Source organism: Geobacter psychrophilus (assembly GCF_056821595.1).
Genome location: NZ_JBXDTU010000003.1, coordinates 170804 through 223311, shown reverse-complemented (window position 1 = coordinate 223311; position 52508 = coordinate 170804). Strand labels below are relative to the sequence as shown.

The 52508-nt window shown below is 52.3% G+C and carries 73 protein-coding genes (2 of these 73 running past the window's edge); 10 read left to right on the top strand and 63 right to left on the bottom strand.

Annotated elements, in window-relative coordinates; translation table 11 throughout:
* The 57 genes from ACOCF6_RS01875 to ACOCF6_RS01595 all read right to left on the bottom strand — a co-directional run.
* On the bottom strand, nucleotides 1–1263 hold the 5' portion of the coding sequence (locus ACOCF6_RS01875) for a UvrD-helicase domain-containing protein (RefSeq protein ID WP_482458687.1). Its footprint begins 249 nt before the window's first position; 1263 of the gene's 1512 nt are visible here — the first part of the coding sequence; its start codon is at nucleotides 1261–1263; its stop codon lies off the left edge, out of view.
* 403 nt (nucleotides 1264–1666) lie between these two features.
* Complete coding sequence (locus tag ACOCF6_RS01870; protein ID WP_482458686.1) at nucleotides 1667–1933, bottom strand: hypothetical protein; 267 nt, start codon at nucleotides 1931–1933, stop codon at nucleotides 1667–1669.
* Nucleotides 1930–2289, bottom strand: a complete 360-nt coding sequence (locus ACOCF6_RS01865) for a hypothetical protein (protein ID WP_482458685.1) — start codon at nucleotides 2287–2289, stop codon at nucleotides 1930–1932. Before ACOCF6_RS01865 ends, ACOCF6_RS01870 begins: the two co-directional genes overlap by 4 nt.
* A gap of 37 nt (nucleotides 2290–2326) precedes the next feature.
* A complete protein-coding gene (locus ACOCF6_RS01860) occupies nucleotides 2327–2491 on the bottom strand; it encodes a hypothetical protein (RefSeq protein ID WP_482458684.1) in 165 nt (54 codons plus the stop codon).
* Complete coding sequence (locus tag ACOCF6_RS01855; RefSeq protein WP_482458683.1) at nucleotides 2488–3534, bottom strand: radical SAM protein; 1047 nt, start codon at nucleotides 3532–3534, stop codon at nucleotides 2488–2490. Before ACOCF6_RS01855 ends, ACOCF6_RS01860 begins: the two co-directional genes overlap by 4 nt.
* 133 nt (nucleotides 3535–3667) lie before the next feature.
* Complete coding sequence (locus ACOCF6_RS01850) at nucleotides 3668–4108, bottom strand: hypothetical protein (RefSeq protein WP_482458682.1); 441 nt, start codon at nucleotides 4106–4108, stop codon at nucleotides 3668–3670.
* A gap of 32 nt (nucleotides 4109–4140) precedes the next feature.
* The gene (locus ACOCF6_RS01845; protein WP_482458681.1) at nucleotides 4141–4413 is read right to left on the bottom strand and encodes a hypothetical protein; all 273 of its coding nucleotides are present in this window, start codon (nucleotides 4411–4413) and stop codon (nucleotides 4141–4143) included.
* 75 nt (nucleotides 4414–4488) lie between these two features.
* On the bottom strand, nucleotides 4489–5055 hold the full coding sequence (locus ACOCF6_RS01840) for a hypothetical protein (RefSeq protein WP_482458680.1): 567 nt from the start codon (nucleotides 5053–5055) through the stop codon (nucleotides 4489–4491).
* On the bottom strand, nucleotides 5052–5291 hold the full coding sequence (locus ACOCF6_RS01835; RefSeq protein ID WP_482458679.1) for a hypothetical protein: 240 nt from the start codon (nucleotides 5289–5291) through the stop codon (nucleotides 5052–5054). The genes ACOCF6_RS01840 and ACOCF6_RS01835 overlap by 4 nt, the downstream gene beginning before the upstream one ends.
* A 28-nt stretch (nucleotides 5292–5319) precedes the next feature.
* Nucleotides 5320–5634, bottom strand: coding sequence for a hypothetical protein (locus ACOCF6_RS01830; RefSeq protein ID WP_482458678.1), 315 nt, complete (start codon nucleotides 5632–5634; stop codon nucleotides 5320–5322).
* Between the two features lie 75 nt (nucleotides 5635–5709).
* Complete coding sequence (locus tag ACOCF6_RS01825; RefSeq protein WP_482458677.1) at nucleotides 5710–6879, bottom strand: hypothetical protein; 1170 nt, start codon at nucleotides 6877–6879, stop codon at nucleotides 5710–5712.
* Between the two features lie 82 nt (nucleotides 6880–6961).
* Nucleotides 6962–7387, bottom strand: coding sequence for a single-stranded DNA-binding protein (locus tag ACOCF6_RS01820; protein ID WP_482458676.1), 426 nt, complete (start codon nucleotides 7385–7387; stop codon nucleotides 6962–6964).
* A gap of 191 nt (nucleotides 7388–7578) precedes the next feature.
* Nucleotides 7579–8376, bottom strand: a complete 798-nt coding sequence (locus tag ACOCF6_RS01815; protein ID WP_482458675.1) for a helix-turn-helix domain-containing protein — start codon at nucleotides 8374–8376, stop codon at nucleotides 7579–7581.
* An 11-nt stretch (nucleotides 8377–8387) separates the two neighbouring features.
* Complete coding sequence (locus ACOCF6_RS01810; protein WP_482458674.1) at nucleotides 8388–8963, bottom strand: hypothetical protein; 576 nt, start codon at nucleotides 8961–8963, stop codon at nucleotides 8388–8390.
* 10 nt (nucleotides 8964–8973) lie between these two features.
* Nucleotides 8974–9468, bottom strand: a complete 495-nt coding sequence (locus ACOCF6_RS01805; RefSeq protein ID WP_482458673.1) for a hypothetical protein — start codon at nucleotides 9466–9468, stop codon at nucleotides 8974–8976.
* A complete protein-coding gene (locus ACOCF6_RS01800; RefSeq protein ID WP_482458672.1) occupies nucleotides 9458–9784 on the bottom strand; it encodes a hypothetical protein in 327 nt (108 codons plus the stop codon). Before ACOCF6_RS01800 ends, ACOCF6_RS01805 begins: the two co-directional genes overlap by 11 nt.
* Nucleotides 9781–10158 (bottom strand): hypothetical protein, encoded by a 378-nt coding sequence (locus tag ACOCF6_RS01795; protein ID WP_482458671.1) that lies wholly within the window; start codon nucleotides 10156–10158, stop codon nucleotides 9781–9783. The genes ACOCF6_RS01800 and ACOCF6_RS01795 overlap by 4 nt, the downstream gene beginning before the upstream one ends.
* On the bottom strand, nucleotides 10155–10364 hold the full coding sequence (locus ACOCF6_RS01790; protein WP_482458670.1) for a hypothetical protein: 210 nt from the start codon (nucleotides 10362–10364) through the stop codon (nucleotides 10155–10157). Before ACOCF6_RS01790 ends, ACOCF6_RS01795 begins: the two co-directional genes overlap by 4 nt.
* An 87-nt stretch (nucleotides 10365–10451) precedes the next feature.
* Entirely contained in the window at nucleotides 10452–10664 is a 213-nt protein-coding gene (locus ACOCF6_RS01785) for a hypothetical protein (RefSeq protein ID WP_482458669.1), read from the bottom strand.
* Nucleotides 10657–11760: an HsdM family class I SAM-dependent methyltransferase gene (locus ACOCF6_RS01780; protein ID WP_482458668.1), complete on the bottom strand. Its 1104-nt coding sequence runs from the start codon at nucleotides 11758–11760 to the stop codon at nucleotides 10657–10659. Before ACOCF6_RS01780 ends, ACOCF6_RS01785 begins: the two co-directional genes overlap by 8 nt.
* Before the next feature lie 11 nt (nucleotides 11761–11771).
* A complete protein-coding gene (locus ACOCF6_RS01775; protein WP_482458667.1) occupies nucleotides 11772–12092 on the bottom strand; it encodes a hypothetical protein in 321 nt (106 codons plus the stop codon).
* A 104-nt stretch (nucleotides 12093–12196) separates the two neighbouring features.
* The gene (locus ACOCF6_RS01770; protein ID WP_482458666.1) at nucleotides 12197–13249 is read right to left on the bottom strand and encodes a phosphoadenosine phosphosulfate reductase domain-containing protein; all 1053 of its coding nucleotides are present in this window, start codon (nucleotides 13247–13249) and stop codon (nucleotides 12197–12199) included.
* The gene (locus ACOCF6_RS01765; RefSeq protein ID WP_482458665.1) at nucleotides 13246–13704 is read right to left on the bottom strand and encodes a hypothetical protein; all 459 of its coding nucleotides are present in this window, start codon (nucleotides 13702–13704) and stop codon (nucleotides 13246–13248) included. Before ACOCF6_RS01765 ends, ACOCF6_RS01770 begins: the two co-directional genes overlap by 4 nt.
* Before the next feature lie 72 nt (nucleotides 13705–13776).
* On the bottom strand, nucleotides 13777–14127 hold the full coding sequence (locus ACOCF6_RS01760; RefSeq protein WP_482458664.1) for a hypothetical protein: 351 nt from the start codon (nucleotides 14125–14127) through the stop codon (nucleotides 13777–13779).
* Nucleotides 14124–14498 (bottom strand): hypothetical protein, encoded by a 375-nt coding sequence (locus ACOCF6_RS01755; protein WP_482458663.1) that lies wholly within the window; start codon nucleotides 14496–14498, stop codon nucleotides 14124–14126. Before ACOCF6_RS01755 ends, ACOCF6_RS01760 begins: the two co-directional genes overlap by 4 nt.
* The gene (locus tag ACOCF6_RS01750; RefSeq protein WP_482458662.1) at nucleotides 14495–14743 is read right to left on the bottom strand and encodes a hypothetical protein; all 249 of its coding nucleotides are present in this window, start codon (nucleotides 14741–14743) and stop codon (nucleotides 14495–14497) included. Before ACOCF6_RS01750 ends, ACOCF6_RS01755 begins: the two co-directional genes overlap by 4 nt.
* Before the next feature lie 2 nt (nucleotides 14744–14745).
* Entirely contained in the window at nucleotides 14746–14898 is a 153-nt protein-coding gene (locus ACOCF6_RS01745) for a hypothetical protein (protein ID WP_482458661.1), read from the bottom strand.
* A gap of 147 nt (nucleotides 14899–15045) precedes the next feature.
* Entirely contained in the window at nucleotides 15046–15228 is a 183-nt protein-coding gene (locus tag ACOCF6_RS01740; protein ID WP_482458660.1) for a hypothetical protein, read from the bottom strand.
* Entirely contained in the window at nucleotides 15218–15409 is a 192-nt protein-coding gene (locus ACOCF6_RS01735) for a hypothetical protein (protein WP_482458659.1), read from the bottom strand. Before ACOCF6_RS01735 ends, ACOCF6_RS01740 begins: the two co-directional genes overlap by 11 nt.
* On the bottom strand, nucleotides 15406–15537 hold the full coding sequence (locus ACOCF6_RS01730; RefSeq protein ID WP_482458658.1) for a hypothetical protein: 132 nt from the start codon (nucleotides 15535–15537) through the stop codon (nucleotides 15406–15408). Before ACOCF6_RS01730 ends, ACOCF6_RS01735 begins: the two co-directional genes overlap by 4 nt.
* A 166-nt stretch (nucleotides 15538–15703) precedes the next feature.
* Entirely contained in the window at nucleotides 15704–16318 is a 615-nt protein-coding gene (locus tag ACOCF6_RS01725; protein ID WP_482458657.1) for an LPD28 domain-containing protein, read from the bottom strand.
* An 88-nt stretch (nucleotides 16319–16406) separates the two neighbouring features.
* Entirely contained in the window at nucleotides 16407–16640 is a 234-nt protein-coding gene (locus ACOCF6_RS01720) for a hypothetical protein (protein WP_482458656.1), read from the bottom strand.
* Nucleotides 16641–16722: 82 nt separating this feature from the next.
* Nucleotides 16723–17310 carry a hypothetical protein gene (locus ACOCF6_RS01715; protein ID WP_482458655.1) on the bottom strand — a complete coding sequence of 196 codons (588 nt, stop codon included), beginning with the start codon at nucleotides 17308–17310 and terminating at the stop codon, nucleotides 16723–16725.
* Nucleotides 17311–17363: 53 nt separating this feature from the next.
* Nucleotides 17364–17597 (bottom strand): nicotinamide mononucleotide transporter, encoded by a 234-nt coding sequence (locus tag ACOCF6_RS01710; RefSeq protein ID WP_482458654.1) that lies wholly within the window; start codon nucleotides 17595–17597, stop codon nucleotides 17364–17366.
* Nucleotides 17598–17656: 59 nt separating this feature from the next.
* Complete coding sequence (locus tag ACOCF6_RS01705) at nucleotides 17657–17929, bottom strand: hypothetical protein (RefSeq protein WP_482458653.1); 273 nt, start codon at nucleotides 17927–17929, stop codon at nucleotides 17657–17659.
* Nucleotides 17930–18110: 181 nt separating this feature from the next.
* Nucleotides 18111–18326, bottom strand: coding sequence for a hypothetical protein (locus ACOCF6_RS01700; RefSeq protein WP_482458652.1), 216 nt, complete (start codon nucleotides 18324–18326; stop codon nucleotides 18111–18113).
* A 91-nt stretch (nucleotides 18327–18417) separates the two neighbouring features.
* The gene (locus ACOCF6_RS01695) at nucleotides 18418–19056 is read right to left on the bottom strand and encodes a hypothetical protein (RefSeq protein WP_482458651.1); all 639 of its coding nucleotides are present in this window, start codon (nucleotides 19054–19056) and stop codon (nucleotides 18418–18420) included.
* An 84-nt stretch (nucleotides 19057–19140) separates the two neighbouring features.
* Nucleotides 19141–19785, bottom strand: a complete 645-nt coding sequence (locus ACOCF6_RS01690; protein WP_482458650.1) for a DUF6927 domain-containing protein — start codon at nucleotides 19783–19785, stop codon at nucleotides 19141–19143.
* Nucleotides 19785–20819 carry a hypothetical protein gene (locus ACOCF6_RS01685; RefSeq protein ID WP_482458649.1) on the bottom strand — a complete coding sequence of 345 codons (1035 nt, stop codon included), beginning with the start codon at nucleotides 20817–20819 and terminating at the stop codon, nucleotides 19785–19787. Before ACOCF6_RS01685 ends, ACOCF6_RS01690 begins: the two co-directional genes overlap by 1 nt.
* An 11-nt stretch (nucleotides 20820–20830) precedes the next feature.
* Nucleotides 20831–21040 (bottom strand): hypothetical protein, encoded by a 210-nt coding sequence (locus ACOCF6_RS01680; protein ID WP_482458648.1) that lies wholly within the window; start codon nucleotides 21038–21040, stop codon nucleotides 20831–20833.
* Complete coding sequence (gene dnaG, locus ACOCF6_RS01675) at nucleotides 21033–22337, bottom strand: DNA primase (RefSeq protein WP_482458647.1); 1305 nt, start codon at nucleotides 22335–22337, stop codon at nucleotides 21033–21035. Before dnaG ends, ACOCF6_RS01680 begins: the two co-directional genes overlap by 8 nt.
* The gene (locus ACOCF6_RS01670; RefSeq protein ID WP_482458646.1) at nucleotides 22330–23079 is read right to left on the bottom strand and encodes a TSCPD domain-containing protein; all 750 of its coding nucleotides are present in this window, start codon (nucleotides 23077–23079) and stop codon (nucleotides 22330–22332) included. The genes dnaG and ACOCF6_RS01670 overlap by 8 nt, the downstream gene beginning before the upstream one ends.
* 93 nt (nucleotides 23080–23172) lie before the next feature.
* On the bottom strand, nucleotides 23173–25755 hold the full coding sequence (locus ACOCF6_RS01665; RefSeq protein WP_482458645.1) for a helicase-related protein: 2583 nt from the start codon (nucleotides 25753–25755) through the stop codon (nucleotides 23173–23175).
* Nucleotides 25756–25871: 116 nt separating this feature from the next.
* On the bottom strand, nucleotides 25872–27611 hold the full coding sequence (locus tag ACOCF6_RS01660; RefSeq protein ID WP_482458644.1) for a hypothetical protein: 1740 nt from the start codon (nucleotides 27609–27611) through the stop codon (nucleotides 25872–25874).
* Between the two features lie 11 nt (nucleotides 27612–27622).
* Entirely contained in the window at nucleotides 27623–29332 is a 1710-nt protein-coding gene (locus ACOCF6_RS01655) for an AAA family ATPase (protein WP_482458643.1), read from the bottom strand.
* 109 nt (nucleotides 29333–29441) lie between these two features.
* A complete protein-coding gene (locus tag ACOCF6_RS01650) occupies nucleotides 29442–30524 on the bottom strand; it encodes a hypothetical protein (RefSeq protein ID WP_482458642.1) in 1083 nt (360 codons plus the stop codon).
* Between the two features lie 27 nt (nucleotides 30525–30551).
* The gene (locus tag ACOCF6_RS01645; RefSeq protein ID WP_482458641.1) at nucleotides 30552–32165 is read right to left on the bottom strand and encodes a hypothetical protein; all 1614 of its coding nucleotides are present in this window, start codon (nucleotides 32163–32165) and stop codon (nucleotides 30552–30554) included.
* A gap of 180 nt (nucleotides 32166–32345) precedes the next feature.
* Nucleotides 32346–32654, bottom strand: a complete 309-nt coding sequence (locus ACOCF6_RS01640) for a hypothetical protein (RefSeq protein WP_482458640.1) — start codon at nucleotides 32652–32654, stop codon at nucleotides 32346–32348.
* 109 nt (nucleotides 32655–32763) lie between these two features.
* Complete coding sequence (locus ACOCF6_RS01635; RefSeq protein WP_482458639.1) at nucleotides 32764–32919, bottom strand: hypothetical protein; 156 nt, start codon at nucleotides 32917–32919, stop codon at nucleotides 32764–32766.
* 24 nt (nucleotides 32920–32943) lie between these two features.
* Entirely contained in the window at nucleotides 32944–34191 is a 1248-nt protein-coding gene (locus ACOCF6_RS01630) for a hypothetical protein (protein ID WP_482458638.1), read from the bottom strand.
* A 106-nt stretch (nucleotides 34192–34297) separates the two neighbouring features.
* Complete coding sequence (locus ACOCF6_RS01625; RefSeq protein ID WP_482458637.1) at nucleotides 34298–34693, bottom strand: hypothetical protein; 396 nt, start codon at nucleotides 34691–34693, stop codon at nucleotides 34298–34300.
* Between the two features lie 303 nt (nucleotides 34694–34996).
* Complete coding sequence (locus tag ACOCF6_RS01620; RefSeq protein ID WP_482458636.1) at nucleotides 34997–35194, bottom strand: hypothetical protein; 198 nt, start codon at nucleotides 35192–35194, stop codon at nucleotides 34997–34999.
* 241 nt (nucleotides 35195–35435) lie between these two features.
* Nucleotides 35436–35579: a hypothetical protein gene (locus ACOCF6_RS01615; protein WP_482458635.1), complete on the bottom strand. Its 144-nt coding sequence runs from the start codon at nucleotides 35577–35579 to the stop codon at nucleotides 35436–35438.
* Nucleotides 35580–36572: 993 nt separating this feature from the next.
* Nucleotides 36573–36767 carry a helix-turn-helix domain-containing protein gene (locus ACOCF6_RS01610; protein WP_482458634.1) on the bottom strand — a complete coding sequence of 65 codons (195 nt, stop codon included), beginning with the start codon at nucleotides 36765–36767 and terminating at the stop codon, nucleotides 36573–36575.
* A gap of 3 nt (nucleotides 36768–36770) precedes the next feature.
* A complete protein-coding gene (locus ACOCF6_RS01605; protein WP_482458633.1) occupies nucleotides 36771–37058 on the bottom strand; it encodes a hypothetical protein in 288 nt (95 codons plus the stop codon).
* 26 nt (nucleotides 37059–37084) lie between these two features.
* The gene (locus ACOCF6_RS01600; protein ID WP_482458632.1) at nucleotides 37085–37537 is read right to left on the bottom strand and encodes a hypothetical protein; all 453 of its coding nucleotides are present in this window, start codon (nucleotides 37535–37537) and stop codon (nucleotides 37085–37087) included.
* Complete coding sequence (locus ACOCF6_RS01595) at nucleotides 37534–38415, bottom strand: hypothetical protein (RefSeq protein ID WP_482458631.1); 882 nt, start codon at nucleotides 38413–38415, stop codon at nucleotides 37534–37536. The genes ACOCF6_RS01600 and ACOCF6_RS01595 overlap by 4 nt, the downstream gene beginning before the upstream one ends.
* A gap of 150 nt (nucleotides 38416–38565) precedes the next feature.
* Here ACOCF6_RS01595 and ACOCF6_RS01590 point away from each other — a divergent pair, with 150 nt between their 5' ends.
* From ACOCF6_RS01590 to ACOCF6_RS01560, 7 genes are all read left to right on the top strand, one after another.
* The gene (locus ACOCF6_RS01590) at nucleotides 38566–38787 is read left to right on the top strand and encodes a hypothetical protein (protein WP_482458630.1); all 222 of its coding nucleotides are present in this window, start codon (nucleotides 38566–38568) and stop codon (nucleotides 38785–38787) included.
* Nucleotides 38780–39031: a hypothetical protein gene (locus tag ACOCF6_RS01585; protein WP_482458629.1), complete on the top strand. Its 252-nt coding sequence runs from the start codon at nucleotides 38780–38782 to the stop codon at nucleotides 39029–39031. The genes ACOCF6_RS01590 and ACOCF6_RS01585 overlap by 8 nt, the downstream gene beginning before the upstream one ends.
* Nucleotides 39028–39357 carry a hypothetical protein gene (locus ACOCF6_RS01580; RefSeq protein WP_482458628.1) on the top strand — a complete coding sequence of 110 codons (330 nt, stop codon included), beginning with the start codon at nucleotides 39028–39030 and terminating at the stop codon, nucleotides 39355–39357. Before ACOCF6_RS01585 ends, ACOCF6_RS01580 begins: the two co-directional genes overlap by 4 nt.
* Nucleotides 39350–39577, top strand: coding sequence for a hypothetical protein (locus ACOCF6_RS01575; protein ID WP_482458627.1), 228 nt, complete (start codon nucleotides 39350–39352; stop codon nucleotides 39575–39577). The genes ACOCF6_RS01580 and ACOCF6_RS01575 overlap by 8 nt, the downstream gene beginning before the upstream one ends.
* Nucleotides 39574–40209: a hypothetical protein gene (locus ACOCF6_RS01570; RefSeq protein ID WP_482458626.1), complete on the top strand. Its 636-nt coding sequence runs from the start codon at nucleotides 39574–39576 to the stop codon at nucleotides 40207–40209. The genes ACOCF6_RS01575 and ACOCF6_RS01570 overlap by 4 nt, the downstream gene beginning before the upstream one ends.
* A complete protein-coding gene (locus ACOCF6_RS01565) occupies nucleotides 40209–40844 on the top strand; it encodes a metallophosphoesterase family protein (RefSeq protein ID WP_482458625.1) in 636 nt (211 codons plus the stop codon). The genes ACOCF6_RS01570 and ACOCF6_RS01565 overlap by 1 nt, the downstream gene beginning before the upstream one ends.
* Nucleotides 40845–41498: 654 nt before the next feature.
* A complete protein-coding gene (locus ACOCF6_RS01560; RefSeq protein ID WP_482458624.1) occupies nucleotides 41499–42353 on the top strand; it encodes a replication initiator protein A in 855 nt (284 codons plus the stop codon).
* A 306-nt stretch (nucleotides 42354–42659) separates the two neighbouring features.
* Here ACOCF6_RS01560 and ACOCF6_RS01555 read toward each other — a convergent pair whose 3' ends face one another.
* From ACOCF6_RS01555 to ACOCF6_RS01540, 4 genes are all read right to left on the bottom strand, one after another.
* Nucleotides 42660–42995: a hypothetical protein gene (locus tag ACOCF6_RS01555; protein ID WP_482458623.1), complete on the bottom strand. Its 336-nt coding sequence runs from the start codon at nucleotides 42993–42995 to the stop codon at nucleotides 42660–42662.
* 68 nt (nucleotides 42996–43063) lie between these two features.
* Nucleotides 43064–44257: a zinc ribbon domain-containing protein gene (locus ACOCF6_RS01550; protein WP_482458622.1), complete on the bottom strand. Its 1194-nt coding sequence runs from the start codon at nucleotides 44255–44257 to the stop codon at nucleotides 43064–43066.
* Nucleotide 44258: 1 nt separating this feature from the next.
* Entirely contained in the window at nucleotides 44259–45320 is a 1062-nt protein-coding gene (locus tag ACOCF6_RS01545) for a DNA sulfur modification protein DndB (protein WP_482458621.1), read from the bottom strand.
* 23 nt (nucleotides 45321–45343) lie between these two features.
* Nucleotides 45344–46306, bottom strand: a complete 963-nt coding sequence (locus ACOCF6_RS01540; protein WP_482458620.1) for an adenine nucleotide alpha hydrolase family protein — start codon at nucleotides 46304–46306, stop codon at nucleotides 45344–45346.
* A 134-nt stretch (nucleotides 46307–46440) separates the two neighbouring features.
* Between ACOCF6_RS01540 and ACOCF6_RS01535 the strand changes: the two genes are divergently transcribed.
* From ACOCF6_RS01535 to ACOCF6_RS01525, 3 genes are read left to right on the top strand one after another with little or no spacing between them, the layout of a single operon-like run.
* Nucleotides 46441–48276, top strand: a complete 1836-nt coding sequence (locus ACOCF6_RS01535; RefSeq protein WP_482458619.1) for a TonB-dependent receptor plug domain-containing protein — start codon at nucleotides 46441–46443, stop codon at nucleotides 48274–48276.
* Nucleotides 48273–49124 (top strand): ABC transporter substrate-binding protein, encoded by an 852-nt coding sequence (locus ACOCF6_RS01530; RefSeq protein ID WP_482458618.1) that lies wholly within the window; start codon nucleotides 48273–48275, stop codon nucleotides 49122–49124. Before ACOCF6_RS01535 ends, ACOCF6_RS01530 begins: the two co-directional genes overlap by 4 nt.
* A 3-nt stretch (nucleotides 49125–49127) precedes the next feature.
* Complete coding sequence (locus ACOCF6_RS01525; RefSeq protein WP_482458617.1) at nucleotides 49128–50687, top strand: sensor histidine kinase; 1560 nt, start codon at nucleotides 49128–49130, stop codon at nucleotides 50685–50687.
* 153 nt (nucleotides 50688–50840) lie between these two features.
* On the opposite strand, the gene ACOCF6_RS01520 is transcribed toward ACOCF6_RS01525, so the two are convergent.
* Both ACOCF6_RS01520 and ACOCF6_RS01515 read right to left on the bottom strand, forming a co-directional pair.
* Complete coding sequence (locus ACOCF6_RS01520) at nucleotides 50841–51041, bottom strand: cold-shock protein (RefSeq protein ID WP_482458616.1); 201 nt, start codon at nucleotides 51039–51041, stop codon at nucleotides 50841–50843.
* A 30-nt stretch (nucleotides 51042–51071) separates the two neighbouring features.
* Nucleotides 51072–52508, bottom strand: the 3' portion of a protein-coding gene (locus ACOCF6_RS01515) for a hypothetical protein (protein ID WP_482458615.1). The gene runs 711 nt beyond the window's last position; only the last 1437 of its 2148 coding nucleotides appear in the window; its start codon lies beyond the right edge, outside the window; it ends in the stop codon at nucleotides 51072–51074.

Here is a 52508-nt window from a genome sequence, read left to right as displayed (position 1 = left end):
ACTTGCATAAAGTGTATCGGCGCGCTCTTTCGGCACCTGGCTTTCACGCAGCATACGAATATAATCGAAAAGGGCGGGGCCATATTTGACTACGACCTGTGACATCAGTATCAATTCCCGGTCGTTGGTCAGGGCCTGGTACTCAAGAAGTTCCTCAAAGCAGTTGAATGACTTGATGAGTTCGTCCCTGATGCGAGCGTGTTGTCCAAGGTACAGATAGAGGATGTCGAATAAAGAGCCGCCCTCACCTAGATAAGTATAACTATGGAAGCCACCTTCGAAACACGGGTTTCTGGCCGTTCCATAAATCATGTCGTCGATCGCCTGGACAATCAGTGAGAGGTTCCCACGTGCAAGCACTGCCCTTATGCCGGTCGCTTTACCGTCACCGAGGCCGGTAACCTTGGCATCCCAACCCGGGAGAGCCAGCATCGATTTAAGGCGGAGCGCCTTCATGGCCAGATCAGCGATCCGCTGGTCAAACCGGAAGCTGTTCGTCAGGGAGAACGATTTGTAATCGACCTTGGCCAGACTATTGATGGCATGCCTGAACGAATAGAGTTGTTGTCCATCGTCGCCTACTAGGATTTTTTTCGGCCACTCCTGCTGCATGATGATGCCGAGCGACACGCCGGACGTATCTTGAGCCTCATCACAGAGAATGTACGAATATTCGAGCGTGGGACCGGAGAGAGCGTACAGCTTCAGATATGCGTCGTGTGTGATCGGGATTGTTCCCTGGTACATGTCTTTCATCATGCCGTATGCCGTCGACAGGATCGTGGAGAGATTTGCCGCGGCGAACTGCTTTGATTGCGCATCCTTGATGGTCTCGATGTAGTTTAAGTCCTCCATCTTGGTCACATTGCTGTTGCAATAGTAATTAAGAAAACCCAAGGCGTGGTGCGCGGTGGCGAAGAGTGCGTCGGGCTTGACCTTCCCGGCAATCTCCGGCCGGGTGATCAGATCGACAACTCGGTATCCGCCCTTCTCATGGAGTCTATACCGCGCACGAACACCGTAATTTCGGTAGGCAAGCGAATGCGTGGTTTCTATGGTTACATTGGTGAGGCCAGACTTCTTGAATTTACGGGCAGCCTCCTCGCGCATAGCCTTGTTATAGACCAGGTAAAGGATAGGTTCTTTGGCCCGGCGGAGACAGAAATGCTTTAAAGCTTCGGTCTTGCCCGAGCCAGCAACAGCCCTCACCAGTCCGTTACCTTCATGGTCAACTACTGCATTTTGTTCGTCGGTGAGTTTCATCAGCAGCGGTCCTTGTTCAAAAAGAGGTTTGCCTTTCGCACTATTTTCCTTGCCTTGTTAACCAGACGCTTTGCCCATCCATCATCCTGGCAACAGGTTCTTACCCACTTTCCGCCCCTGATAAACTCAACCGACCCATCTGCCCGGAAGCGATGGAGAACGTGGTGGAGCAGGAGACATTTCCGGCAAAAGGCAACGCCCTCAACAGTGACCACCGAGGGGATCAGACTTGTAACCGACCCGCGCAAATACTCGTCCGGGATGTCTTCTTTACACCGGCTGCACCCGATCGTGAGAGAGTGCCAGGAAAGATTATTACTGAAAACGATCGGCATCTGAGTACCGATGGGTTGAGACGTGTTGAACATCTTTCGGAGTTTTTCAGTACGATGACTTTTCATGATTAGAGTAGACCTTCGGCCACTGCGTACTCGTAAAGCATTTCTTCAAGGCCGCCAAGAGGCCCGCTGTACTGACTGTTGCCCAGGATCAGCCAGTAACCGAGTTTCTCGTCAAAGTTGATATACACGTCGCCGGCGTACACGTAGACCGGAGCTTCGGGCTCACAATCACAGACACCGATGTCCTCGCAATCCTTGGCTGTCTTCTTTTGGACGGTCTGGCGCCACTCGGCAAGGCTTAGGACTGAACCCTTCTCTTTTTCGCTCATACATACCCCGCGTTGTCGAATTTATTGACGGCCTCGCAGAGATCGTCGATTGCCAGTACGAACCCACCCATGTGCTCTTTGCCATCGCGTCTGAGGTTGCGGACTCTTTTGGCAGCCAGTTTGATTGCGTCTGTCAGTGCTTCTTTCTCCTGCTTCATCATGATCTGGATGGACGTTTGAGTCACCTGCCGGCCGCACAGGACTTCCAGCTCCTCCCAACGGTCGTGGATGTTTTTCAGGTTGGTTTCGATCTGCGCTTCGGAGAACTCACCGTCTCCGGCCAGGTTCTCAGGCGATAGTCTGTTCGACAGGTGCTGGAACTCTCTGAACACGTCATCTGGTATCCCGAATGGCATGGTTGACTCCTTTTCAAATGCGCGATCTGTCTATCAGTTAAGGCTTCAATCCCTGCATCAAGCGCAGATCACGCTGGAGGTTGTCCAACTGCTGTACCAGGGGCGAAGGCAGGGACTCGACTGAGTTGAATTCATGCCGCTCCACTTCCAGCAGGCACTTCTGCATGTCTATGCGCCAGTCTCTCAGACGGTTCGCTTTCATGCGAACACCAGTTCCTGCTGGCTGGCCCCGAAGGCGCCCGGCAGTTTGGCGCGAGCGTTCACCCAGGGGCGATACTCGTTGAACGAGCAGGTTTTAAAAAACTTGCCGTTCACCCAGCGGGCGAAGTGACCCAACCTGATACGTGTGTACTCGGTCATGGGTGTCTTGACGACCTTGTGTTCGTGTGGATTGCGGTACACCATCACGAAAGGAGTGATTTTGAGTTCATGGAGTTTCCGCACACGCATGACATCCTCTTCAAAACTTGACGTAAAGCCGGTCAGCACATAACACATCTGCCTCCATGCCTTGATGTGCTTTGTCAGCGTGTTCACGCCCTTCAGCACGACTGATTCTGAAGCAGGCAGGTCCCAACTGTAGTGCAATGATCTCATGTGCTTCACGGAAGCCAGAGCAGCCGCAATCTCATCGGTCATAAGCCTGACGTCCACGCCCTGTGTGATGTCGATGTGGAGTCCGAGGCGCTTGATGGTTTCGAGTTTGGTCAGCACTAAGGGGTCTGCTGTGAAATTATTGTCCAGCAGGATCAGCCGGTTGCTATTGGGACTCAGCAGTTCCTCGATCTCAGCCACCTGGTAAAGGGCCCCTTCTTTTTCGGGCACACAACAGAAGCTGCAGCCGCGTACACAACCGCGCGATGAATAGCCTATGCCGGCGTCCACAATCTCCTGTGCGGAGGCCATTTTGCTTTCGGTGGTGGCGATGCGGCTGGCAATTCTGGGGAAGATATCCTCGGCTTTGTACAGGTTGAAGTCGGGGCGGATTCTCTCGATCTCCTTCGGCAGTTCGACTTTCAAGGAATAACCGGTACCGCCAAACTCGACGCCAGGATAATGTGAGAACATCTCAAGCGCCTTGTCCTTGTTCTGGGTGAACAACACCGACACGAACGTTTTGTCGAGGCCTTCAGGTGAGGCTGGATTCAGCACGACCTGGTGGCCCTGCTCTTTGTAGTAAGCGGAGAGCTTCATGATTGCCAGGTTGACAATTTTGCTGTCGTAATCGATCAGTCCGATTTTCATAAGCACCCCCGCTATATTGTCAATAGAAGCTGTAAAAAAAGCTGACCGGAAATCCGTATCAGCTGCTTGCTATGTGTATGTAATATAGCATCATCAAAGCTATTTTGTCAATAGCTTCATTTTTGACCCACACTCATTTCATCTGAGCTACATTTCGCACCGGCAACACACGAATCTCACCATCTTTCCCGGCGACTGTTATGTACTCCCGATCAGGGTCAAGGCCCAATCGGCTTTTTTCATCGAACGGGAGGGCGGCCTGGTTTACGAACCCAAACTGGACTTCGTCCCCACCCATCACGTACGCAATAACATCACCCTCGCGCAGCATTTCCTTGGCGACCTTTTCCAGGTTGATCCTTCGGCCGGTGGCGAGAAACATGAACAGCAGGGAAATCATGAGGGGTGGCACCAGCTCTGAACCGAGAAGGTTAAGGGATGAGAGGAGAGCCAGGTTGAAGAGTATGGCGATCGTAATGCATGCGGCATCAAGGAATCTGGGGAATCTCTTTATGAAATTGAAAAAGGACTTTCGCATCTCCTGGGTGAGGTTAAGCATATTGGGTCTGGACATCGAAGTCCTCCGTCATTATGGGATTTGATACATTACTCAGTACCTGTGCGCTTGTTGTTCTTGGATCCGTTGAATCCATCTCTTTCAGGCTCCTCATGGCCATTTCCGTACAGACTGAAACGCTTGCAAAATTGCTGTTCATTGCATTGCGACTGTTTGCCAGTGTCCAGCCAGCCCAGAACAACAATTCCGTCAAAATAATCATGGACTCGCGCCTCTTTGCCCCGTCCATCCTGGTACAGCAAACCCTTCTTGATTCTTGATGTGTTGCTAACCTTTTCTGCTCCGAATCTGAATATATCCATTGCCCTCTCCGTGGGAAAAACTCTTAATCAGCGTTCCGACCCCAACCAAGAAGCCGGCGGGTCAAACGTCACCCGTTATGCGGTCAAGTATCCTGTTGGCCTAGAATACGACTTCTCGCCGAGACCACGCATCATAGCCATCAACTGCTCTAATTCGTCAGGATTGAGTGGCGCCGACCTATTCGAAGTGTCAGAAGTGGGGGCGTACAACTTGTGCCGCTGGACGAAGGCATTAAAGAGACGATCTGTTTCCTTTTTCAATGCGGCGGTGTAATAGTCCACCATGTTTTTCAGGTCGATGTACTGGCTTGGAGTCAGATCAAGACCCACTTTTTTCAGTTTTCGGTTGCCGCGCTTGTAGTTGTACCAGTTGGAGGATGCAATGCCGAGACTTACATAGCACTGGAGGATAATTCTCCGATCCTGTTCTGTCTTGTACGCAAATTCATACGTTGTCACCGTGTCTCGCAACACATCGGCCAACTCTATCTGGTACTTCGCCAGAAGAAGTTCCAACTTTCGCTTTGCAGATTCAGCTTCCCCGCCGACCCCTCGCAGAGACAGTGCGTGAATCTTCTTTATCAGTTCCCTTACCGATTCAGGAGCCGGTTTCTCCTGCCTTTCACCATGTGATTGCGTCATAGCGTAATCAACCTCTCCAGGCAGCACCATTGCGGGGTCGCTTCTACCTTTGCACAGCGGCACCCGGCCACAATCTCGCATAGCCCGGTGATGGTAGTCCTGACCGGGTTGGCATTGTCGTCGATGAAGGTAATTTTATCGCCCACCTGGTGCCGGGCATTCCAGGCATCCACGATCGCCACGGAAATTTTCGGAGATGGCGACGATCCGATCAGGTTCCTCTTTTGGTTATCCATAGATCCGTTCTCCCTGGTACCACAGGTGTTACTCTTTCGGGTACAACCCCTTTACCACATCCGGAATCTTCTCAGCAAGCAGTCTACGGTGTTCTCCCAGGACGGTCTTTTCACCGCCGGCGATATCGGGGGAGCCGGTCACCGTTTGGAACGCCAGATCCAGTGTCTCGTCGCTGAGGTCCACACCATGGCGGCACCCAGCAGCAAAGATATAGCGAATCATCTCGTTGAACGAAAGCGGCATGCGCCTGAACTGGTTGCATTGCTCGTCGGTGAGAGGGTGAGATGGGTTGGCCAGTCCGTTGGTTGATACCCACTCTTCGATATTCGTTTTCTTTTTCATGGGGCACCTCCCCCGGTGGTCTTGACGCGCTTGAGGGGAAGATCCGAAGACCTTCCCCTCACATTTGCATCTGCTCTATGCCGCCAGTTTCTTGGCCAGGGTCTCGTGGACGAAATTGTAATTGTCGGCAGGGAGCTCGTTCAGGGTCTTGATCTTGAAGTGAGCAAAGAGCTTGCTGGTGTCGTAGTCAGGACCGAGTTTATCTATGATCGACTGCAGTTCTTTCAACTGCTCTGCGGTAATGGTGGACGACTTCTTCTCTTCGGCGGCCTTGGAGGCTTCCTGTTGTGCCGCCTGAGCGTTTGTTTCCTTGGAAGCGTTGAATGTTTTCAACGTCTCCTGGAACAGTGATGCCGGGAGGGATTCAACCGCGGCGATGTCGTGCTTTTTCAGGAATTCGGCCTCATTGATGCCGTTTTCCTTGATGGCCTTCACCAGGGCTTTAGCCTGTGCAGGAGAAACGAGCTTTACAGGAGCGGTTGAGGAGTCCGCGGCGGGTGCGGCGGCTTCCTGTTTGGCGGCCGGTTCGGTGGTCGTTTGAACGTTGCCGGTCTCCTGTGCCTGGCTACCCTGGCTGGTCTCATACACCGCGTCAACGACCGTTCCGGTTTCTGTCTGTGAAGACGCTTCAGCAGCGGGTTCGGGGATGATCTCGTCGAACGGGACCTGCTCGTCTTCGAGTTCATCAGGGGTATGGCAGCCCTCGATCACATCGGGAAAGATGATGCGGCCGACTGCGGAAACACATCTCCAGCGCAGCATGATTTTGGGCTGGTTGCGATAATTGCTCTTTTGAGAGAGCGGAATGACCTTGTTGTCCTCTTTGGACATGATCCGGCCGGCATCTTCCATGCTGAAGGTCTCGATAATCTCCAGACCGTTTTTGCGCTTTGCATGGATCGTACAGCGCTCGTTTGTGCTTTCAACGAACTTGAAGAACTCCGCTTCCTTGGACTGGATGATCTTGTTCAGCATCAGCTGCGGGGCGATCGACGGGCGCCCCTGGATTACATTGATCCCGGTGACGGCCTGCAGCGGTTTAATGCCGAGTTCGTGACCCTTCCAGATGATCAGGGCCGCTTTGCTCGCCGTGTTGACGCCAGGAGGCATCATGCCACTTTCGACGAAGAAACGCCCGACCTTGAGCAGGTCCTCCATTACATCGATCAGGTCGAGTGCGGTTGCCCCCTTAGTAGCCAGGGCGCGAGAGGCGTTGTCGGTAGTTGCCAGAGCTGAAGTTTGCATAGATCCTCCTGTGTTACTTTTGAGTGGTGGGAGGGGGGTTGCTCCCTCCCGTTATTTTAAAAAGCTGATGTTTGCAGTTTGACTAGAACGGGGGTAGATCGTCATCCTGGAAGGGTGGTTCCTCGTGTCCTGAACCTCCGGCGCCGCTGGTGGTGTTGCCGGCGCTGCCCTTGTCACCCTTCGCGCCCAGGAGTTGCATCTTGTCACCGACGATCTCGGTGGTGTAGCGGTCGTTGCCGCTCTTGTCCTGCCATTTCCTGGTCTGCAGACGACCCTCGATGTAGACGGACTTGCCCTTGGTCAGGTACTCACCGGCTATCTCGGCCAGCTTGCCCCAGAGAGTTATGTTATGCCATTCGACCTTGTCGGACCACTCTCCGTCTTTGCCCTTGATCTTCTCGGTCGTGGCCAGCGAGAAACTGGCGACTGCTGTACCGCTCTGGGTGTACCGTACTTCCGGATCTTTCCCCGCGTTGCCAATAAGTAGGACCTTATTTAAACTTGCCATAAGTACCACCTCCGTTTTTTTACTTTTTAGTTTAGATACATGTGCGGCTGGACTGTTATGTATAATATAGCACTTAAAATGCTATATTGTCAATACAACATTATATGTAATTATCTTTGTTGAACAGATAATAAGCCTAGACTGTGACAGTATGAGTCATTTCGCCGGTTTCTCCGCTCGCAGCACCGCTTTTACCCTGCAGGAATAGCGTTGAGCCTTGTCAGTGTCTTGCGAAGTTCTGTGCGTAGCACCTGATACTTCACCGCACCTGGTACCGTTTCAAGGGTCAGATCCGTTTCAAGCTGGTGGAGGAGATCGGTGTTCAGAGAGATCAGATCCGCAACATCCCGACCAGTTAATTCGGCGGACACCTCAGTTGCTTTTGCCCTTTCCTGCAGTATGGCCAGCTTTGCGACCTGCTTTGCCGAGACCTGCAGGGCAGCGTCGGGATGTGCTTCGGCAAGCTTGGCCGGGAAGGACGGTGTCAGTCTAAACCCGTTGCACAGGCCCGTCGTCGCCGAGTTCTGGCCAAACACACTGGTTATGCAAGTCCGGACTGTGTCTTTCAACCCACCGCGGCAGGCCAGCAGGCAGTCTTTGCCCTTGCTTGACGACAGGACGTACAGATCGCTGCCATCATCGAGCGTGTCGGTGACCACAGCAGAGAAGTGGGTTTTCAGGAAACCAGGGAAGAGTGCCAGGTAGTCCCGCTGGATCTTGTGAGGTTGGGCGCGCTCACCGATGCTGTTCGCCATCCAGACATACCCCGACAGACCACGGTCGCCGGCCAGGATTACGCCAGGAGTCACATCCAGAGCGTCTGCGAGATTTGAAACTATGCCGGTGCTGGGCGCGTTCCTTGCGTTTTCCCAGGCAGCGATCAGGCCCTGTGAGGTGCCAACTTTCTCCGCGAGCGCCTGCTGAGATAAACCGTTGAGAAGGCGAAGCATCTTTATCGTGTCTCCGGATGGTGAGTGTTTACCTTTCATCGGACACCTCCTTAGTGGGTGGCGCTGCTGGGAGGCACTGCCCTGCGAGCGGCGCACCCGTTTTTTTTCGTGAATTGCTGCAGCTGTTTGAGAGCAGTCAGAAACCGCGTCATGTCTTTGCGCGCGGACTGATAGATGATTGGGATGAAGTGTTCCCGGGTGCTCATGGCGGTTTCCGGATCAGTCGAAAAAGGATAATAGTTGGTCAGCTGGTACCCAAGATCATTCCCGGTGAGAATCACTTTGCCATAGAAGGCCAGCTGGTCGGCGTAGAGGTCATTTACGAGGTCGTGATAATTGGCAAGGCAGGACTTGCAGGAAGCGTCGATGCCAGTGTGAAGAAGACCCTGGATGAAATAGAGGCCGCCAAATGCGAAGATGTTCAAACCGAGCTTGAAGTTCTGGCCTTCAATCTTCTCTTCGTACGCGATGGCGACATGATCCTTCTTCAGTTTTGCCCCATAGCCCGAGAGCATCTTCTGGGTGATGATCAGGATGGTTTCGTCGACCTCCTTGACAAAGGAGGCTTTGCTGGCTCGAACGTCCTCACAGGCAGGGCATGATGTTTTGTCCTCTTTTTTTGACACGGTGTACCTCCTATGCTGCCATCCGGTAACCTTCACCGGACCGCCATCTTAAATAATCGTTCACTCCGATGTGATGCTGGCCATTGATCTGGAGAGCGCTGTCAATCTCACACACATCCTCGTATGACAGCTCGGCTACGGGGTAGTAGACATGCGATTCGATGCCCCGGGGGCCTAACAGAGTTTCGTAGATCGGGTCATGATAGAGGTCTGCAATCCTTATCCAGGCATGCTCGATCGGGAAAGCGCCATGCCAGAACCCAAGGCAGTATTTTGCGGTCGGTACGATCTCAAGGGCACGCATGGCGTTCTGGAAGCATGCCTGGAATGCCATTTTCCGTTTGATGATGGTCGCGAGTAACGGCGGCAAGGGAGACATGCAGATCTTTTCGCCAATCATGTCCGGTTCGAGGCCGCCAATTGAGAGACGCAAGGTCGCGCAGTCTCCTGATGTTTCTCCGGTATTCGACAACTTCGTCACTTCACGCCTTTTTTCAATGATCATCGGCGTTCCCTCCTGTAGCTTTCCTGATTGCGGCCTGAGCGGGTCCAAACCAGGGCATCTCGCCGAATCCACCGGACTTCATGCACAAGAGTGCTTGCTCCAGGGCAGAAAGAAGATCCGGGGCCGCGGCCATGAGCGTCGCGTCTGCCGCAGAGTCATTCCCTCCCATGGCGCCATAGGTGCTTATGATTCTGACCGGGCCTTCGTTGGTCTCTTCGGCCCAGGGGTCGGGGTTGTTGTAGCCGGTCACGATATCGCAGTGGGGAGCTGGCCGGTACGTCCACGGGCCAGGCGTATGTTTTCTTTCGTTGTTCATGACCGTCCCTCCATTATCTTGTCCATCCACTCCAAAAACCTCTCTGCAACCCTGATGTTGGCAGCTCTCTCAGGTATCTCCATGAGATAGCTTCCGTGGTTGTTGCGGCCCAGGGCCAGGGAGTCTTTTGTTTCGAAGTCGGCATAGGCCTTCAGGGAACAAAACTTTGCCGATACTTCAAAAAGGCTGGGATGGTGGTTATGGCCTTTCATTCCCACAACGAAACGCACGACTTTGACAGTTTCGGGGCTTTGGCCAAGACTTTGGCGCTGGAACTTTTTACTGGGGCTTCCAAGCGTTCTGGTGAATTCGATGCCGCTAGGTTCGAGTGTCAGGTACTTGTATGATTTCCTGAGAAGAATGTCGGAGATCATCGACTGGCGCTGTTGTTCCACAGACCGTTGTTGATGGCATAGTCAATGACGGAATCGTTGTCGAAGATCGCATTGCCCAGCGACGCACCCTTGCCGGGTTTGGTCGCCTCGATCTCTCCGGATGCGACGAGGTCCTGCAGTTGTTTGTCAGTCACGCCCGGAAGCAACGCTTTCGCTTCCATGTAACACAGGCTTATTTTTTCCATATATCCCTCCGTCAAAGGTTTATCGCATGTGGTCAGCCATGATTATAATATAGCATTGATTCTGTTATCTTGTCAATGTATGGCAAATTAATACGGCTCGGTGAAGTTCTGGACTTCTTCCATCGGCACGGCGATCGCTACCGTTACCCAGACTGTGCTGCGGTCGGGGCTGATCTTTGTCTTGGCGCCGCAGGGCACGTTCATGAGGTTGGGGCTAATGCCCATCTGCCTGAGTTTCTCGGATGCGATCTTGTTTGCCCGGTAGTCTATTTCAATTTTGTTTTTAGCCGGGCTACCCATTGGCCACCTCGCCGAAATCGAACGCCATCTGAGGGCAGGATTTTATCTTCTTGGGGTTCTTGCCGCGATATGTCTCCATTTCGACGACATTTGTTTGCACCGGTTCTTCTGGCGGCAGGGTTGATTCGTGGACGGTTTCCTGTTGTGGGTCCTCGACGATCACCTGCTCGGTGCATTTTGACATGAGCTCGTTCAGCGTCTCCGGATCTGTCAAGACAAGTGGGGTATGCGGGCCTATACCGAGAGGGTACATGGTCTGCCATGCTGCCAGGACCTTCGGCAGATCGCTTTCGTTGGCACGGCCTCTACTGTCCCACCCGATCTTCTCGCAAACCGCCATGAAGATGGAATAGTCCGCTCCTCTGAGTTCCACCCCATCAATCGGCTTCTGGATTATGATTATTGAGGTCTTTACTGTGGTACCGGTCTTGGAAAAAGTTTCGGACGGAAGGCTAATGACCCCCCTGAGCCAATATCGCTCCATCATCCATTTTCTGTTTTTCTGGTCTTTGGCATTGCTCAGTATCCCGTCGGGGACCACAAATGCGGTTACACCCCCAGGAGCCAACGATTCCATGGCCAGCTCCAGGAAGTACCATTCCGCCCGGCGGGAACTCTTGGCCATCTCGAAACCACGATACTCTTCACGGTGCTTCACGTCCGCGAAGGGCGGGTTGCCAACAGCATAATCAAACTGGCCGCGCAGGTCTTCGAGCATCTCCAGCGCGTCGCCCTGGTGGACGATCGCTTGAGGATTGATCAGCGCCGCCACTCTGGCCGTCTCGTGCATTTGCTCAATAGCTACGACCTGGCAGCCTTCAGGTAGTGCGCTCACAAAGGCTCCCCCACCGCAGCTTGGTTCCAGCACACGTGAGTCCGGGTGGACCTGGAGTAAATCGATGACGAAGGAAGTCACCTCCGGTGGGGTGAAGAACTGACCGTTACTCCAGTCCCCTGAGACCAATCCACCGATACCAGTAAACTTCGCCCGCACTTCCTGGATCTCCTCGGCTGTGAGATCACGCGTCCGGGATTCGTCGAGCAATTGGCGCACATGACCATTATCTTCGTATCGTTTTCGCTCCTTACGACCCATAAGCAGCTCCTTTACAGATTCTTGATACTGTCGTTCTCGACAGCTTCGGCAATGGCTTTATACGGTGTATGACCGAACAAGGTGTAATAGTGATTGTGATTGACGCGCCCGAAAGCTTGAAAAAGGGCCTCCCTGCTGTTGGTGTGTTTCGTGTCCTGGTGGAGCGCCTCAACAGCTTTCATGAGGACGGCGTTAAATGTGGCGGCGGCTGCCTGGATGCGCGGTTCGCATTCGATAGCGGTGCCATCGAGCGCGGCTCGGTACTCCGCGTCATACACTTCGTTTGCAGCCTTGATTTCAGGTAATAGCGCTTTAAGGTTCTGTAGCATCATGGTGTCCTCCGTTCTCGCTTGTGTTATTTATAATATAGCATCTCTTTTGCTATATTGTCAATAGAGCAGAAAGGCGGGATGCTCAGGCCAGAAGGGATTGGTTTCTAGGTAGGCCCGGCATTCTCCCCGAAGGCCCCGGCGGGCAGCTTCCATGTCCCTGGTGCCATGATGACCGGCTCGTCGAAAGTCCTAGAGAGAGCTGATCTGATTATTTCTGGGTCCATCCCTTCAAAGGGTTTCCCCAGGGCGATCATCTCGGGTACAGATTTGTCGCGGTTGATCGTCTTCCCGAATTCCTGTTCATAATCGGAGATCCTCTTGATCTGCTCCGGGTAGATGGCAGCCAGCGAAGCCCACTGGTTCTTGCTGCCGAAGATGCACGCCGAGCAGCTGCACCTCCCCCACCCTAGCCGGTAGCAGGGATGAGGATTGATTCGGTATTTCTCTAACAGCGACCAGACTTGTTCTTCCTTCCAGGCATGGACTGGCCGCCAATGGTCTACATGGCGTTTTTTGGAAGAAGTCTTATGTCCCTCAGCGGTTTTGTAACAGGCGCGACTGGCGGATTCCTCAGCACGTTCTCCGGTGACAACAAGGACTCTCTTCCCGATGAAGCGCTCCTGGCCAGTGATGGCCTTTGAGCCGACATCCACCTTCAAGTATGCCGAGCACCACCTAACGGACAGAGATGCGGCTGTTTGTGGGAACATCCGTCTCGTGGAGAACGTGCCGGCAATGCCGCCAGACTGACGGAGACCATCAGGGGTTTCAAAGAGCGTTGGGGCGGTCAATGAGTTGTGACGATTCATTTCTCCTTCAAATCCATTTTTCTTCCAGCTCGCAAAGAGAGGCAGGCCGAAGGCTTCGGCAATGGCCCGGCAATAATCGTTCGTCACTGGCCAATCCATGAGGTGAGAACCCTCTCTGCCGTCAATTATGTGATGCCACAATTCAATCTTTGAGCGATCGATGCCCAGATCGAAAAGGTGGAGCAAGCAGGCAACAGAATCCTTGCCCCCGCTGAGCATTACTAGCACATGGTCGTAGGAATGAGGGTCGATAGAACTCTGGGGAGTGCTCTCGACTTCTGGAAGGGCATCGTCAAATAAAGGGAGTTGAATCATCCTGGTTGCAAGTGGCACAGATCCGGGAGTCATGCTTCACCTTTTGACGAAGTGGCCACGGGGTACAATCCAGCCTTTCTGAGCGCATTAAGCACCAAAGGAAGGGAGAAAGGCGTGTCTACCCCTTCGGGGCATTCTGCGTCGAAGAAGCGGCCTTGGTAGACAATGAAACAATGGGACAGCCAGACCCGGTTCAACGAATCAATGGTAACGCCGTCAGGGAGTTTGTACCCCCACGCTGCGAGCTGGCCAGCGTCATAAACCTCATCTTCGGTCTGCAGGTTTTCAAACCACAATTCCGAGACCTCTTCCCCTTGATACCCGCACGTCTTTTCAATCACAGCCATTGCAAAGTCTTCGCACAGGCCATTGTTTATCTCGTATGCGGTCCGAACCGGATGCGGTTGCGTGGGGTCGCCTCCAGACTGAGAACAGAACTCCTTGACTGTCTCGTGGATTATCCCTGTGATGTCGTAAGCGTCAGTCACGGGGCAATCCTTTTGCCTGGTCCACAGCATCGGTCATGGCATTGTCTGTGTGTGCCATCATTGCCTCCGTTTCTATGGGTAAAGATTGGCAGTTACGCCGTCAATGTAGTCGGACACGAAATTATCGTCCGTCTCAGGGCCTCTGAGTTTGGCGATCAGGGCTTTTGCCGAACAGAGGGTGCAGGTTTCAATGTCGGGGCAGCCGAAGAAATCATGCTCGATGTCCTCGATCTCAGACACGCAGGCAACCAAGTCTTCCAAAGACCTCAAGAGGTCGGGAGCGGCCGCCGCCAGCAGTGCATTGTCCTTGCATTGCGTTTGGGTCTCGGGAGTGCAGAGGGCATGGAATATCTGCTTATCTCCAGCCATGATGATTGATCCGTCGGGGTTCGCGGACCATTGTCCGGGGGTATGGTTGCTCATAATGGTGTGCCTCCGAGTCTTTCAAGTAGCGAACTTGCCTTGTCCTCGGCAAGAACTTGGTCGATTAACAGGCCTGCCACCTCGTCTGTGTCGTACGGGGCAGTGTGGCTGAGATAGTAGTCACGTTCTGCCCTTTGAGCCTTCATGAGCGAAATAAGAGCTTCCTGCATCTCTTTTACAATCCCACGCCCTAATGCCTCATTCGGCAATCCTTCGCAGGCATTGACCGTGGTAACGATTCGTTTGGCGTTCGGCTCGTCGCCGGTGAACCCCTCGGCAATCAAGAGAGATCCTTTGGCAATCTGGAATACCACCAACCCTTTGAAGTCGGCTTTGTGCAATGTCCATGGCCCGGAGGTGTGATTGCTCATGCCTGTTCACCTTTCGCTTTTGCAACAGCGAGTCGGGCAGCCTCGTACCATGCCGGACCTGCACCGGGGGCATAGGCGAAGCTGGCAAGGATCAGTTGAGAAGCCTGGAGCAAATCAGGGCAAGCAGCAATCAGCATTGCATTTGACGCAAAGTCGACACCGAAGGTTTCAGCGATTTCACCGTATTGCGGCTTACCAACGTGTGCCCCTGCAGCTTCCCACGGTCCTGTAGTCGGTGTATTCATAGTCACGCCCTCCCCTGTTTGCCGGCAAGCAGGGCGCTGTCGATAATGCCGCTGTGCCGCGAATAAATTCTGTGTGCTTTGTACGGATGGTGCTTGTCGCCATTCCGGTCGGAACGTCGAACCCAGGCCAATATAATCCGGTCTTTCCATGCCATAGTTGCACCCCCAATATTGCCGCCTGCTATGTTTATAATATAGCATTATTTATGTTATATTGTCAATAAGGAACAAAAAAAGGGGGCATGCATCCGCAGATGGCATACCCCCTAGTTCCGGTCAATTGACCCTTTCCAGCTAGCCGCCTAATAAGGCGTTACCTGGAGACGTCCGTCCGAACCGACAAGGAAAAAACGGTGGCACTCGTGACGCTTGTCACGGGGTACACCTAGTTTTTTCTGCGCGGAGCTGATTTTCTTGCATGCGAGGCATGCTTTAAGGTCAGCTCGTGAGACATGTCGGGCCGGAGCAATGATGTTAGCGCACATGCGACACCCCCTTGTCATTGAAGCCGCGTGAACGTTCAGCCGAAGTGATGTACTGATCGGCTGCGCGCTCTGCTGCAACTCTGCTTGTTGCCGTCCCGAAGGACGGCAGGGGAATCGCTGCAACTGGTGGGAGCACTGCCCAGAAAACCTGATGGCCACGTTCCGTGATTAGTGCTCTCATGCTGCACCGCCGTTCACGATCGAAACTACTTCGATGCAAGTACCGAGTTTTGCGCGGTTGAGCATTTTTTCGAAGACTTCGAACGGTACGGTGTAGTTACGACCTGCTACGATGATTTTGACTGACATGGCTACTTCCTCCCTTTGGGGTTATTTGCCTGCAAAGCAGGACTCAACCACCAGTGGGTGCTGGTGACTCAGTCCTGCTTTGCAGGTGGGAGGAAGTAAGCCAGTCAGAGGCCGGGATATGCTCTCGGTGTTGCTAAAGAGTCATACCCCAGCCTGAAACTGTATGTTATGCGGGCATCGGCAAAGCGATGTTGCCTTCGAAGTTACAGCTGATCGAGGCTTCTACCGAAGCGCCACAAAAGGAACAAGTTGCTTCCAGGTCCAAACAATCGTAATCCATCTGCGCCTTGACCGGCAAAACGACTGCCGCAAGGCAGCATGGACAAACGATAGACCCTTCGGGTTCTTCTCCCTCGTAATCTGCATCTGCAGCCCACGCAGTATAACTGGACATCGAATACTCCTCACGTCCCTTATAACCGCATCCGCATTCTACCGAGGCATAGACCGTATTGCCGGAAACAACCACATTTCCTGTAGCAAGACAACCTGCGCAATCGGGGCAGATATTGGGCATCGAGTCGAGGCTGATTCCCTTGTACTCAATGCTCTTGATGTTGACAAAATTCAGTCCTTCTTCGATAAGCGGTTCCGAAGAGAAGACCGATCCCCAAAAGTTGACGTATACGAAACTTTCGATACTGACGGGGATGGACATGTCGTTAGGTGAATGACGACCGTGGTAAAAGTACGGGTAGCCAGGGGGGGCGTCTTCCTTCTTGATGCGCCTTCCTTCTGCCACGAGACACTTGATTCCGTTGAGCGTCGCTGTGTTCTTCATGGATCCTCCAGACACAACTCCCCCATCGCGGGAGTGTGTTGCTACTCCCGGCGCCAAGGCACACCTTACGGTGATGGCGGGATTGGTGTTAGTTCGGATTAAGCAGTTCGCCCAGACAACTATGGAGCAGAACCGCTTCTTCTTTGGTGAGGGACATGAAGGAGTAACCTATACCAGAGGGGTCTAGGTTGTTCGGCAACTCGGAAAGGAAAGATACGTGGCCGTCGAAGAGGGTAATTGCAACACCTTCGGGGCACATATCGACTTCAAAGTCGCGGAATTGGTCACCCGAGATGGTTCTCAGGTCGTTTTTGTGGGTCATGAGTACCTCCAAACAGCATGCACCAACCCTGCAGGGTCGAGTTGATGCACCCTGCGTTTAATAGGTTGGACTACTGTGGAGCTTACTTCATGCGGAACAGATTAAGAGACTTCATCAAAACTACACCGGCGTAATCCTCGTTTTTCTGAGCGTCGCTGTAGAAGACGTCCTGTGAAGTGTCTGTCATCATGGTGTTACCATCGGTCCCGTAAACAGCAACTTTACAGGTGATGGTGTTTTTGGTTCGTTCGGGAGTTGTGGTTGATGATGACTTGATTCCGTTGGAACCAGAGCTAACCCCTCCCAAAGAAGCAACAACAACTTTCATGGCAACCTGAGTGAAGATTTGCCCGTTGTTGTTGGATGTCGAACCGCCTTCGTTTTCCTTTACATTCGTTGTATCGACCATGATGAGCGATTCAATCATCTTCTCGCGAAGGAATGACTGCATCGACTTAGGGTCGGTTGCCGCGGGTTTCTCTACCTCTACGGCCTTGATGTTGTAGAATTCCAGGCTAGCTGCCGGATACCCAACAACGCCCACCTTCGCCTGCTTCCTCAAGACGTTTCCGACTTCAGGGTTGCTCTTGATTGTGTTCATGTTGGTGGATGAACAGCCGCTTGTGAATACTGCAGCAAGGAAAAGAATAGTTACGAAAAGTTTTTTCATGATAGTCCCCTTCTGGGCTCTGATCTCCCAGTTGGGATAGATCATGCCAATTGTTAGAGTGCAGGCTTAGCCTGTTTAGTGTTTTTCCACTTCCGGACTCCCCATATTGCAAGGAGTGTATAGACAGCAAAGAGAACGCTCTGTTCGTACAGACCGGCTTTTGTATCCACATAAATCCAGCCTATGTTTGCAAAAACCCAGAGAAATTGTCCTCTCCAGTCCTGTTTTACGACGAGGACATTACCTGCCAGTGACAAAACTGTCAATATGGTCGGTAAGGTAGACATAAAATCATCTCCTTTCGGAAGATTTGGGAGGAGATACGCAAAAGCATCCATGCGTCACCTCAAGTGAACAACGGCAGGAGGCCATTGTCGTTTGGTTCCGGGTATTCCTTCTTCTTACCGTGGTAGAGAAAGCGGTTGCCGCTCCTGATCCGGTCAGCGTTTTCGGCGCAAAAGCAACCTCGAACGCATTCACGAGCCAGTTTGACGGCTTCTTCCTCTGTTTCGGCAGTTCCGGTGTACCTGGGATGGCACGGGCCTTTTTTCGAAAGCCTGAACCTGAATATTCCGTCCTGCTGTTGCCAGACGGAAAAGTAAGGGGTAGTTACCGGCATGCCATCACCTCCTGGAGAGAAGGTGCTGATTCCCTTTCGTTGACGCGGCATGCGGACCCTGCGTAAGCAACTGCGGCCTTTGCTGCATCAAGTTGAGTTGAAGCCTCGCCGAACGACTTCATGTTCAGCGCGACACATGGCGGTAATACTGCCCAGTGGAATTTCGGGCCGACGGGGGTGATCAGGACACGCATGGCGTCAGACCTCCGTGGGCGGCGATTGAATCAACGGCTGCGCGGGCGCATTCTGCAGTGCAGAGGATGTGGCCGGGCTGTCCGATGATTTCGGCCTTCATGACGTAGACGTTGTCTCCACCAAGGACCGAGGAGCAGCAGTGAGAACACCAGGTGGGCTCGACTGTCTGCTTCATTGTTTTTTTGACGACTATCGGTTTCATGCGGAGCTCCTTTCTTAATCAGCGGAATGGAGACGCACATATCCCGTCGGGGATGTGTTGCGTCCCCGAGAGGTCGATAGTTCAGAGATGATCAGGTGTGTACGTCAAAAAACACGTAGTAGACCCGGTCAGCAGGATGTTTCTTCTCCCAGTCCCAATCCTTGAAATCCCAGCAGCGGTTCGAGTACAGAGTACCTTGCCAGCTGAATGGGTAGTCGTGGATGTTCTCAGCAACGTATTCGACCATGTCGTTGAGCTTGTGGTCTGCGGAGAGTGTGTCGTTACCTTCGGCAATCGCTTGCAACCAGATCTGGAGCATGGGCACGGCGTAAAACTTCTCGTCCTTGCTCGAAGTCACGCGAGATGCAAACTTCAGCACTTCACGCTCGTTCTGCTCTTTATTGGCCTGCCATTTGAGGTACTCATGGTCACAGTCCTCAATCAGATTTGCCGGGGCTTTCCAGTGTGCGGCTTCGATGGGGATGTCGCCGAACACATCGAAGAAACGGGCAGATCGCGCGAACCTGATTACTTCGTCCTCGGTCAGACGGGCGTAGTTCAGAGTCGGGAGCGTACGGCCTGATTCCTCATTCGTAGTTGGGCAAAAAGCACCGAGGGCATGCGGGAAGTTGTCACCAGAATCACGAACCTTCATGAATTTGGTGGCTTTACCGATTGCAGCGCCGATGGATGGTGCGTTGACTTTTGCGATATGGATTTTGTGGCACATCTTTTTATCCTCCGTAAGATTGTTTACCGCGGAAGACAAACCACCCCTGCGGGAATGGCTGTCCCGCGTGGGTGAGAGATGTGGTTACCAAAGAGGCATCTGGACAGCAGAACTGCTCAGAAGAGTCTTCGGGGAAGTGACGGGCGCCGGCTTGGTCGGATTGACTGTATACGGGTGCTCCTTGATAAATTTCCAAGTAAGCCTCGCGTACCAGTATTCACCTTCCGGAATTAAGCGGAGTTTTGGGTGTACCATCTCGACCTTGAACCGGGTGTACTTCGTGCCGTTGGTGAAACCAATGGCCGTTGCGAACTCGATTATGTCGCCAGGTTTGAAACGCGGACGTTCCTTTGCCTTTTGAATGTTTTTCCAGCACTCTGCTCTCCAGTTCTGCGCGTGCCTGTTTTCTGTCGGTGTTAGGAGTTTGAGGATCCTCTCGGGACAACGTGTTTGCCACGGGCAGAAGTCCTCAGACATATCTTTGTAACCGAAGGTGTGACCTTCCTTGTGTTTCGGAACCCAATCGATCTTACAGATCAGGGCTGTTACAACCTTCTCTTCACCCGGCCGCTGAACTTCATAGGCGATGTAAATCTCAGTGAGAAAAGATGCGCAGGCGATCACCTTCCCGTAGTTATCTGATGCTTTACACCAGGAAAACTCACGGTAACAGAAATCAAAGTTTGATTCTTTGATACCTTTTCTTCGAGAAGTGCTCAAATATCCCATCAGGCACCTCCATTTTTGTGGTAATGCCAGGCCAGGCATTTTTCGTCGTTGACACAGCGGGAGCCGTCTGAGTTTTCATCAGGGCAACCTTTGCAGGGGTAATCTCCGCAAGCGGCGATTCTCTGCTGGGTGGATCCATAGGCCTTGTCGGTGACAAAATCCTGGAGCTGGGTCAGGTCGATAGTTGCCTGCTCGATGGTTTCCAGGCGAATGTAGGCGGGAGTCATACTTTCATCCTCCTGCACAACAATGCCAAGGCACTCATCTTCTGGGTCGAGGGAGTCTGTGTCATAGTCTATGATCACCGTCCTGACGCCTGCAAATGCTGACGGGTTGTCGGAAACCACGGCTTGAACAAGTCCACCGTCGAGTATTATTGCGAGTACCGGACCGCCTTCAGGGAGCTCAACAGTGCAAGTTTCACAATGCTGGCAGCTGACGGCGTTTTCGGTTCTCATGGGGCATTCATTCGACAACGAGGTGCTTTCAACGCTGCACATGTTACCGTAGAATGTTTTGCCAAATCGAGTTGTAAGGGCGTCAGCAAATTCGATCGCCTGGGCCTTCGTGTTGAAATCGCAAATATCGTCAACACGCTCGTTTGGGCTCGGTGTGCGGCTGTAGACAGAAAAGAATGCTGCATCTTCTTCGTCTACCGGGCCTGATTCGGTCATTCCGGCTATATACACGTCCGCTGAATCGTCAATGGTCGTGTCATACAACAGGCTTTCCAAGTTGTGTTCAACCCACTTCTGATATCCGAGCAGAGAGTCCCCATTGGAAACGTCAGATCGCCAGTCTTCCTTCAGGAAGTGAACATGCTCACCGTGCTGGAAGTAATCCCAGGAGGTGATCAGTCTGGTTATCCGATTGCTTGGAGTGAAACCTGCCTTTTCGGCTGCCGATATTGCATTGTTCAAGAGATCTATGACCTCGGTCGGAACTTTGCAGTTTACGGCAAACCAGGCATCGGGTAATGCTGCTCTGGCTTGAACGCAGGCTTCGAGAAGTAGGGTGAGTAATTTAATTGCCATGGGTATCCTCCTTATGGCTGTTGGTTGACCCCTGTGTAGACTTTGACGGTCTCCACGATCTCAAAATTGAGTTCAGGCCAGGCAATAGCGTCAAGGAACCCGGGGTAGGAAACAGATTTGAAAATCCATATCCCGTTCGGCAGTACCCGGTGACCATGAATGGTGCGAGCGCCGAAGGTGGGTCCGTTTTTTGTGAAATCCTCTATCCATGTACTAGCCATGGGTGGAACCTCCAATTGTTGGGTTTAAGCACTCTTCGATCTGCAGTAACGCGTCCGGGCCGAACAGTTCGTCCAGGTTGCCTCTCTTTTTCAAGAGTTGAATTACTGCAGGGATGTGCTGGGCCATGTAGACGACTCCCTTTTCCAGGCGTTCGCGCTGGTGGAGCTGCTTCATGGTGGGTGACATTTCAACTTTGGTTTCCTTCAGGAAGTCAAAACCGCTCTGGGTCCTGATGTCTTCGAGTTTTCCGCCGGCCTTGAAATAGTCGTCTGGGTCCTGACCTTCGGGGAGGATGTACGTTGTTGCCGACATTTCTTCCCGAACAGATAATACGATGCCTTTCTGCAGAGCTTTAACACCAGCGGCATCCCCATCGAACATCAGGTTCAGCTTCCGGCAGTAGCGCTTCAGGAAGGCAGCATGGTCCTTGGTAAAAGCCGTTCCACAAGTGGCGACGACGTTCCTAATACCAGCTCCGTACATCTGGATGAAGTCGAGGTATCCTTCAACGACAATTGCTTCACCCGTTTTTTTGATGGTTTCAAGAGTGAGGTCGAGCCCGTAGAGTGTCGCCGACTTCTTGTACAGAGGCGTCTCCGGGGTGTTGACGTATTTCATCTTGCCATCTTTGTCCATTGTCCTGCCCGCGAATCCGATGGTTTGACCCATGGGGTTGCGGATCGGGAACATGATGCGGTTCCAGAAGTAGTCTTTGTAGACCTTCCTGTCGCCTTTGAGTTCCGATCGTACCAGGCCGGCAAGTTCCGCGATCTCCATTGGGATCTTTTCCTTGGCCAGAAAATCAACCAGGGCGTGACCGTTTGAAGGTGCGTAACCGATGCTGAACTGCTTGATCAATTCTGCTGATAAGCGGGATTCAACATAAGCCTTTGGACCGTTGGCACTGGCGGTGAGTTGTCCAGCGAAATAGGTGGTCGCTTTGGCCATTGCATTGAGCATTGCCTTGCGTTCCTTCTCCTCTTTCGACTCGCCGGTAGGAATTGATATCCCTCCATGTCTGGCAAGGTATTCCAGGGCGGCAGGGAACGACAGGTTCTCGTGTTTCATGATGAACTTTGTCGTATCTCCACCTTCCTGACATTGACCGAAACAACGCCATCCCTTTTCAGAGTTGACATTGAAGGACGGTGTTTTCTCGCCATGGAAGGGGCAGCAAGCGCCGAAGTTGCTTCCGGACTTCTTGTGCAGTGTGATGAACCCCCCGATGATCTGCACAATGTTGGCATTGGCATAGTCGAGGATCTGCTGTTTGATGTCGTCGGGTATCCTAGACATTTTCGGCCTCCTCTACGGGGATTGGTTGGTTTTCGTCGCTGACAGGATTGATGTGGCCGATCATAGACAGCGCGATTGCGGTGATGCAGCTGGGCCGGATAACTTCAACCATTGTCTGGCCGAGGATGTTACCTGCGTCCGCATCTGCTTTTGTGAGCTTTGCCTTTCCGGATGCCTTGGGACAGGTGATTCCGTTCAGGGCATTGGCGATGGCCTGGGGCTCTACTCCATACCGCAGGGCAACCGAAATTGCGTTCTGCAGTCCTGTTGCTATTGCTGATGCACAGGTGGATGGTTTGCCGAAGGTTACCAATACGTCGTTCAGTTCACCTGGTTTGCCAAAACAGGTTGTTTGCACATCTCCACAACCGGTGTTCCAGTTGTAGGTGCGGGTCAGAGCCAGGGCAGGTTTTTTCGCGGGCTTGACTTCCTGCTCACGATTTTCCAGGTAGGCACCGAGGGCGCTTACACAGGAGTTTTGACTGCCACAACCAATACCGCAAAGTGCGAGGAAAAAGGCATGTTCCGGGACTCCGTACGACAAAGCGATCGAGATGACCTTTGTGAGGGCATCCATGATAGCTGCAGCGCAGGAACCGGCGGAACCAATCTTGGAGAAAACTTCTTTTACTGCATTGGATTCTTTGTTCAGGATGAGGAAACAGGAATCGGTGCAGTGCACTTCTTCCTTGACCGTTTCACCCTGCAGCGTGCGTGGACGCTGATATTGTGCGTGTGACATGATTTCCTCCGATAATGTTTGTACTGAGGGAGCAGACACCATTATCCCTTGTGGGATTGTGATGTTGCTCCCACAGGAATGTGATGCGACTGCCTAAAACAAGCACAGCTGCATCGTTTCGGTGCTGCTGGCCAGGTCATCAGCAGACAGGACGTCGGTCACGTAATGCACCTTCTTGCCTATCTTGACAACACGGGTGACCGTGAAGCTGACAACCTTAACTTCTCCACTTTCTGAAACGGTGACAAGCTCCTTTGTTTCGGTCTCAACAGTCATCTCCGTAGATTCAACTGTCTCAACGTCTTCAACGAAACCACCGTTTTTGGCAAAGGTTCGTGCGTCAACAGCGTACTTCAGTTCCGTTGACTGCCTTTTGCCGAGTTTGGTGAGGGCGAGGAGATCATCCTGTCCTGCGATAACTGCCTTGACCATCTCTCTCAGAACTGAGTCCTGGGAGTAGCTGATCTCGAACAGGGCGGAGTCGGATGCGTCGCCTTCTGCAAGGAGCGCGGAGTCCAGCTTGGATGCTATGAGAGCCATGAGCTGTTCCTGCACTGTTGCGCGGTAGCCGATGTAGTACAGTCGAACTTCCTTTGTCTGGCCGGGGCGATATGGACGGGCCATTGCCTGACGGTGAGTGTAAAGGTTGGTGATCGGCTGCGCATCTATGATGGTTGGGAACTGGATCAGGTCGAGACCTTCTTTTACCAGTTCGGGGTTGGTAATAAGCACGTCGCAGTCGGCCGTGTTCTTGATGATCCAAGCTTCACGTTTTCTGGCGGCTACTTTGGGTCGGAGGATGACTGCTTTGAGACCGTTTGCTTCGAGACGGGTCAGGAGGCGTTCGGCGCAGTCGCGTTCTCCGGTGTATGTGAGGAAGACCATCGTTTTACGTCCCTCGTCCTTGTTCTGCTGGCAGAGTTCGATAATACGGGCTTCTTTGGGAGTTACGGCAATCTCCAGGTCCTCGATCTCGATTTCGATCTCGTGGTGGGTGCCGTCGCCTTTGTCGATTTTGGCAGCGATCTTGTCAGCGCGCAGACGATCAAGCCAGGAGTTCCAAACGTGGATGGCACAGGATGTGATTCCCGAAAGAGATTTGAAATCCTTACGGGCAACCTTGGCCATTTCAGCGCGGAAGTTCTTGACGAGTTTCGTGTAGCGTTCTTCCATCTCTTCACTCATTTCCACCAGTTCGAGATACTCGTTCATGGGGGGGAGTTGGAGGGAAAGGTCGGACATGTCCAGGAAGACAGTCTTGCTGACGAGGAAGTCGGTGTAGACCTCTGAGCAAATTCCGGGGAGCTTGCGAGGGGTCCGTGCTACTTTGCCATCGTTGCGGATCAGTTCCTTGACTTCACGGGATCCGTATGCTGCTTCGAATCGTCCGACGTCAGAATAACTGTAACCGCGGGCCTTGAGTTCACGATAGCTGATGCTCCACAACAGGTAAAACAGGTCGCGGGCATAACCACCGGTGAGGGTACCGGTCAGGAAGACAACCTTCTGGGCCATTGTTGCAAGCCAGCGGGTCGTTTCGCCGTGAATACCATCGTTCTTGGCGCGATGTGCTTCGTCTACCATCAGAAGGTGGACTAACTTTGAGTCTCTCCACTTCTTTTTGGCGTAGTAGGCAAGCGATACGCAGTGAGACATGGCGTGGGGCTTGCTGACCAGGTCATCATCTTCTTCCTCTATGGATTCGATGACAACGGCGGGGCGGTTATTGGCGAGTTTGCCTGTTACAAGTGACGATTCCATGAACCGTGACCTGGGGGCCTCGTTATTCCGCACGTTTGTGTAGAAGATTTCGCCGCATGTTCTGGGCTTGTCCTCTGCGGGTGGGGTTGATCTCCAGTCGTGATGCGGATTCGTTGGGTCCCAGTTGCTGAAACGAGGGGCTGTGCAACGGATCCAGCGTTTGTTCTGGAGTTCTGCAATGGTGAGGTAGCGGTACTGGCCTTCTCTCATTTTGATCTTGAAGAAGCTACCGCATTTCGGACAGCGGGCGAGGTGTGCTTCGTCGCTGTTCCTGCATGAAGCTCCGCCGGCATCGATAACTCTCTTGGAGACGAATTTCTCGATTTCCTCGTGTCTGACTACGCCACCGGTGCCAACAACACGTTCCGTGTGATAGTGCCTACGGACGGTTGTATCAGCGATTAACCAGAAGCAGAGGCCAGTATGTTTCCCTGACTCCATTTCCTGGAATTTGCTGATCGCGTCGGAACCTGAGCAGTTGAAGACCTTGGAGCCGAAAGGAACTTCGATTTTCATCGTTGCGCCGTTCTCCAGTGGAATTTCAACGAAACCCTGGGATACAGAGATCGTGATTTCCCGCGCCCATTTTTCAATGAGTGTCGGAGGTGCTTCTACGATGACGTTGGTGGTTGTGCGGCCGGAGACGATGTGTTCCCGGACGGCGATTGCGATGCCCATAAGAGTCTTGCCAACACCCATTGCACCATTCAACAGAGATGTGCGGGAGCGGTCAAGAACCTTGCCGATTCCTTCAATTGCATCAGTCTGAGCCTCGAAAGGAGTTCTGATGAGAGGGAGGGGGACGGTGGAGTCGCCTGGTGTATGCAGAGTAATCGAGCGATCGAGGATGTCTGCAACGAGTCTGGGGCCGTACTTTGTGAGGAAGTCGACCATATTCATAGCTATTTTTTTCAAGGCAGTTCTCCTTTTAGTTGTTGGGTAGGACGCACTATTCCCCCATGTGGGAATGTGTGTGCGTCGAAACGAACGATTCCTACATGGCGGCCTATGTGCTCCTCAACTGCGGGAGACTATTGAAATGAGTGCAGCGCTACATTCTCCAGATCCTTCAACTCTTTGCATTCCACGAATGGTATGCCGGCGAGTTCAGCGCAGTGACGGAACATCGCGATAAACACAATGTTGACACCTTCCTGTACAAACCGCTGGAGTTGTTTGGCTGCAAGTGATTCGGATCCGCAGAGCTCGAAGTCAGTGATGTAAATAAACATGTCACCGGGCCTCAGTAATTCCTCTACTTTTCCGTCTGAACCAGTGCATGAGTTTCCTCCGCCTGGCCTATCCTGGTTGTTAAACAGTTCCCTCGCGACTTTTTTATAATCGGTTGACCACCCTTCTTTCGAAGTGTAGCTGCGATCCGCGAACAAGCTTCCAAGAATCGGTACCCTTCTCCTTTTGGCCTCGTGAAACATGGCATAAATGGACATAAGGCACAGATCAAGGTTGCTGTAACTGTTGCGGATAGGGGATCTGCTTCGTAGTGATCCGGAGACATCGCAGGAGACGGCGACTCGTGGGAATCGTCCTTCAACTGGCATTCCGGGGCCGGGTACGATGTAATCCTGTACCGATGTGACACCCGGGATGAAAATACCTCCACCTAATAGTGTTGATTCAACATTGAGGTCTCTCAGTGGCATACCGGGGGCCCAAGGGACTGATCCGGCGGGGAAAGCGGTGCCTTCTCCTACTCCACAAAGAGGTGTCTGCAGTCTGACCCTTTCTTCTGCGGCACTCCATAACATCTCGAATGCGGCATCATCTTCCGATAGTTTGAGAGCGGCTATTGCTGCGTCGCGATCATCCTTGTCGGAAAGGTCAGTTGCCTTGATTTTTGCTTCGGTCGGGTCGTCAGACTGGTCTTCCACGGTGGTTGCTTCGGTCAGGCCCATCTCCTCAATAGCTTCCTTGATTCGTTCGGCCAGTTCCTGCAGTTCCTCCTCGGTCAACTTTCCTGATTTTCCTTTCTTCGGCTTGGATTTGGAGGCCCCTTTCTGCTTGCCCTTTTTCGATTTGCCATTGCTGGGTTCACCGTCTTGGGGTTCGCCTTCAGATTCTCCATCTCCTTCTTGTCCCTCGCCATCACCATCTCCATCGTCCTCATCTTGATCTGGTTGACTGGTGTACAGTTCAACCAGGATGCGGCAGATGTCGAGGACGCGTTTGCGGGGGTCTTCAGCAGTTGCAGGGTCACGCACGATCTTGACGATCTTTCTGCATGCGACTCTTACTATTTCTTCAATGTCATGTCCCGAGAAGCGGTCATTCATCATCTCTTCGCGAAAGGCGATGAGCGACTGGCCGACATAACTGGTTGGCGTGGACGAATCAATCTGGTCAAACGCCTTGAGTACCGGGACGGGGGTGTAGTCGACACGGTCGTGAGACAAAATGTCGATAATCATGTCATAGCAGATATTCAGGAGATCCCAAACGCTGAGCATATTCTTGTCTCCGAGGAGCTTTGAAACGGCTTTGGCGTCATCGAGCTTGTTCCTGAACGTGCCGGGTGCGGAGTAAGGCAGATACGGATGGCCGAACTCATGCTTGGTCGCCTGGAGAAACAGTTCTTCCGGATCCTCACTGGCTTCGATCATGTCACTGTTGTACAGAACATTACCTTGGCCTACTGCAGCGATGGTCGGCATACCTACTTCCTTGATGAAGGCGAGTGCGTTGAGGATGGTGCAGCGGAGCGTTGGCAAGCCAAAGTTCCACAGTTCATCCGAAAAAATCTGAGCGAGTGACATACGTCTCTCCTTTAGAATAGTTTGCCCTGGTCAGCTGTGAATCCAGTGACTAAGGGTTTGGTAGGGGCGGCGGGAGTTGCTGGGGCGCTGACAATGTCGGCCTTGGTCAGTTCCTTGCGGATCGGGCCATAGGGGTCGAGTAGTTCAACGTCCTGTCCTGCCATCTTGGTGCGGAATATGTCGGCTTCTTCAGGCGATATGAATTCAACGCTGAATATGCCGCCAGTTTCGCAGGTTATACGGGTGCCTTCCATTGAGTTGAGTGCGAGGCCATCTTCCATGAGTCCATTCCAGTTCTCGTCATCAGGGATGAACGGTTCACCTTCTGGGGAACAGAGCATTTCGCGAATGAAAGGGTCGTCCATTTCGCCTTTTACTTTGAAGGAGACGTTTTGGCGGAGAGAAATCATCTGCTCGACCAGTTTGGCGTCGGCAGCATCGAGGTTCTCCTTGGCGGATTTGAGTTCACCTGAAGTCATGGTGCCCAGCTTGATGCGGATTGCTTTGCCGGCTGCCTTGATGTCCGCTTCAAAGTCGTCGATTATCTCGTTGACCAGCGGATTCTTCTGTGCACGAATTTCTTCGAGCCGTTTTTTGGTGACTTTTGCGGGGTTCTTGGCAATTTCAATGCACATAGCAGCTGCTCCGTACATTTTGTTGACGAACTCCTTGGTGTGGGTTTCGCGGTTGACTACCTGGGTGTTGGGGAAGAATAACCGATGTTCCGAAACAGCAGGCATAGCGGCGAGGATGTCTTTTTCGGTGACTGTGGTGCGGCCGTCGATGTAGCAGAGGGCCTGGGCAAGTCCTATGCAGGAGTCAATCACGCGTGAATCGAGCGGAGTTGACTGACTGCAAACCATACTCCCTTTAGCGTGATCACAGTTGCCGCACGCGGAGGGGAAAGAACCTGATTCAATCACCTGGTTCTTGTCTGCACCTATCCCACCCTTTTCGCAGTAAGACGTTGAACGAACCATTGCTGCCAGTGCTATTTCAGCAGACAGGTCAAGTTCGATGGTCTTAACTTCGTCCCAGATGGAGTGAAGGTCAGCAGGAGTGTAGTTGCGAGGCATGGGATTGTGATTTACACCCTGCCTTCTGATGATTTTGCGATTGCCTGATACCGAGGGAGCAGGAAGCGAGAGCTTCATGTCGATCCTGGAATAAGCAAACGGTGGCAGGTCGATGTTTGCCGGGTCTCGTGGTGACGGTGGATTCATTGTGAAGAGGAAAACACCGCGGCGGGGGAGTCTCATTGTAACGCCTTCGATGGTCACTTCCTGCTCTGCTAATACCTGTGCAAGATCTGCCCAAACGTAGGGGTTAAAACGGCCAGCCTCATCTATGAATCTGATGGGGAACGACAAGAACTTTCTGAAAACGACTTGGCGAAGGCCTTGGGTCATTTTCGCAACGTCGAGGCCGCCTAAAAAGGATGCGCTCTGTGTCCCGATTGTGCCCTGTACCCTGTATCCGTTGCCGCCTTCTACGAGATTACCTTCATTGTCAGCAGAGAGGTCGCAGGCGGCGTTTCCGAAGAATTCCGCAATGGCCTTGCTGATGGTCGATTTGCCAGTGCCGGTTCCGCCTTTGAGCAGGATGTAAAGCTCGGCGATGATTCCGGCAACCATGAATTTGAGGGTGCTAGCGTCAGAGAACTGGAACCGTGTTGAAAGTTCCTGGATGAGTTCCTGCGCGATGTGGTTTTTGGTTTTCACGTCTTACCCCTTTCTGTCGTTGACAGGTTATCGGGAGCAGAGGACGCAAATCTCCCATAGGGATTTTTGGTCTTGCTCCCTACGGTTGATCGATATGTCTGGTCAGTGGTTAGGCTGCCAGGAGAGGGATGTCGGCTTCAGCGGGTACTTCAGCGTCGGGCTCAACATCGGTTTTTGATGTGGTGGGTATGACGTTGGGCAGAATGTCGCAGTAAACAAGAGCAGAGAGAAGGATCTGAATGGCATCCTTGTTCAACTGCAGCTTGTAACCGTGCATCCTGTGACCAATCAGTTCATCTACCCAGGGTTGCATGTCCAGCAGGAGAGCAAACTCGGCATCAGAGATGTCGTGTTCCTTTCTCCATTTGTTGATGTCAACGCCTGTGAGTCTTGCAGATCCAGAGGCGGTAAAGCGTTTCCACAGCTCGTCTTCCCATTCTGGTTGAACGGGTGCGGAGAGTTTGTTGAGTACATTCCAGAACTGGTCACGAGCCTGGGCAAGTGATTCGCCGATCAGGTAACCTTCTGTGCTGTCTCCGTTGAGGTTTTCGGCCTTGATCTTCGGGTTGATTGCTACGGTCCGACGATACAAGGATCCAGTGACAAATTTTTGAACGTCGCTGACAGTCCCGAAACTTTCCAGATGATAAATCGCTTTCTGGAGGAGATCAGGGGTGCCGGCCGAGAGGGTAAGAACGTGTCGATACCCGGTTTCGGTTGTTCCTGACATTCCGGTAACAGTGATGTCCATACGCGGCAGTTCCTTTTCCTTGGTGATGAGAACCAGGGAAGCGGAGTGTGTCGCAACGTGTTCAGATTCAGTTTCCAGTTTGGCATCCTTGCGGGGGCCTACACAGAAGAACTGATGCTTCCTGAAAGGTTTTGAACTCGACTGCTCTCCGTGGTTGGAGGGAGTCTGCAGGTATACGTCGATCGTGGATTGTGCTCTCAAAACCGACTCTATTGAGTGTTTCTGGCCAATAAGGGATATCGCCAACAGATCGTACGTCTTGTCGATCGTGTCGGGGTTGAAATCCGCTTTGGTCAGTTTTGCGATCTCACACTGCTTATACCAGGATGGATCGATTTCGAGCAGGTAGCCATCGCACAGGACATTTCCCCATGAGGTAAGTCTGGTTTTGTACGATGTGCATATTTCCTTCACCTTGCCGATGTTGAATTTGGGGGCCATTGGCTCCTCCTTGATTTTAGTGTGGGTCTAAGCGGCTTCGACTTCGATGATGGCGCCTTTGTCGGGACCGTCGAGTAGAATGCCAACCTGTTTAACCCGTTTTTTTGTTGTTGTGAAAGTTACCACGCCATCGTCTGTCTCTGAGAAGCATGATGTTTCGACAGTTTCGACGGTTCCCTTTGTTGCCAACCAGTAATTGTCAGGTCCCTGAACGACTCCGCGAAGATGCTGCGTGAGTTTGGTCAGGTTCGTGATTTTCGGCGGAACGGGAAGGATCAGCTCGTCCTGTTCAGTTTTCTTCTGGAGAAGGCCACTGTGGAGGCGCAGAGGTGATTCGTGAGTAAATTGCGACATGTACTGGTACTCCGCTTCTTTCGTCATGATTACAGGCGAAAGGTTGGTGGCCAGCTCGGTGTTGCGTGCTTCTTCCTGGATGTTACGCTCGACGTGTGATTTCTCACCTTTGAAACGTATCTTGTATTCCAGGTCGGCACATACTTCGCGCATCTTGGGGATGGAAGAACCCTTGAGGACAACTCGATAACCAAAAGAGGTACCGATCGCCATTTTGCATTCCAGGATTCCTTCGACCTTTTGACGCACAGAATAGGTATCTATTCCGTAACTATGCTCGGAGGGAGACAGCATGCCTTCGACTTCTTCCATCTCAAGGAGGTGGTCGTCATCGAAATGCCTGGTCTCATCAATGATAGTCACTGATTCCGGAGGATATACGGTGTGGTATGGGATGGCCGACACAGTCTGTTTGAGGCTGTGGCTGCTCTTGTCTGGTGTCAGGGCATTAAACAGGATGTCTGCAAAAGCATCATCGCGTGAGCGTTTTGCTTTCTTGACGCCGACGAGGGTTACTGTTTCGCCGCTGCCATAAATGCCGATACTGTTGTTGTGTGAAAAAATCTGAACCGATTCAAAACGACTGACGATAACCCGGGTCAAATTCTTCAATTGGTAGTAATGGCCAGACAGGATCATGATTCCGCCGACATGAAGTTTGTCTTCGGCCCAGTCGAAATTTTCCCTGAAATAGCAGCTTCTGTTAGACCAGTTCTCTGCGGCATAACACACGATGTCGAAACACTGTGGGGAGCCGTCAGAGTTGTGAACCATACTGATCTTGGAGGGGAAATCGTTTGAGTAGCTTCCCCGTGTCGAGTTGATGTCATCTTTGTCTTCCGCGTCCGGGCCTGGTGTAAAGTGGTCGAACTGGGAGATGTTCCTACTAAATCCGTACGTCTCGAAATACTTATCTTGACGGGAGTCGGTTGAGTAGGTGAAGAGACTTTCTGCAAATGTGTCCTGCTGTTTACCAATCACCAACATCTTGGGGCGATTTACCGGGCCGGAGACGATTTCGGAGGCCAGGAACACAGGGACGTTAGCAGGTTGATAGTAGGTCTGTTTGACATTGTTCAGGTTTGTCTGAAGGAATGCCTTGGCGCCGAGTGCAATTGCCGTTTCCATGTCCTTTTCGTTCTTCACCTCGATATATGTTGCTACCGAGTCGTAGTAACGGGCAGGGGCCAGGAAAAAGTTGATTGCGCGGGACAAAATTGTGATGTGAACGTCGGCAATGCGAGCGATCACTGGATAGGGTATTTTTGTACGAAGTCTGAAGCTCATTTCGTATCCTTTCTGTAGACGGTGAGTATTTGAGGCTCACGGGTCGTATGGTTGAGAGCGCCGATAATTGTGTATCCACCAAAGCTGAATTTCTGAGGCTTTATGGTGAATAGGGCGGAGCATCTGGTTGCGTAGCTGATCAGTTCGGGATCCATGGGGATGCCTCGCTGAACTGCCCGATTAAATGCGTGGAGGCTGAGAGTTGGCTGATTCGGTGCTTGTGCCATAAATACCTCCTTCTATTATTGTGATTGACTTCGTTGGAACCGAAGGTTCTTTGACGGTGGCTGCCATGACGAAAAAACCGAACATGACTGAGAAGATGATGACCAGCGTAACGAAGTAGACAACGATCCTGATGATCGGGTCCAGAATGACGAACAGCGATACCAGGGCGTTGATGAATCGTGCTGAAGGTGTCTGCATTCCTTTAAGGTCGATGTTGAGAAGACCGGGAGCAGGCAGCACAGCGTAATTGAGTTTTTTCATTGGGTATTCCTCCGATTTTAGATAAAACACTCCCCCCGTGTGCGAGAGTGTTTGAAACAAAAAACAACTCCCGGCGTGAGGGCGGGTTCAACCTATGTGGAGGAAGAGACTAGAAAGGACAGTCGTCATTAACCCAGCGAAGCCAGATTTCACGACAGACACCCTTTGCAAAGTCGTTCATGGATGAAGCAAGTTCAGTGGCCCGTTTCAACTGCTGGCTGCTGACTGCTTCCGTGAAGGTCTCAATGATAAAAAGTTGTGACATGGCCATCTCCTTTCGTACTGAAAGTTATGAGACAGCGCATTCCCCGGAGGAGAGTGTGTTGTCTCCGTCAGGGGCAGGTAGAAGAAGGACTTTTGCTGCTTTTGTCGCTTTCTCCTTCTTGGCTTTAGGTTCCTTTTTTACGGGTTCCTTTTTGTCGCCTCGGATATCAAGCTTGGTGTAGCCGGCTTTTGATTTGAGGCAGGTTTCGAGAGAGGTTTCCAGTTCACCGATCGTCTTCTTGAGGCCGTTGTAAATATCAACAGCGCCTGAGAATGCGAAGATGTCGTCACCTATTGAGTCGGTCAGTTTCGATGCCACGGCTTCAAGTTCTACTTTCGCGGACTTGATGGCGTCGGCAAGGGCTGGGCCGTCGTAGGATGATGTCGGCAGATAGCTTTTCATGTTGACCAGCAATCCACAGACCTGGACCTTTGTGTCGGCCTTGAAGAATTCCTTGAGTTCATCAACGAGGATGTCCTTTTGGGTATCAAGAGCCTTCATTTCTTTAGTCAGGTAGTCGCAATGGATCACCTTGAATGCTATTTCTTCCGGCAGTTCAAGACAGGGGAATGCGGTGCATTCGTCTCGGTAATTGCAGAATGAGCAACTGATTCCTGGGATTGCCTTTGCTTGAAAACGACCAGCGAGACAATTCAGCAGGTAAGAGCCGCGGTTCTCAAGATCGAGGTAGCGACTGTTGTTGTGGAAGTAAGGGCCCTTGACTTCGATATCGCCGCTTGCTGTATCTATGACGATGCAGAAGTTGACGGCCTTGATTCCTGCAGAATGCGCGATACCCAGCTGTGAATGGATCTGGTCTTCGCTCACTGCCTGGGTGGTTGATTTGACCTCCATGAACACGACGTGGCAGGCTTCGATCTCGGGGGTGATGTTTTCCTTACCGACAATCTTGGCCAACTCAGCGGGAGTAGTCTGGAAGTCAATGTGAGCTTTGAGAGCCAATGCAGGGTGGGTGTATTCAATCTCGCGAATGAATTCCACGTCGCTGGCTTTCAGGAACTGGTTTGCGGCGGCTTTCAGGGCATCTTCGAGCTTGTCTTCCATGGCGTGACCTTTGACAAACCGTAATGCTGATTTGTAGTCAGGGGCGACCGGGAGAAGCTTGTTCTTGATGATCTGCTGCGGACACTGGGTAAAAGACATCTCAGAGGCTCCAACATAGGTACTGCGGTCGCCGAGGTGGGATGTGTCAGTGTTGAGTGCGATAAAGCCGATGCGGATGAAGTTGGTGAGTTTTTCGATGAGTTTCATAGCTATTGTCTCCGATCGTATTGAGTTGATGAGGGGAGACGACACTATGATCCCGTAGGGAGTAGTGTTCATCTCCCCGGGTTATGGGTAGGTGGCCTGCGATGTGTTAGAACAAAGCGTTGGCCATGTTGGTTACCAGGTCGAACAGTGAAAGCTGGGCTTCGGCGGCTGGGGTGAAGACCTTCGGGAGTTCTTTAACAGGCGGTGCAACTGCCGGTTTCGGTTTCCTGGGGGTTCTGACCTTTGCAGCTTTGGGCACAATTTTCGGATCGGGCAAAGCAACATCGGAAATTTCAGCGGCTTCAGAGACGTCGAACTGATCACCGATAAACTGGTTGATCTCGTTGACGCGGTTAAGAAGGCGGCCAGTGATTACGACGGTGTCACATGCTTCGCAAATCCCGTAGTTGTCCCAGGGTTTGACCGAGGGAGGGACGAGGGAAGCAGGCATCGTGTAGGTTTTTTTACAGCAAAGACATACCAAGGGTTTGTCGGTGCTCATTTTTCTTCTCCTTTTGGCTCGCATACTGTGATTGAGCTCAATGAGTGATTTGGTTTAGCCCAGTGATACCCATGCAAGCAGAATTGCGCTGGCGATGGAGATAACAACGAGTCCAGCACTGCGGAGCCCTTTTGCTGAAACCTGGTCCATGAAGGAACGGGTTTTCTGGGGGCCAAAGCAGGGAATGTCGACACCTTTACAACGTACAGTGTGAGTCGGCTTCCGGTGGAAAGGGCCATTAGATGTTGTGTTTTTCACGGTATTTTCTCCTTTTGAGTCGTGAATGGTTAGTGTGAGTAGGTCTTAGCCGATGTTCGAGTACATGGCTGCGATAACAACGGAAGTGGCCAGCAGAGCGAAAGCAGAAGCAGTTTTCAGATTCAGGCCAGAAAGTGCGTTCAGAGCTTTTTCAATGATGGATGTTTTCTGTGCTGCAACGTTGTACAGAGGAACACGGTTACCTTTGATGGTGATGTGACCTACGATTGTTGTGGATTTCATGGCTTGTCTCCTTGTAGTGGTTGCTGAGACAAGACTATCCGCAAGGGATGAGTGTTTGTCCCAGCGGATTGGTGCGTCTCCAGTTTGCTTCGAGTGACCGGATGACGTTGCGGATGGGTCTGATCTGCGGTGTTGCTGCAGACGGTTACCATCTTCATGACCGAGAACTTTGTGGTGTCCCTGTTGGCGCAATCTCGGATGTGGTGGCCGGGGTCAGGGAGTTGAGGTTGATGTTCGAGGACTACAGGGCAGCGCGAGGGAAGCGTTTGAGCGGCTTGTGAGCACGTTCTTTGTTCTCTGCGGTGGCCAGTTTGTTCTCTGCGAATTCCATTTCTTCTTCGGAGATGGTGTTGCTGAACATCTTGGTGAGCATTGAAGTTGTCATTTGACAGCTCCTTTCTGACCGTGGGGTTGCCAGGGTCGATAAAAATGGTCTCGTCAGATTTCTTCGATTGATCTGATCGAAACGGTACAAAAAAACCCATTACGCAAAAGAGAGCGTTAACGGGTCGGGTAAGTGAAAGTCGCTTTGCCAGGAGCGAGGTACAGGGGCTTCAACCTGAGCTTTCTATGTGAAGTATCTATGAACGCAAAAAGGCATTTCCTGTTAAGCGAGTCAAACCTTCTTCTGATACCAATCTGCTTTGCAAAGGCAGGATTACAGGGGCTTCAACCTGAGAATTGGATACAAAAAAAGGCATCTCCGCAAAATGTGGAAAGGCCAGTGTGGAATAGGATACTAAGATTTAAGTCAATTGATGACTTGTGATGACGCGGACAAATGGACTTGAATGAAGGCTCCCATTTGACGCGAGTGGAGGGCAACGTGTGAAGGTTGCACGGTAAGAACAGAGGACTTCAACCTTGTTCTTGTACGTCAGCTTGCTGGCTGGATTTAAGATACTGGGCTCATTTTAACCAATAAGGGAATATTGGTACCAGTAAATGTGGGCTCGAAAAAAGAGCGGCTTTGAAAAATCAAAGAAAAGAAAGTGTAGGCCCATATATAAGTCCGGTGGCATACACTTGTCAACAGAAAATACAACCGATCGGTAGTTTTTATAAAAGCCCCCTGCAACCCCCCGAGGGGCCGGCCATGGTTGCTGTCGCGGCAAAAAAATAAAGGGTACCCATTTTAGTGGCGCCGCGATTCGTGGACACAGGCCAGGCCATGCGGGTGGGGCTGCCGCGCTCCGTGGCAGTGTTCCAGGCGTTAACGGCAGCGCTCCTTACCTACCGTTCAGTCGCTTAGGCCTTCGGCTGGCAGATTTTCCCATGGCTGCGCGCCCTCATGAAGGGAAAACTGATATGCGGATCTGTTTTGGAGGCGTCCGCAACATTGTTGGAACGTTTCGACAATGTTGCGGAAACATTTCCGTTATGGTGACGAGTTGATGCGGTTTAGAGCTTTGGCGGCTCGGTTGTCAGGATGGCTTTTGTCCGTCTCCCACCTGGAGACCGTTCTGATAGTGACGTCGAGCGCCTCGGCAAGTTCAGCCTGTGTGAGGTCCTTTTTTTGGCGTAAGGCCTTCACACTCTCTTTTGACCACTCTATTGTCTCTGGTGTGGCCATTCGCTAGTCCTCCTCCTTGATCGGGATACACAACCAGTATTTGTGCTCCTCATTGATGCGTTTGTGAGGCTCGGCCCGGTCAATATCCCAGGTTGTTCTTGCCTCCATGAGAGGATAATCCGCACCTTTGAACCCGTACGCGGTGAACATCTCGCCATGCTGGCCACATCCTCCGATGAACGTGCCATCGGGATTACTGAATGATGAGAACACCGAGAGGTCTGCATGGTGTCGGGCTTTTATGACCGCCCAGACTTCGGGTGTGGTTGGAATCGTCTTGTAATCAGGCATGTTCACCTCCTCGTTGCTTTTCCGCCCTACCCTTTTGACGGTACGACTGACCATTCGACCTCGCAGGTCTCCTTGAATTCTTCGAAGGTCGGCCATGACATATCGCCGTCGGAGTAACTGCCGTCCGACTGGCGCTGGAAGGTGAACCCGTCTTCGGTCTTAACGGCATCAGGCTCAATGACGAAGGATACCTTGACGCCCGACTCGCTCTCAAACTCCCCTGCCCACTCGCCACCCTCGTTCAATGAGTATTCGATGGTCTCGCAAGCCAGTGAAGCCTCTGTCTCGTCATCCATGATTTTCCGGTTCACCAGTTCCTCGGCCAATGCCTGATAGTCAAAGCAGAATATCTGTGCGGGATTGCCGGTGGCAACTGTCTTATCCTCAAACATCCTGAATACTCCCAGGGCGGTTTCTACACCGTTTTTGGCAACCTTTATGACGCAACTGAGTGAGGCGAACGTGTTTAAATTTGTCATTTTGAACTCCTTTTCTGTTTGCGGGACGAGTCAATCGCTTCTAAAAACTTGTCCGGATCTTCGACAAACTGTCTAGGGACACCGTAACCAGATGATTTCGCATACGGAGCGGTGTTACCGTGGCGTTTTTCAAGCGAGCAGATGTTAGCATCTTCCACGTAGCCGAGACAGTTGAAATACACATCGCGAACATATACCGGCCGCAGAAGATCGCGCATTGCGGCTGCAAGAGCCTCGTAACATTTGCGTTCGATTGAGCTATCGGGAAGATTTGCCCATCCTCGATCTATCTTTGCTGCGGGAATCTTTTCTGGGAAGCTCTTGCAGTACGCGTCGATAGCGGCCCGCCATACCGGGTACATGTCCGTTGGCTCGGGGCACCCTTCAAAGTTTGCCCGGCACCACATGGCTTCTGGGATTTCATACCAGAACCTTGGATCGCCGCCATCTGGTGGCGTTATTTTCTGTTCACGCAAAGGCTCGGGTACCATGTCGATATTAGTTTCGTGATACCACTTGGCTGCATCGCGCCAGAGTTGTTTTTTCGGGGCATCCTGCTCGTCCATGACTGAATTATTGAGTTCTGTTGAAAGACAGTACCCGAAATTCAAACCATGCCCACGACCAACGTAAGGAGCGACTTCAAGGAACAGGCCAGGCAAAGGCGTGGTAATCCTGTATCTGCACAGAGACTTGTAATCGTCGCTTCCAAGAGTTGTCGGCCCGAAACGCCGGAACATATATGTGAAGAGGTTTGCGCCGGTTATGCCTGGCAGAATAGTTTTTTCCAGGTTGCTTAACCAGAAGGTGCCACCACTTGCTGCTTGATAATGAGTGCCTTTTTTAAGCTTCGCTATCTGTGTCCTGAATTTTTTCATAAGCATCGCCCTCCAAAAAGATCATAGATATTTTTCATGCAGTAGACGTAACCCTATACTATCAATTGCATAGACAGTTGTCTACATTTTATTGACATGATAGCATTTTTGATGCTATGTTATAAACACGTTGAACATCAGGAGGTGCTTATGGCCGATTACTGTATCGAAAAGAAAATCGCAGCAACACCCGGTAAAGATTGGGTGCTGGCTTTTGGGACTCAGAAGCGGTCGTTTCCCGTCGTAACGAGCGAGGCAAAGGCTGTCGAGGCCTTCATGCAGGAGTCCAGGCGCTCGGTAGTTCCTCTGCGTCTTGTTACATGGGATGGCAAGGGGACTTCCGCGAAGAAAAGGGTGGTCTGCAATGCCTGAAGGAGCGCAGAGAGCATGCACGCCTACGGGCCTATCACTTAAAGACCTGCACAACCCGGATAAAATAGAGGCCGTGTTGGTCTACCGGACCAATACTCTGGTTGAACTCGGCCCAGACCAGGGCTTTCAGGAGTTGAAGAAGCGGATCGAGCTTTGGGCGATGCACGAAGGACAGTTGGTGAAAATAGTCGGCTGGAACAAGACGTCCGTGGCGATGTATAGCCAGGAAGGAGCCGCAGTATGAAACATACACCAGGGCCGTGGCGGGTTGAAGATCATACGAAGAACGGTTTTGAAGTGTGGGCGGCTGGTGGACCTACTTTTTCGTTCAGGGTTGCAGTAACAGGCCATGCCAATACTTTTGATCAGGCTAATGCCCGGTTGATTTCAAGAGCACCCACCATGATCAACCTGATGGAAGAGGCGCTGGCATCCCTGGCATGCAGGTTTGGCCACCCAATGTCCTGTTACGACCCGGACGACCCGACCGGTGGTTCTCCAGATGGTGACTGCATCCTGTGCCGGATGAAGAGAGAGATCGAGATTGCAAGAGGTGAACGCGATGCCTGATGGCAAAGAAAGATATTACCCAGGGACAACAGCGCCGCCAAAGGATGGCATCTATCAGCTCAAGGACGGCAGGTATGCCAGGTTCGCGCACGGTCAGTGGTATTTCGCGTTCAGGGAAATGACCCTCGCAGAAAAGACCAGGGTAAAAGCCGGTTTCATGTCCCCGCAGTTCAGGAACCATGAATCATATAAATGGAAAGAGGTCGGAGGTACACCATGAAAAAGATAGTTCTACCCGATGGCATCAAAACTCCGCCCAGGATACGGGCAACCTTTCAGCGGCAACAGTGGACCGGCCGCCGGGACGACTGCGCCGCGCCGGTAGGAGATCCCGAGCGGATCGATGTTACCAGCCGCGTGCTCCGGATGGAGGCGGAGAACATCGCCTGCCTTTCCGACGACAGCTATGAGGGTGATGCCCTGGTTGAAGGAAGGCACGATCACGACGGCCCTTTCGCCGTGTATATCCGCGAGGAAGTCGGGGACTTCTTTGAGATATACGGCGTCGTCAACCTGCACGACCTGAGTGAAGAACATCTGGACCAGCTGCGGGAACTGTATGGTGTCGACATCACTGTTCCCGAGCCGAAGGAGCTTCTCTGGGGCACATACCTCGGCCCGGCCGGCGCTGATGTATCGGTGGTCGAGGTGGCTGACAGCATCAAAGGGCTGCTGGGGGTTCTGAAACAGCCCAATGTGTTCGCGACGCCGGTGATCAGTCGCCTCTACAATGAGTCCGCCATCGTTTTTTCCCGGGAAGTGCTGACGGCCGATGAAGCGGTCGACCTTTATGATGCTGCCAGGGGCAAGGAGATGGGCCAGGTCGGTGAGTTGGAGGGGGATCTCCAGTAATGGATTATGTCATCGCCGATATCCACGGTTGCAAAATGACGCTTGAGGCATTGCTTGAGAAGATGCACGTCAGGCCCAGCGACCATTTGTATAGTGTCGGGGATCTGCTCGATCGGGGCCCCGATTCCAAGGGAGTCCTCGACCTGGTGATGAGCATGCCGAATTTCACAGCGCTCAAGGGGAATCATGAAGAAATGCTGCTCCTGGCAATGGACGATCCTGACGAATGCCTCGGGCACTGGCTGGTGAATGGCGGTGCGGCGGCTTTTGCCAGCTTCGACCACATGATCGATGGAAAGTATATCCGGTTCATGGAAAGTATGCCGCTGATCATCGAGATGCCGGAATTCTACCTCTGTCACGCCGGTATCGGCCTCGTGCCGATGGACACTCCGCCGGAGACCTTGCTCTGGGATCGCACCTGCTCCGTTAATCTGGGCAGCACCGGCGGCCGGCGCCTGGTCTGTGGCCACACACCGACACACATTGACAATATCCGGGCGAGCCTGGGCAACAACAAGATCTGCATCGACAACGGGTGCTTCGTCAGAAACCAGGAGGGCCTCGGCAGACTGGTAGCCTTGAGGTTAGATGACATGCTGCTGTTCGAGCAGGAACGAATCGACACCTGGTGATGGGCATCAACTACAAAGTACGGATCGTAATTTCACACACCACCCACTTCGTAATTTCACACACCGTCTGCAAAATTTTATCGTAATTTCGCCCACCGGGTTTTACGACGGTGCAAAGATTTATCGTAATTTTGCACACCAGGATCACCAGACTGCAAAATCTTATCGTAATTTCACCCACCGACACCCGTAATTTCACCCACCGACCAGGGTGCAAAATTTTATCGTAATTTCACACACCGCCAATATTGATTTATTTAAGAGTTACTATATTCCGACATGTTGCGTCATTATCCTTAAAGAAATCATAGAATACATCCGGGTGTGGTAAATTTATACCCCTACCGGGAAGCCCTTAAACGTCTTCGTAATTTCACCCACTGACCTCTTCGTAATTTCACCCACCGCTCTATTCGTAATTTCACACACCTCAGACCGTCTGAATTGTTTCAGTAACGAATCAGGCCAGTTAGCTCTGGATTGAATTTGCTCCAGATCAGTAATGACAAGGTTTCCCGAGTTCAGGTGGTCCGGATCAGGCGTCGAAGTATCGTAATTTCACACACCATAAAGTTCGTAATTTCACACACCGGCGTTTTTTCGCCTTCTCTTTCAGATGATTCTATTTATAATCGCTTCCAATGGGGGTACTACATGTCGAAAAAAGCCACAGAACCTGTCCAGCTCAACCTGTTTGTGTCCGATCTCCTCTCTTGGAGCCCTAAAAGCGACGCGCCGTCTCTCGGACACCCGTTCTTCTCCCTCAGTAAACGCAAAGATACAAAGATCCGGAAATACGAGTCGCCAGACGGCACCTGTGCTATCGAGGTGACCCCTTCCATGAAGGGCATAGCAACTATATGGGACAAAGATTTGTTGATTTTTGCAGTCAGTACGCTGCGCGATGCCTTGAACAAAGGTGAGAAGGTGAATAGGAACACCCCGATCAACATCACGGCCTACAACATGCTGCAGGCGACTGAACGGGGTATGGGCGGCCAGTCGTACCTCGATCTGGAGAAAGCATTGGACCGGTTGATGGGAACGACCGTCAAAACCAACATCCCGACCGGTGGCACGACGAAAACGGACAGTTTCCACTTAATTGAGAACTACCGGATCATCCGCGACACGAAGACCAAGAGGATGAATTCGATTGAGATAATAATGAACGAGTGGTTGTGGGACGCTGTTGTCAACGACGGGAAGGATCTGCTGACCATTGATAAGACGTACTTCCTGCTCAAAGGTGGTGTAGAGCGGCGTTTGTATGAGATGTGTCGAAAGCACTGTGGCCATCAAGCCGCTTGGCAGATCGGCCTGCAAAAACTCCATATAAAAAGCGGCTCAAGCAGCTCGCTCAAGGAGTTCCGGAGGATGGTGAAGGATGTCGTCGATCGCGATTGTCTCCCGGGGTACTCGATATCGCTTGATTCAGAGAAGGATATGTTTATTGCCAGGAACAAACTCAGGGCCGAGCTTATTTTGTCATTGAATGAGGAGTCGTAATTTCACACACCAGGTGCTTCGTAATTTCACACACCCAAAGGGTTTGCGACCTGTTGAGAACCCTGTGGAGGCCTCCGTAGTTTCACACACCGGCCATTCGTAATTCCGCCCACCTCTCTCCGTAATTCTACCCACCCTACTCCGTAATTTCGCACACTGAAAAGTCTGTGAACCCTACATGTACAAGGGATTGGCAGAACCGTAAAGTTCTAACTTAATGTTTATAAAATGGTTCTTCATAAAGGGTGGGTCAGAAGAGGACTCTGTGGAAAACATCACAATATGGCGGTGGGATTACTGACGAGCTCAAGAAGAAATAGTGTACCGCTCAATCAGGATTGCCTGTATCAGTCTGCTGAACTCACCTTCAGACACGATCTCTGCTGCTTGATTGGATAGTTCAACCAACCGCTCAGACAACCTGATGTTTATCTTCGGCGAATCAAGGGGGATATGCAGCTTGTCATTGACGATCTTCTTGAGATTGCTCAAATCATTGTTGCGGAGGCGCTCAACCAAGATTGTCCGGGCCATAACAGCTGGTTGACCTATACCCGTGTAATAAGCTTCATCTTCCAGATGCTTATACAGTGAAGACGGCATTCTTACCGTTTTCGGGATCTCGTATTTGTCTTTTGACACCTGGCATCTCTTTTCAGCGGGTTTTGACCGCATCATAGTGCCAGCGCTGAGAGTTGACAACTCCATTTTTAGGCTGCCTCTGCGTATTCAAATTCGACATCCGTTTCAGGCTGGCGGAGGTTGGGCAGCGGAGGGTTGTGGCATTCGAGAATGGGAAGGCCAAAATTGAGATTGCTCTCCATTGGGGGGATGCTCTCCCGAGCCATGGCCAGCAGTTCTTCTTTTGGCATGATGATGTTGTATGTACCTGCCTCGACGATGCCTTTACGCTCGGACCACTCTCTCCAGGACTCTTTTTGACCCCATAGACCACGGACGTTATGAAGGCCGTGGCGGCCTGATCTGGCGGTATCCTCAATCACCAAAGAACGGATCAGTAGATCCGGGTGAGAAGAAGCATACCACGCCAATTCATACTCCTTCGCCGAGCAACAATAAAAGCAGCTGGACTTTATCGGGACTGGAATTCCGGCCTTTCTTATGTTGGTGATGCAGTCTTCCCGAGTCCATTTGAGGTGAGACCGAAGCGGGTAGAGGTACCGGAAATTTTTGTCTTCGATCACGTTGATGGCGCGGCACCCGTCGATGGCGCCATTGTCATAAGCCACGAGCTTGTATGGCTTCTGGCCTTTGACCAATGACTCCAGAGCGGGAAGCCACCCTGCCCTTTTGTTCTGACCGCGGCTGATGCCCAAGAGATAGGAATCCATCACGGAAGCCTTGAATTTTAAAGTACAATTCTTCTGGCGGAAGCTGATCGAAGGCAGGGTCTCGTTGGCCAGTACGTTACCTTCCAATGTCGTGTACGGTGCGGAGACCGGTGTGTAGGCAACACGGGTGATCTCCGGGAAGCCCTGCTCCTGCAACCAGTTGTTGAAGAAGTCGAAGTAGGCGTATGTCTCGGGACGCTCCCCACCCACGTCAGCGAACATGATCAGGTCGGGTTTGATGCCCTGATTAACCATGGCAACCAGCAGACTAACGCTGTCCACACCCAGGCCGAGGTTGACTATTATCGGGGCATCGGTCGGCAGATCAAGCAGGTGTGCGGGGGAGCCTTCGGCCCATTCCTTGACCAGGCGGTTCACATTCTCTTTGGACGGGTAGAAGTCATCCGAGGTGTGGCCACACTTCTTGCACTTCGTCCTGACGGTCTGCAGGTCGTCAGCGAAGGTAAGGGTCTCGAACATCCCATCGCCGCCGCAATGCGGGCAGAGTACAAGCAGAGCGTTGTGGGCCTGTATGTCGGTAGTCTTCATCATATTACTTGCCCTCTTCACACATGTCGTCGATGGCTGCAAAGTCCGCCGGCAGTTCGATGCCGCAGAGTTTCATGAGCTGGGCGGCTGTGCTTTTTACACCGGTGGTCGTTTTGATCATCTTGCCGGCAACCACCGAGCGGCCCTTCCAGAGGTCGGAGGCCTTGGTCGGATCGACCTTGGCAAGCCCATCGAGCTGGGACATGTCTCTGGCGTAAGAGCCCAAGGTGCCCAGAGCGTGCAGGAAGACCGCATGCGAAATGATGTAGTTGTCGCGCACGGATTCGGCGCTCATTTCACCCTTGACCATGGCGTTCCAGAGAGGGATGGCGGACAGGGCGTCGAGGAAGGCCAGCACCTCATTGGTCTTGGCATCGAGGTTGACGGTTTTCACGTTCTTGTCGTTCATGCCCGTGAGCATGTTCACGAAAGAGTGGAAGGCGACGAGCGACCACAAATGGGGGGATTTCTTGCCCGGAGAAGCGTTTTCCATGTCTATGCGTGCTTTGTACGCAGGGCGCTTTTCAAGGATGTCGAGAATCCAGCGAGAGTATTTGTTCCGCAGGTCATACAGGGCATTGAGCGACCCTGAAGGCTTCGACGAGTTAGAATTGATGTCCGCGAAGACCTGCTGTGAGGATGCCAGGCCTTCGTCAAAGCGTATCATCACCGGTACGGCGTGGTCTGCCAGCAGCGGATTCTCCTGCAGGGCGATGCTGATGCCCATCCATCTATGCTGGCCGTCATTGATTATAAGATTTGCCGTGATCGGCACTTGCAGGATGCCGATTGAGTGTTCATCGCTCATGGACTGGAACACCATGCTGGAGTCGCAGCTGGCGGTGATGGCCGGCAGGACATAGGTGTCAGGGTTTTCCAAGATGTACTGGGCGATAGCTTTAGCCCGCGTTACGTTCAAGGTCCGCTGAGCGCGGAGTTGGGCCGGTACGAACTCATCATCGAACCTGAAAAGCCTGACCAGGTATTTGAACTGCACGGTCGATGAAAAGAATGCCTTGCCTGCCTGGATGCCGCGTGTTGCTGGGAATGTGTAGGATACGTTCATAAGTCACCTCCGAGATTTTGTTTTCAGTATTGGGAAGCCACACAGTGACCGTGGCTCATTTTGTATTCATCCAGTTCTTCGTCAGTCCAGTGTCCAAATTCCACGATCGCTTCTTCCAGGACTTGCGGGAGACTCTTGTTTCGCCAGACTCCGTGGTTCTTCTCTGCTGGGCGCTCGTTTCGGAACCGCTCCATCTTGGCAGCTTCGATCTCAACCCAATCATGGTAGTCGGCCGGGTATCTCCGGTACAGCCAGAGCAGCTCCTGCGGCGACATGTAGTGGCATATAAGGCAGTTGCTCGGGAGCGGGACCGGCTTCCCGTATGCTCGAATTACCCTTTGGCACCCTCCCCTGTCCAGTCCCAGATCAACGAGGGGGTAAACGGTCTCAACCGACTGGGCTTTCCACTTCTCTCTGTCTTCGCCTGGTTTCAGCATCCGCTTCTCTTCGCCCTTTGCGATGCCGACCAGCATTCTGACTTTGCCGAACTTTTTGGAATACTGGATCATGGCCTGTTTGCGTCCAATCGGCAGGTTGTGTTCTCTGCCGACATGTTCCTCAAGGAAGTTGTAGATCGGGACCAACTTCAGGTTTGATGTGCACGCCTTCGAGGCGAAGGCCTTGGAGCCGACGGTCACATTCTTGCGGTACTGCTGGCGCAGGCCATCCCATCCGTGATAACCCATCTCCGGCTCCAGAAAGAAGAACGGGAAGCCTTGTTCCCGGCAGAAGACCATGACGTTTGCCACATGGGCATACGTTTCGTAATGCTCATCACCTGTGCATGCCATGATAATTATCAGCTTTCCGGGCGCATAACGTGCCCTGAACTCCCGGTTGAATGCCAAGAGGTACAAAATACAAGTGGAGTCCTGGCCTCCTCCAAATGACAAAACTGTCAGCTCCGGGTCGTTTTTGGCCATAGCCGTGACCGGCGTAATGCGTTTTGCCGACAACGTCTCGTTATGTGTGATTGCTAGTTCCATAGGCCGTTCTCCATGCTTTTATTCTGCCATATATCTTCCGCATTGTCTGCTATTAGTGGACAACAAACATAAATTATTACAATTTCCTATCAGGGGGTAGACAAGCCAAAAAAGACGTGTTATCTAGTCATTTAATGAAACTTCAGACGCCCCTGCATATTCTGCTAGCCACAGCCCTTCTCTCTGCCCTGCCATTACAGGCTCGCGCAGAAGAACAGGATGAGACCCTTATTATCTTGGGCCAGGCGCAGGTAGAAGACTCCATTGCCGGCCGAGTACCGCGTCCCCTCTCTCAGACCCCAGAAAACACCACGGTAATAACTGCTGCCGACATCGAGACGATGAACGCCCGCACCCTGGTGGATATCCTTGAAACCGTCCCTGGAATTGCGCTTCAGAACAGTATCGGACCCGTAAACCCCTCCAATATTTTGATACAGGGGTCACGAACCGCACATACGGTGGTCATGTTGGATGGGATTCAGTACACCAACATGAGCAATAGTTCCGACATCGGCCAGATTCCGGCCCGGATCATCGAGAGGGTGGAAATCGTCAAAGGAGCAGCTTCCTCGGCCTGGGGCCAGGCCCTGGGCGGGGTGATCAACGTTATTACGAAACAACCCAACGGGGATAAACCTGTCAGTGGCCTGGCTTCATATACGCAGGGGGAACGGGGCACCAGGAATCCAGAAGGTGAGCTATCCGGGAAATACAACCGGGTTGGATATTATCTGTCAGGTGGATTCTACGAGTCTGGTGGTTTCAAGAGCAACACGGATTTCGCCGCCAGGACCGCCCATGCCAAATTGACATACGACCTCCCGTATAATGGTCAGTTCGGTGCGATGTTCAACTACTCCAATTACCACCGCGGTGACTTTGCATTTGAGCCGCTTGATGCGAAAGGCCGTGATAAAACCGAGCGGATAATTCTTGGTGGGACATGGAAGCAACCCATTAACAACCACTTTACTTTCGAGTTGAATGTCCACCACTCTGTTGACCTCTCGACCCAAACGGTTTCTTCCATCAGTGAGCCAGTTGCCATATTTCAGATGCCCAAAGGTGACGAACGATCTACGGGCGGTGGTGGAAAGTTACTTTGGCGGCAAGAGAATAACCTTATGGTCCTCGGTGTGGACTACTACCATCCAAAGATTCATGGCACCGAAGCGTTTGTAGGGGTTGATTTCCTCAAAAGAGAAACAGACCGTTGGGGATTTTATCTGAACGACACCTATAATATCGGACCGGTTGCGGTTTCTGCAGGTGTTCGCTATGACTTGACCGGCACTTCCGGCGATCAGTTCAGTCCATCCATCGGTTTCACCTGGCAGGCGACCGACAAGCTCCTGTTGAGGGCTTACACCGCCAAAGGTTTCGGTCTCCCGGACTTTACCCTCGAACAGGGTAGTGAACGTGTCTGGACAACACAGGTGGGATTCGAGTCCACGATTATTCCGTACCTCTGGGTCAAGGGCACCTTCTTCCGCAACGACACCTGGGATATCACGAGATTCAATACGATCACTCGCGGATTTGATAAAGTCCGGTTCATAACCCGCGGATTTGAAGGCGAGGTCCGCACTCAAGAGTTTTTGAATACCTCACTGCGTGCCGGCTATAACTACGTTGATGCCCATTGGGACTTCGACAACTCGCCCAACATTGTCCCAAATGTACCGACCAACACGGTGCATCTGGGCGCTCTTTATGACGACCACAAATATTTCAAGGCCCTGATGAATGGCCGCCATATTTTCTGGAATGCCGAAACTTTCCGAAATGGCAGTTACCGCGGCCTGATATGGGATCTACATATGAACGCGACCCCGTTCACCGGCGATTTCAAAGGACTTGAGTTTTTCGGTTCGATCCGCAATATGTTCAATGGCTCGCAGTTCATGGATGAAATTTTCCCCAATAGTGGCCGTAGATATGAAGCCGGCGTGAGGTTCAGGTTTTGAGACGTCTTCTACTTCTCATAACAGCCCTATGGCTGCTGATACCGAGCTCAGCGTGGTGCTACGATGTCCTGATTGTCCTGAGCCAGCGCTCGCCCGCTTATGACGATGTTCTGCGCGGCCTGCATTCCGGACCCAGGTTCTCAGAACGCGTCATAGTGCTTACTGATTACAGGGAAGCCGACATTGTGCGTATTGTTCGCGAGGAAGCTCCGTTCGCCGTAGTGACCCTCGGCGACAAGGCCCTGGCTGCGGCCCGTAAAGTCAAGACGGTACCCGTGGTGGCTTTGATGGCGGTCAGTTTCCGTCCGGGTCAGATGGGGAACCCATCCATTACCGGCGTAGAGGTCCAGTCTCCGCCCGAGAAGTACCTTCCAATCTTCACGTCCCTTCGTTCACGCAATGTTGGGGTAATCAGTTCCGCTCATACATCGGGCTACCTCAAAAAGGCTCGGAAGGCCACCGTTGGGCGAGGACTTGAACTGATCACCAAAGAAGTCAAGTCGTCCCAATCAGTGCCGTCCCAGGTGGAGTCGCTGGCGGGCCAGGTGGATACGCTCTGGATGGTTCCCGACAGAACCAGCGGCAGCGGGAAGGCAGCGGACTCTCAACTACTGTTCTCAGTAGCTCACAAGGCGCCTGTGGTCACCTTTTCCAGCGCGTATCTCGAAGCCGGGGCTGCAGTATCCCTTGATTTTGACCGCTATGAAGTTGGCCGTCAGGCTGGCGAGATGGTCCGGGCGGCTATCGGAGGAGATAGCGCTTCGGAGATATCTTCAGCGGTACCTCGAAAAACATCCATCAATAAGAATGCTTCAGTGCTCCGGCGGCTTGGCATCGATTGGGAATGATCCATGTCGACCCGCAGGAGGTTCAGGGGTAGTTTCCGCCACAAACTCATCCTCCTCTTCACCCTCTTCACCGGTATAATTTCAGCAGCATTCGCTTTCGTCCTCATAAACGGGGAAATCAAAAACTACGACTCCCGCACGTCCGAAAAAGTCCAACTGCTGGCCGACATGATGGCCCGGGACATCACCCTACCCCTTTATTCAGAAAACATTGCCGTTCTTACACACATGGCCAATGATATGCTCTCGACTCCCCGGGTTGCGCGCGTCCTTGTTACGTCTTCGGGCGGCAGGGACCTTGTGGATGTTATTGCTCCAACCTTAACCTCTGAAACCCCTCTTGTTACCTATGCGGCGATTGTCAAGTCAACGTCGGTAAGCCCTTCTGTCGATGATGCGTTGAGCGGTTCCAAGCCTTTTTCCACCGATTCGCTTGGAACGGCTCTGGTCTCCATTGATGCCTCTGATAAAGAGACTGTCATCTGGAAAGCAAGTATAAAAATCGTGGCCATTGCCTTTATGTTCTGGGTCGCTGTGGTGGCAGTCTGCTTTCCTGTGCTCCGGCAGGTCACCCATTCATTCGATATGCTCACTGAAGGGCTGGACAGCATGCAGGAAGGGGACTATTCGGCCAAGATAAGGATCAACACGGATGATGAGGCGGGACGGGCTGCCCGAGCAGTCAACAGGTTGTCTGCCACCCTGATCGAGAGAGAAATCGAAAACCGGAACCTTCAGGATGAACTTGTCAACTCTTTGCGCTTGGAAGTGCAGGAGGAACGGAAGGAGATGATGGCCCAGTTGATCCAGACCAACCGGATGACGTCTCTTGGCCTGTTGATATCCAGTTTCGCGCACAACATCAATACACCAAACGGCGCAATCAAGTTGACAGCAGAGCAGATTTTGAGTTCCTGGACGGATACAGTACCCATACTGCAGCAGGTTGCCAGGGAAGAAGGTGATTTTGTTCTTGGAGGCATGCCATTCTCGGAGGCAAAGGACACCGTCGGCAGGTACATTGAGTCAGTGGTGAGCAATGCTGAGAGGGTCGAGAGGGTCGTGCAGGATCTGCGGGCCTACAACGTGGGGGACAGAAATGAATTCCACAAAGGAGTCTCGCTCAACAAGATTGTCGAGGACTCCCTGACCGTAGTGCGGGCCCAAGGCCGGCAAGGTGGTATTTTGATCGAGACACTCTACTGTGCTGATTTGCCGGATATAGTGGCAAACCAGTGTCAACTGGAGCAAGTCGTGGTCAATCTCCTGCTCAATGCAGTGCAGTCGATGGATGGTATGGATGGGTCAGTCATGGTCAGCACTGAGTATTTGGCAGAGGATGGCGAGGTGAAGTTGATCGTGAAGGATCAGGGCAGCGGGATCAAACAAGAAGACCGGAGCAGAATTTTTGAAGCGTTTTTCTCTACCAAATTGGCAAAAGGTGGCAGCGGGCTTGGGCTATACATCTCAAACTTCATCGTATCCGAACACAAAGGCCGCCTGACGCTCGAACCCGGGAAAGAGGCGGGGACGGTGGCGACGGTGTGCCTGCCGGTCGCATGAGCCGTTTTTGAGACGCTGACCACTGGTTGTGTACTGGTGGCCAGCAGCTCTTTTCGTCAGTTCTGGGCAATTCGTTTCGTGTCGAGGCCTTCCTGGGGAGTGACGTGGAGGAGCGGGTCCCCGGGAGAACCCGCTATTTCTGAAAACTGATTGCTATGCCTTCATGACATTGGCGGCCTGAAGACCCTTCGGGCCTTTGGTGATATCGAAAGTGACAGCCTGCCCCTCAGCAAGGGATTTGAATCCATCACCACCGATAGCGGAGAAGTGAACGAAAACATCTTCGCCCCCTTCCTGCTCCAGGAACCCGAAACCTTTGCTGTCGTTAAACCACTTAACTGTCCCGTTTACCATTTTACCGTCCTCCTTCGTTGTTTTCGCCTGTTAAGGCTTTGTATAAACAAGGTCCATGTAGACCGTGCCATCAAGTCGGGAAATGCTTCCCAATAAGGTTGTTACACCGTCAATTCCGGTGAAGGCGCTGTTGTACCCGCCGGCCAAGGACACCTTGATCGGTCTGTTGGCCAGCAGAGAACTGGAGGCGTGATCGCCGGACAGCAGCAGGATGGTATCTCCATCCACCGCGGCATCATAGGCAAGCTGGACCGTCGCATACCCGACCTGTCCGATCTTGGCCCGGGGGGCTGAGTCCAGTGACATCTGCACGCTGATGTTCTTTACCAGGGACGAGTCCGGGAGGTTGGCTGAGACCACGCAGCCGCCGGTCCCGTTTGGTGTGCAGTCGCCAGTGTATCCAACCAGGCTTGAGAATACGTCCGGGGTGGCCACAAGGGTCACCGGCAGATCGGTCGCCTTGAAGGCGCCGGAGCATGGCTGGCTTTGCCCGGTGATGCAGCTGAGACCATAATTCAGAGACGAGATTGTATTGACTGCCCCTCCCCCTCCCCCTTCGAACAAAATGTTCACGATAACCGGTGCGACCATTTTCAACAGATCTATCTTCACGTTGTTTGCCGGCATGGTAAATGTGCATGCGTTTGCTGTCGTGCCTACACACGGGTTTGTCCAGTTGAAAACGCATCCAGGGCAATAGGTGGGGTTCGTCTCGCCGGTGAGGGTGACTGTTGTGCCTACATCGACAGATGCCGTGCATTTGGTTCCAAGGTACTGTGTGCCATCACTACCACAGAAGATGTTGTCACCAGAAGACCCAAGGGTTCCGGACTGGACAAAACCAACCGGCGCCTTGACGGTCAGCTGATAATTTGGTGCATTCGTGAGTTTCACGTCGAGAGGAGTGAATGTTCTGACGGACAGTGAGTCATAGGCCCGTGGATAATACGAAGTAGACAGCGGTGGAGGCGCGAGCACCATAGGATAGTCACCTGGCAGAACAAGGAGATTGAAGTTGCCGGCATAATCCGCCGTTGCAACGGCCCCACTGTTTGTGTACGTTGTCGCCCCGTCTGTCCAGAGAAGGTTCTGTTTCCTGTTGAGGGTCATGGTGGCACCGGGGAGAGGAGCTCCTGTCGGGCCAGTGATGTGACCCTGGATGAGCACATGAGGCAGGGTTATCGCCAGATAGGTGTTGGATGCGATGCTTTGCGCAGGATAAAGTCCTATGATGCTGAAATCAGCCATCGGGAAAGCAGTGGTCGTGGGCGTGCCAACGGTCTTTACGTCTATGCGGTAGGTCCCCGGGGGGATGCCCAGCAGAGAAAATCTGCCGTTCGTGTCTGTTGTTGTGCAACCGTAATAGTACGGGCTTGCGCTGTAGGCGCAGAGTTGTATTTTATCGACGTTCGGCATTATCCCTACTGTCCAGGGGTTGCCGTCGTAGTATGCATAGTTGATCTTGCC

Excerpts from the sequence above, each read along its gene's own strand:
- ACOCF6_RS01870 (WP_482458686.1), bottom strand. The coding sequence starts at position 1,933 with ATGAGCGAAAAAGAGAAGGGTTCAGTCCTAAGCCTTGCCGAGTGGCGC.
- ACOCF6_RS01865 (WP_482458685.1), bottom strand. The coding sequence starts at position 2,289 with ATGCCATTCGGGATACCAGATGACGTGTTCAGAGAGTTCCAGCACCTG.
- ACOCF6_RS01860 (WP_482458684.1), bottom strand. The coding sequence starts at position 2,491 with ATGAAAGCGAACCGTCTGAGAGACTGGCGCATAGACATGCAGAAGTGC.
- ACOCF6_RS01855 (WP_482458683.1), bottom strand. The coding sequence starts at position 3,534 with ATGAAAATCGGACTGATCGATTACGACAGCAAAATTGTCAACCTGGCA.
- ACOCF6_RS01850 (WP_482458682.1), bottom strand. The coding sequence starts at position 4,108 with ATGTCCAGACCCAATATGCTTAACCTCACCCAGGAGATGCGAAAGTCC.
- ACOCF6_RS01845 (WP_482458681.1), bottom strand. The coding sequence starts at position 4,413 with ATGGATATATTCAGATTCGGAGCAGAAAAGGTTAGCAACACATCAAGA.
- ACOCF6_RS01840 (WP_482458680.1), bottom strand. The coding sequence starts at position 5,055 with ATGACGCAATCACATGGTGAAAGGCAGGAGAAACCGGCTCCTGAATCG.
- ACOCF6_RS01835 (WP_482458679.1), bottom strand. The coding sequence starts at position 5,291 with ATGGATAACCAAAAGAGGAACCTGATCGGATCGTCGCCATCTCCGAAA.
- ACOCF6_RS01830 (WP_482458678.1), bottom strand. The coding sequence starts at position 5,634 with ATGAAAAAGAAAACGAATATCGAAGAGTGGGTATCAACCAACGGACTG.
- ACOCF6_RS01825 (WP_482458677.1), bottom strand. The coding sequence starts at position 6,879 with ATGCAAACTTCAGCTCTGGCAACTACCGACAACGCCTCTCGCGCCCTG.
- ACOCF6_RS01820 (WP_482458676.1), bottom strand. The coding sequence starts at position 7,387 with ATGGCAAGTTTAAATAAGGTCCTACTTATTGGCAACGCGGGGAAAGAT.
- ACOCF6_RS01815 (WP_482458675.1), bottom strand. The coding sequence starts at position 8,376 with ATGAAAGGTAAACACTCACCATCCGGAGACACGATAAAGATGCTTCGC.
- ACOCF6_RS01805 (WP_482458673.1), bottom strand. The coding sequence starts at position 9,468 with ATGATCATTGAAAAAAGGCGTGAAGTGACGAAGTTGTCGAATACCGGA.
- ACOCF6_RS01800 (WP_482458672.1), bottom strand. The coding sequence starts at position 9,784 with ATGAACAACGAAAGAAAACATACGCCTGGCCCGTGGACGTACCGGCCA.
- ACOCF6_RS01795 (WP_482458671.1), bottom strand. The coding sequence starts at position 10,158 with ATGATCTCCGACATTCTTCTCAGGAAATCATACAAGTACCTGACACTC.
- ACOCF6_RS01790 (WP_482458670.1), bottom strand. The coding sequence starts at position 10,364 with ATGGAAAAAATAAGCCTGTGTTACATGGAAGCGAAAGCGTTGCTTCCG.
- ACOCF6_RS01785 (WP_482458669.1), bottom strand. The coding sequence starts at position 10,664 with ATGGGTAGCCCGGCTAAAAACAAAATTGAAATAGACTACCGGGCAAAC.
- ACOCF6_RS01780 (WP_482458668.1), bottom strand. The coding sequence starts at position 11,760 with ATGGGTCGTAAGGAGCGAAAACGATACGAAGATAATGGTCATGTGCGC.
- ACOCF6_RS01775 (WP_482458667.1), bottom strand. The coding sequence starts at position 12,092 with ATGATGCTACAGAACCTTAAAGCGCTATTACCTGAAATCAAGGCTGCA.
- ACOCF6_RS01770 (WP_482458666.1), bottom strand. The coding sequence starts at position 13,249 with ATGACTCCCGGATCTGTGCCACTTGCAACCAGGATGATTCAACTCCCT.
- ACOCF6_RS01760 (WP_482458664.1), bottom strand. The coding sequence starts at position 14,127 with ATGAGCAACCATACCCCCGGACAATGGTCCGCGAACCCCGACGGATCA.
- ACOCF6_RS01755 (WP_482458663.1), bottom strand. The coding sequence starts at position 14,498 with ATGAGCAATCACACCTCCGGGCCATGGACATTGCACAAAGCCGACTTC.
- ACOCF6_RS01750 (WP_482458662.1), bottom strand. The coding sequence starts at position 14,743 with ATGAATACACCGACTACAGGACCGTGGGAAGCTGCAGGGGCACACGTT.
- ACOCF6_RS01745 (WP_482458661.1), bottom strand. The coding sequence starts at position 14,898 with ATGGCATGGAAAGACCGGATTATATTGGCCTGGGTTCGACGTTCCGAC.
- ACOCF6_RS01740 (WP_482458660.1), bottom strand. The coding sequence starts at position 15,228 with ATGTGCGCTAACATCATTGCTCCGGCCCGACATGTCTCACGAGCTGAC.
- ACOCF6_RS01735 (WP_482458659.1), bottom strand. The coding sequence starts at position 15,409 with ATGAGAGCACTAATCACGGAACGTGGCCATCAGGTTTTCTGGGCAGTG.
- ACOCF6_RS01730 (WP_482458658.1), bottom strand. The coding sequence starts at position 15,537 with ATGTCAGTCAAAATCATCGTAGCAGGTCGTAACTACACCGTACCGTTC.
- ACOCF6_RS01725 (WP_482458657.1), bottom strand. The coding sequence starts at position 16,318 with ATGAAGAACACAGCGACGCTCAACGGAATCAAGTGTCTCGTGGCAGAA.
- ACOCF6_RS01720 (WP_482458656.1), bottom strand. The coding sequence starts at position 16,640 with ATGACCCACAAAAACGACCTGAGAACCATCTCGGGTGACCAATTCCGC.
- ACOCF6_RS01715 (WP_482458655.1), bottom strand. The coding sequence starts at position 17,310 with ATGAAAAAACTTTTCGTAACTATTCTTTTCCTTGCTGCAGTATTCACA.
- ACOCF6_RS01710 (WP_482458654.1), bottom strand. The coding sequence starts at position 17,597 with ATGTCTACCTTACCGACCATATTGACAGTTTTGTCACTGGCAGGTAAT.
- ACOCF6_RS01705 (WP_482458653.1), bottom strand. The coding sequence starts at position 17,929 with ATGCCGGTAACTACCCCTTACTTTTCCGTCTGGCAACAGCAGGACGGA.
- ACOCF6_RS01700 (WP_482458652.1), bottom strand. The coding sequence starts at position 18,326 with ATGAAACCGATAGTCGTCAAAAAAACAATGAAGCAGACAGTCGAGCCC.
- ACOCF6_RS01695 (WP_482458651.1), bottom strand. The coding sequence starts at position 19,056 with ATGTGCCACAAAATCCATATCGCAAAAGTCAACGCACCATCCATCGGC.
- ACOCF6_RS01690 (WP_482458650.1), bottom strand. The coding sequence starts at position 19,785 with ATGGGATATTTGAGCACTTCTCGAAGAAAAGGTATCAAAGAATCAAAC.
- ACOCF6_RS01685 (WP_482458649.1), bottom strand. The coding sequence starts at position 20,819 with ATGGCAATTAAATTACTCACCCTACTTCTCGAAGCCTGCGTTCAAGCC.
- ACOCF6_RS01680 (WP_482458648.1), bottom strand. The coding sequence starts at position 21,040 with ATGGCTAGTACATGGATAGAGGATTTCACAAAAAACGGACCCACCTTC.
- dnaG (WP_482458647.1), bottom strand. The coding sequence starts at position 22,337 with ATGTCTAGGATACCCGACGACATCAAACAGCAGATCCTCGACTATGCC.
- ACOCF6_RS01670 (WP_482458646.1), bottom strand. The coding sequence starts at position 23,079 with ATGTCACACGCACAATATCAGCGTCCACGCACGCTGCAGGGTGAAACG.
- ACOCF6_RS01660 (WP_482458644.1), bottom strand. The coding sequence starts at position 27,611 with ATGTCACTCGCTCAGATTTTTTCGGATGAACTGTGGAACTTTGGCTTG.
- ACOCF6_RS01650 (WP_482458642.1), bottom strand. The coding sequence starts at position 30,524 with ATGGCCCCCAAATTCAACATCGGCAAGGTGAAGGAAATATGCACATCG.
- ACOCF6_RS01645 (WP_482458641.1), bottom strand. The coding sequence starts at position 32,165 with ATGAGCTTCAGACTTCGTACAAAAATACCCTATCCAGTGATCGCTCGC.
- ACOCF6_RS01640 (WP_482458640.1), bottom strand. The coding sequence starts at position 32,654 with ATGAAAAAACTCAATTACGCTGTGCTGCCTGCTCCCGGTCTTCTCAAC.
- ACOCF6_RS01635 (WP_482458639.1), bottom strand. The coding sequence starts at position 32,919 with ATGTCACAACTTTTTATCATTGAGACCTTCACGGAAGCAGTCAGCAGC.
- ACOCF6_RS01630 (WP_482458638.1), bottom strand. The coding sequence starts at position 34,191 with ATGAAACTCATCGAAAAACTCACCAACTTCATCCGCATCGGCTTTATC.
- ACOCF6_RS01625 (WP_482458637.1), bottom strand. The coding sequence starts at position 34,693 with ATGAGCACCGACAAACCCTTGGTATGTCTTTGCTGTAAAAAAACCTAC.
- ACOCF6_RS01620 (WP_482458636.1), bottom strand. The coding sequence starts at position 35,194 with ATGAAATCCACAACAATCGTAGGTCACATCACCATCAAAGGTAACCGT.
- ACOCF6_RS01615 (WP_482458635.1), bottom strand. The coding sequence starts at position 35,579 with ATGACAACTTCAATGCTCACCAAGATGTTCAGCAACACCATCTCCGAA.
- ACOCF6_RS01610 (WP_482458634.1), bottom strand. The coding sequence starts at position 36,767 with ATGGCCACACCAGAGACAATAGAGTGGTCAAAAGAGAGTGTGAAGGCC.
- ACOCF6_RS01605 (WP_482458633.1), bottom strand. The coding sequence starts at position 37,058 with ATGCCTGATTACAAGACGATTCCAACCACACCCGAAGTCTGGGCGGTC.
- ACOCF6_RS01600 (WP_482458632.1), bottom strand. The coding sequence starts at position 37,537 with ATGACAAATTTAAACACGTTCGCCTCACTCAGTTGCGTCATAAAGGTT.
- ACOCF6_RS01595 (WP_482458631.1), bottom strand. The coding sequence starts at position 38,415 with ATGAAAAAATTCAGGACACAGATAGCGAAGCTTAAAAAAGGCACTCAT.
- ACOCF6_RS01590 (WP_482458630.1), top strand. The coding sequence starts at position 38,566 with ATGGCCGATTACTGTATCGAAAAGAAAATCGCAGCAACACCCGGTAAA.
- ACOCF6_RS01585 (WP_482458629.1), top strand. The coding sequence starts at position 38,780 with ATGCCTGAAGGAGCGCAGAGAGCATGCACGCCTACGGGCCTATCACTT.
- ACOCF6_RS01580 (WP_482458628.1), top strand. The coding sequence starts at position 39,028 with ATGAAACATACACCAGGGCCGTGGCGGGTTGAAGATCATACGAAGAAC.
- ACOCF6_RS01575 (WP_482458627.1), top strand. The coding sequence starts at position 39,350 with ATGCCTGATGGCAAAGAAAGATATTACCCAGGGACAACAGCGCCGCCA.
- ACOCF6_RS01570 (WP_482458626.1), top strand. The coding sequence starts at position 39,574 with ATGAAAAAGATAGTTCTACCCGATGGCATCAAAACTCCGCCCAGGATA.
- ACOCF6_RS01565 (WP_482458625.1), top strand. The coding sequence starts at position 40,209 with ATGGATTATGTCATCGCCGATATCCACGGTTGCAAAATGACGCTTGAG.
- ACOCF6_RS01560 (WP_482458624.1), top strand. The coding sequence starts at position 41,499 with ATGTCGAAAAAAGCCACAGAACCTGTCCAGCTCAACCTGTTTGTGTCC.
- ACOCF6_RS01550 (WP_482458622.1), bottom strand. The coding sequence starts at position 44,257 with ATGATGAAGACTACCGACATACAGGCCCACAACGCTCTGCTTGTACTC.
- ACOCF6_RS01545 (WP_482458621.1), bottom strand. The coding sequence starts at position 45,320 with ATGAACGTATCCTACACATTCCCAGCAACACGCGGCATCCAGGCAGGC.
- ACOCF6_RS01540 (WP_482458620.1), bottom strand. The coding sequence starts at position 46,306 with ATGGAACTAGCAATCACACATAACGAGACGTTGTCGGCAAAACGCATT.
- ACOCF6_RS01535 (WP_482458619.1), top strand. The coding sequence starts at position 46,441 with ATGAAACTTCAGACGCCCCTGCATATTCTGCTAGCCACAGCCCTTCTC.
- ACOCF6_RS01525 (WP_482458617.1), top strand. The coding sequence starts at position 49,128 with ATGTCGACCCGCAGGAGGTTCAGGGGTAGTTTCCGCCACAAACTCATC.
- ACOCF6_RS01520 (WP_482458616.1), bottom strand. The coding sequence starts at position 51,041 with ATGGTAAACGGGACAGTTAAGTGGTTTAACGACAGCAAAGGTTTCGGG.